This is a genomic window from Paenarthrobacter sp. TYUT067 (assembly GCF_023656375.1).
Lineage (GTDB): Bacteria > Actinomycetota > Actinomycetes > Actinomycetales > Micrococcaceae > Arthrobacter.
In genome coordinates this window covers 1-57,671 of sequence record NZ_JAMOIT010000006.1, presented here as the reverse complement: position 1 = coordinate 57,671, position 57,671 = coordinate 1, and the positions used below count along the sequence as shown (strand labels likewise).

The following is a 57,671-nucleotide window of genomic DNA, read 5'->3' as shown; positions in this document are numbered from 1 at the left end:
GTAGCGACGCTGGCCTTCGGCGAAGATGGTATCGAAAGCCAGGGAGGACTTGCCGGAACCGGAGAGTCCTGTGAACACGATCATGGCGTCGCGCGGTAGGTCGAGGTCCACGTTGCGCAAATTGTGTTCCCGGGCACCCTTAACCACCAAGCGGGAAAGGTCCGGCTTGGCGGGTTTGGTATCGGAAAGAGCGGGGACACCGTTCAAGGCGTCCATGGCGGTATCTTCAGCTAAGGCTTTGGGCACCTACCAATGCTAATCGAAAACTTCTTCGAATTTCCATGTCGTGCCTCACATGCTACTGATCGGTATCAGTCGGCGTCGTATGCGGCAGCAAGAAGCTGCACTGCCTCGGCGAATGAAGCTCCCTGGGCCTTCGAGGCGGCGGCGTATTCAGCGGCGACACCTGCCAGCGCGCCCCAACGGTCATCCCGCGCGCAAACCACGGTGCCGTTGCGCCCGCGGGTAGCCACGACGCCTGCTGCTTCCAATTCTTTGTATGCACGGGCCACGGTGTGGGGTGCGACGTCCAAGGCCCCCGCCAGATTGCGAACAGGAGGAAGCTTGGCGCCGACAGCCAGGACTCCTGCATCAATGAGTTCGATGATCCGGAGTCTCAACTGTTCAAAGAGCGCAACAGCACTGCCGGTGTTGGGTCGCCAGTTGCCTGGAAAATCTCCGGTGGGAGTCACAGTGAACTCCGGCCTGGTGCCGGGTCCATCCGGGGAATCTGGTGTTCGAAGCGTCCTTGGTCCATGCCGAGAATTAGACCAGCGACGCGGGCAACGGACAAGCCGTCACGGTGCGGGAAGGTGAATACTACCTGCGGCGAAGAGTTCTGCAAGTTCATTCCGGCTTGTGCGCTACGGCAAATATGCGACGAAATGGGTAGACCGTTCCGTGGTTCGTTGAAGGGTAGGCCTGACTCAGAAGGGCGGCATACTGGCCTTCGAAATCAGCAGCCTCTTCCGCCGACAAAGCTGCCAACACAGGACGCAGTCCCGTGCCGCGGACCCACTCCAGTACCGGGTCCTCCCCCTGCAGAACCTGGAGGTATGTGGTCTCCCAAGCGTCAGCCGCACATCCGGCGTCGAGCATGATTCCCAAGTAGTCCGCAGGACTGCCCACTGCGCCATCGTGCCGGAGCACGCCGCCAAGCCGCCCGGACCACTTTGGGGATTCGGCCAATTCCCGCATAAGTGTGTGGGACGGGGACGTAAAGTTGCCCGGCACTTGCATGGCAAACCAAGCCCCGGGTTTAAGAGCGCGAATCCAGCCGGGCATCAAGTCCAGGTGCCCGGGAACCCATTGGAGGGCAGCATTGGTGACCACCACGTCCGTCTCCGCATCCGGTTCCCAGTCCGCGATGTCACCTTGCTCGAAAGTTAGCCTGGCCGGCGTCTGGTGGTGGGACCGCTGCGGGAGGTACTCCTCCTTCAGGGATTCTGCCCGGAGCAGCATTTCCTCCGACAAATCGATGCCCACAACGTGGGCTTCCGGCCAACGCTCGGCAAGGGTTGCCGTCAGGTTTCCCGGGCCGCAGCCGAGGTCAACCACCCTGCCCGGTTGGACGGACCGCACCCTGGCAACGAGGTCATGGAATGGCCTGTCCCTATGGTTGCCGAACTCCACGTATTTGGACGGATCCCACTTCACTGAAAGCCTCCTCGCCTCTGCCACCCTTGCTGGGCTGAGCCTAAACCGTCCGGGCACTAAGCTGGAAACCAATGAAACTTCTTGAGCAGCTCCCCGGTACCACCTCCACCGGCCGTTTGGACCCGGACGAAATCTACACACGGTTTGTCGAGTGGACCGAGAGCCGCGGGTTGCAGCTCTACCCGGCCCAGGACGAGGCCATCATGGAACTCGCCTCCGGCGCGAACGTCATCCTTGCCACCCCCACGGGCTCCGGCAAATCCTTGGTAGCAATCGCAGCGCACTTCGAAGCCATGGCACGGGGCCAGCGGAGCTACTACACAGCTCCCATCAAGGCCCTGGTCTCCGAAAAGTTCTTTGCACTCTGCGAGATCTTCGGCGCCGAAAACGTTGGCATGATCACCGGTGATTCCGGCGTAAACCAGGATGCCCCCATCATCTGCTGCACAGCGGAAATCCTGGCCAATATCGCGCTCCGCGAAGGATCGGCGGCAGAGCTGGGCTCGGTGATCATGGACGAATTCCACTTCTACTCCGACCCGCAACGCGGTTGGGCGTGGCAGGTACCGCTCTTGGAACTCCCCCAGGCGCAGTTCCTCCTGATGTCCGCAACCTTGGGTGACGTTTCACGGTTCGAGACGGGCCTGACTGAGCTGACGGGCCGGACCACCACGACATTGAGTTCGGCAGAGCGTCCCATTCCGCTGCACCACTACTACCACCTGACGCCTGTACACGAGACGCTGGAAGAACTCCTCTCAACCAAGCAGGTTCCCGTGTACGTGGTCCACTTCAGCCAGGCTGAAGCCATTGAGCGCGCCCAGAACCTCATGAGTATCAACATGTGCAGCCGGGCAGAGAAGGACCGCATCGCCGAGCTGATCGCGGGATTCAGGTTTGCCGCTGGTTTCGGAAAGACCCTCAACCGGCTGGTCCGCCACGGCATTGGCGTCCACCACGCAGGCATGCTGCCGAAGTACCGCCGGCTAGTGGAACAGCTCGCCCAAGCCGGCCTCCTCAAAGTGATCTGCGGAACCGACACTTTGGGGGTGGGCATCAACGTGCCCATCCGGACAGTGCTGTTGACGGCTTTGAGCAAGTACGACGGCGTACGCACCAGGCCTCTCAACTCCCGTGAGTTCCACCAGATTGCCGGCCGTGCAGGACGGGCAGGCTACGACACCGCAGGCACCGTGGTGGTACAGGCTCCGGACCACGTGGTGGAAAATACGAAAGCCATGGCCAAGGCCACTGCCAAGTTCGGCGATGACCAGAAGAAACTGCGCCAAGTAGTTAAGAAAAAGCCTCCGGAAGGATTTGTGTCCTGGGGCGAGCCCACGTTCAAACGGCTCGTCGAGTCTGTACCCGAGCCCTTGACGTCAAGCTTCACCATTACCCATGCGATGCTGCTGAACCTCATGGAACGTCCGGGCGACCCCTTCCAGGCAACCCGGCGCCTGCTCAGTGAGAACCATGAAAGCCGGCCTGCCCAGCTCAAACTGATGAAAAAAGCCTTGGGGATCTACCGGGAACTTCTGGCGGCGGGTGTAGTGGAACGCATTCCGGAGGAGGAGCAGGAGGCCGAGGGACGCTCAGTCCGGCTGACTGTCCACCTGCAGGCAAACTTTGCCCTCAACCAGCCGCTCTCCCCCTTTGCACTTGCTGCCTTGGAGCTGCTTGATCCGGAGTCTCCCTCCTACGCCCTGGATGTTGTCTCTGTCATTGAGTCAACACTGGAGAAACCTCGACAGATCCTCTCCGCCCAGCAAAAGAAGGCGCGGGGCGAGGCGGTGGCGGCCATGAAGGCTGACGGTATCGAGTATGACCAGCGCATGGCCATGCTGGACGAAGTGACCTATCCCATGCCGTTGGCGGAGATTCTTGGCGAGGCCTTTGAGGTATACCGCAAGGCAGCGCCTTGGGTGGGCGACTTTGAACTTGCTCCGAAATCGATCATCCGGGATATGTACGAGCGCGCCATGAACTTTGGCGAGTTCGTTCAGTTCTATGGCCTGGCCCGATCCGAAGGCATTGTCCTGCGGTATCTTGCCGATGGCTTCCGTGCGCTGAGGCAAACAGTTCCTCAGGATTCCCTTCGTGAGGATCTTGAAGATCTCATCGCTTGGTTGGGCGAGCTGGTGCGCCAAGTGGATTCCAGCCTGCTGGATGAGTGGGAAGAGCTGACGTCCGGGCTCGCCCCCACGCCCCATGACGCTCCCCCGCCCCCGCCGCCGCTGTTGACCGCCAACATCCGGGCCTTCCGGGTGATGGTTCGCAATGAGATGTTCCGCAGGGTTGAACTTTTTGCCGACGAGGACTCCGCCGCGTTGGGCGAACTCGACGCCGATGCCGGCTGGGATGCGGAGCGGTGGGAAGAGGTCTTGGACGACTACTTCGACGAACATGACGACATTGGCACCGGTCCTGACGCGCGGGGTCCTGGTTTGCTCATCATCAATGAGGAAACGGGCACGTGGAAGGTCCGGCAAATTTTCGACGATCCCGCGGGCAACCACGACTGGGGAATCTCTGCCGACATCGACTTGGCGGCGTCCGATGAGACCGGCACCGCCGTGGTCCGGGTGACAGACGTCAACAGGCTCTAGGTACACGTGCAATGGAACCCGGCGCCATGGAATCCGTCCCCGATCTGACCTCCGGCCTGCGCGGGGTGGAAGCCCTGCGCAAGGAACAGCCGGCGGCCTGCAGTGGTTCACGTCGGTGGTGGGGTGGCAGCTTGGACGTCGAGGGTTTGGCGCTCGGTTCGGTTCAAAGCGCCGCCACAGCGCTCAACGCACTGACAGGTTCCCCGGGGAGATACTCGGTTGACTCAGGGCTGACGGCAGCATCCTTCGATTCGCTGGGGCACCTCCGGATTGGGGGCCGCAAGCCCCAGGGCTTCGCGCCCGCATCCGGGTTCCGGCGCACTGCGGACGGCTGGATCCGCCTTCACGCCAACTATCCCCATCATGCAGCCCGGTTGATGGAAGCGCTCTCGGCGACCGTTCCGCAGGACGTGGACAACGCGTTGTTGTCCATGACCTCCTTGGAGGCGGAGACTGCAATCGTGGCACACAAGGGTGCGGCTTCCGCTGTCCGGCGCCGCGATGCATGGGTCTCATCCCCCATGCACTCTGCGGCAAGCTCCGGCCCTTGGGTCAGCCTGTCCCTCTCTGATATTGCGTCCTTGGGTTCGAAGGCCTCGTCATGGGCGCCGTCTGCGGACCCGCTCCGGCCCTTGGACGGGCTGAAAGTGCTCGACCTGACGCGCGTCATCGCCGGGCCCACGTCAACGCGCCTTTTAGGTGCGCTGGGTGCGGACGTTTTGCGTATCGACCCGCCCCTCCTTCCGGAGCTGAGCGAAGCCTTCATCGACGCCGGGTTCGACAAGCGCAGCGCCGAATCGGATCTCAGGAAGTCGGACCACCTGGCAGCTGTCCACGGTCTTGTTGCCTCCGCGGATGTGGTGATCACCGGGTACCGGGCCGGCGGCTTGGACAGATTCGGTTTATCTCCCGCTGCCCTGCTCGCTGCGAGGCCGGAGCTCGTGGTGGGCACCCTGACAGCTTGGGGCACTAGCGGCCATTGGCGGGAAAGGCGGGGCTTTGACAGCCTGGTACAGGCGGCTTGCGGAATAGCGGAGCGGTATGGACAGAAGCACGACGACGGGTGGAAACCCGGGGCGCTCCCGGTACAGGCCCTGGACCACGCCACAGGTTACGGACTCGCGGCGGCGGTGTTGGCTTTGCTGGCGGAGCGATCAAGGACTGGAGCCGGTGGATCTGCGAGTCTCTCTTTGGCACGGACGGCAGAGGAGCTGTTCGCCTTGCCTTCCGGGTATCAGGGCATCCCTGTGAGCTCACTGCGGGAGCCGAACCTCCTGGGAGCAGAGAGCCCCTACGGCCAGCTCACGTTTGTAGGGCCGCCTCTTCTGGTTGAGGGCGCCCCACTCAGGTATCGGCAGCCGCCTGTTCGTTACGGAACGTCAAAGCTTGCCTGGCGGTAGGAAGCCCGCGGGCCCCTAGTAAGCTCGAATGCATGAGTGTAATCCGCCCCGCCACCATTGAAGACGTCCCTGCCATCCTTCGGATGATCCACGACCTTGCGATCTACGAAAAGGAACCGGACGCCGTGAAGAACACCCCGGCCATGCTCACCGAAGTACTCTTTGGCGAGAATCCACGTGTCTACGCCACCATTGCGGAAAACAGTGCGGGCACAGTTCAGGGTTTCGCGCTCTGGTTCCTGAACTACTCCACCTGGGAGGGCGTCCACGGCATCTATCTTGAGGACCTCTACGTGGTTCCGGATGCCCGTGGCGAGGGCCACGGGAAGGCGCTCTTGCAGTATCTGGCCACCACCGCCGTCGAACGCGGTTACGCCCGGGTGGAGTGGAGCGTCCTGAACTGGAACGAACCCTCCATCAACTTCTACAAGAACCTCGGTGCATTCCCAATGGAGGAATGGTCAACGTTCAGGCTGACGGGCGACGCACTCCAGGCGTACGGGACGAGCATCGGTGAGGCGAAAGAGGCTCTCACCCATGGCTGAATCGTCAGTGGCTGACCAGCGGCCCTCCGCCGGCGGGCACCGCATCCAAGCCCGCCACGAATTTCGTGGACTCCGGACGGCGGAGCATTATTTTACGGTTCCCTTGGTGCACCAGGAGCTGGTCCCCGAAGAGACGATCACCATCTTTGCGCGGGAATACTCTTCCACCAGCCATTCGCCGCAAGAGGCCGCCAAGCTGCCGTGGCTGCTGTACCTCCAGGGTGGGCCAGGCGGCCGGGGTAACCGCGTCACGTCACTGTCCGGCTGGATGAAGGCGGCCGCCAAGGACTTCCGCATCCTGATGCTTGATCAACGCGGCACGGGTTTATCCACTCCGATTGAGCGGCAGTCATTGGAGCTCCGTGGCGACGCCGCAGCGCAAGCGGACTACCTGACCCATTTCCGCGCTGATTCCATCGTGGCCGATGCCGAGTACATCCGGGGCGTTCTGGGCTCCGGGCCGTGGTCGGTGCTGGGACAGAGCTTCGGTGGATTCTGTGCGCTGACGTATCTGTCCTTTGCGCCGGAGGGTTTGCGTGAGGTGCTGATCACCGGTGGCCTGGCCCCGCTCCACGGTTCAGCAGACCGCGTTTACCAGGCAACGTTCCGTCGGGTTGCCGCAAGGAACGCCGAGTATTTCTCGTGGTACCCGGAGGACCGGGAAAAGGTCACGCGAATCGCCCGTCATCTGGAGCAGCACCCTGAACTCCTGGCCAGCGGTGAACGGCTGACTCCTGAGCGTTTCCAGATGGTGGGATCCTTCCTGGGCGGAAACACCAGGGTGGATGGGCTCCACTACCTTCTGGAAGACGCGTTCATCAGCACGCTCACCGGTGAGCGGTTGTCCGAATCTTTCCTGGAACAGGTACGGGCACTCGTGAGCCGTGCGGCCAATCCGCTCTATGCCGTCCTGCACGAATCCATCTACGGCCAAGGCGAGGCAACCAATTGGGCTGCTTGGCGTGTTCTTGAGGACTACCCGGAGTTCAAGCCTGAAGCAGTCGAGCCGCTGCTCACGGGAGAAATGGTTTACCCTTGGTACTTCGAACAGGATCCGGCGCTTGTTCCCCTGCGGGAAGTCGCCGAACACCTCGCGGCCCGGAAAGACTGGAAACCGTTGTATGACCCCGCCCGGTTGGCATCCAACAGCGTGCCCGTAGCGGCAGCCGTGTACAAAGACGATATCTACGTGGACCACGATCTCTCGCTGGAGACCGCTGCAGCCGTGCGAGGTCTTCAGGCCTGGGTCACATCGGACTTCCACCATGATGGCATCGGTGAAGACGGTGAGGGGATCTTCAGGAAGCTCTTGGGCATGGTGCGCGCCCAGCGCTAGGTGGATGTGTTCTCCAGTGGTCCGCTCCCCGCGGCCGACATACGCTGGCGGACAGCAATGACGGCCGTCAAGGCCAACACTGCTGCCGCCAGAAGGCTTGAAGCGATGTTGAGCCCCTGATAGCCGATCCAGGCTAAGAGTAGGCCGGACGTTGCGCCGCCGAGTGCTCCTGCGGCACCCATCAGGGTGTCCGAGACGCCTTGCACAGTGACCCGTTGTTCGGGTTCGACGCTTTCGGCCAAGAGCGTTGACCCGGCAATGGTTGCCGCGGACCATCCCAGGCCGAGGAATATCAACCCCACAGTGACCAACACAGGTTCACGTTGGCCGAATCCGGCGATGAACACCGCCACCAACAGGAGCCCGTGCCCCATGGCAATGGTCTGGAAGCGGCCGGCCTTGTCCGTCAGCCACCCCCAGAGGGGCGACAGGGCGAACATGCCGGCAATGTGGAGGGAGATCGTTAGCCCAATAACCACCAGGGCATCCGTGCTGTCCGTGGTCCCACCATGGTGTCCATCATGGCTTCCACCCACAAGCTGTTGGAGATGCAGCGGTGTCATGGACATAACGGCCACCATGACGCCATGGGCGGCGACGACTGCCGCCAGCGCCAACACCGCCTGGGGTGATGCACGAACGGCGCGAAGACCGGACCGGATGGTTCCCCGGACGGGTTGCGCCCCTGGATCGTCACCAGCCCCAACGTGAGCAGCCAGCCGACGGGACAGCAGTAGTGGATCCGGCCTCAAGCCTGCGAACAACAGTCCGGCTGCCAGGAAAAGTCCCACAGCGGAGAACACGAAGGGGCCTGCGATGGGCGGCAGGCCAAGTGCCTCCCCCACTGCGGCTCCGGGCTGGATCAGGTTGGGCCCAGCCACGGCTCCGATGGTGATGGCCCAGACCACGGTGGACAATGATCGGCCCCGGCGCTCCGGTTCAGCGAGGTCGACGGCGGCGAACCGGGCCTGCAGGTTGGCGGCAGTGCCCAGGCCGAGGAAGGCTGCGCCCAGCAAAAGTAGAACGAAAGACTGGCTCATGACTGAGGCGATGATGAGCAGTGCACCGACCATCGCAGCTACCAACCCGGTGACAAGGCCCACGCGCCGTCCGCGGGCCTCAGCCAAGCGAGCCAGCGGCAGTGCTGCGATTGCGGCAGCCAGTGTCAGGACGGTGGTGATGGATCCCGCCCAGGCTTCGGATCCGGACAAATCCACGGCCAGCAAGGACCCAATGGAGAGTGTGGCGCCATTGCCGACGCCGCTGAGCAACTGCGCGGAACTGAGCAGGAAAACAGTACGGCGCTGAACCCGTTGTGGGTCCAGCGCCGTAGTTGAAGTGGTAGTCACTTCACGAGACTACAACTTTTGGAGGACAGTTACTCTGCCTCGCTCATGCTCTTGCGTGCGTCCTCTTCCAAACGCGCATCCAGCTTCGCCTGGCGTGCTGCGGGGCTCATCAGGCTGGCTACGACAGCAATGATGATGGTACCGACAATGACGGCCAACGATACGTAAGTGGGGATCTCAGGAGCCCACTCAATGTGCTGGCCGCCGTTGATGAACGGGAGCTCATTGACGTGCATGGCGTGCAGGACAAGCTTGACGCCGATGAAGGCCAGGATCACGGATAGGGCGTGCTTGAGGTACACCAGACGTGTCATGAGCCCGCCGAGGAGGAAGTACAGCTGACGCAGGCCCATCAACGCGAAGATGTTCGCCGTAAAGACGATGAAGGCGCTCTGGGTCAGGCCGAAGATAGCGGGGATGGAGTCAACGGCGAACAGGAGGTCGGTCAAGCCAATGGTCACGAAGACGATCAGCATGGGGGTGAAGACCTTCTTGCCGTCCACCACCGTGCGGATTTTGTTGCCGTCGAACTTCTCGGACATCGGCAAGACCTTGCGGAGGCGACCGATCAGCGGGTTCTCGGCGCCCTCTTCTTCGTCTTCACCGGAATCCTTGGCTTGCTTCCACGCAGTCCAGAGGAGGAACGCGCCGAAGATGTAGAAGACCCAGCTGAACTGCTCGATCACTACTGCACCCAGGGCGATGAAGATTCCGCGAAGGATCAGCGCGATGATGATGCCCACCATCAGCACTTCCTGCTGGTACTTACGGGGCACCGAGAAGCGGGCCATGATGATGATGAACACAAAGAGGTTGTCGATGCTGAGGCTGTACTCAGTGACCCACCCTGCGACGAACTGGCCCCCATATTCGGGACCGGCGAATGCGAACATGGCTACTGCGAACAGCAGCGCCAGTCCTACATAGAAGCCGACCCAGAGGCCGGCTTCCTTCATGGAAGGTTCGTGGGGACGCTTGACGACCAACAGGAGGTCGATGAGCAGGATGATTCCGAGAACGACAAAGGAGCCGATCTCAAACCAGACGGGAAGCTGCATTAAAGGTGCCTTTCGCAGGGTACGGGAAAGCGGTGTAAGTCTCTCCGGCCTGCCAGGGTGCGGTGAATGCAAAAATTGGCGGCCCGCTAGATCCGGCGAGGCATCTGTGCCTTGCGTGCTGACGGATGTAGCGCTTGGGATACTCCCCTACGTGACCTAAACCTTACCTTAGGCGTGCCCGGCGGACTGCATCTGGCGTAATTCGCGCTTCAACTCCTTGACTTCGTCACGGATGCGGGCGGCGACTTCGAACTGGAGTTCTGCAGCCGCCCCGTGCATCTGTTCTGTTAGTTGCTCAATGAGGCCCACAAGGTCTTCGGCTGGAGCTGCGGCAAGACCGTCCTGGCGTACGGTGGCGGCACCCTTTGCGGACGTCTTGCGCTTGCCCCCCTTGGCGAGGCGGTTGTTATTGAGCAGTTCCTGGGTGTCTGCGTCTTCCTTAGCCAGCTGATCGGTTATGTCGGCAATCTTTTTGCGCAATGGCTGAGGATCAATGCCATGGTCCGTGTTGTACTGAACCTGGATGGCGCGGCGTCGGTTGGTCTCCTCGATGGCGTGGGCCATGGAGTCGGTGATCCTGTCCGCGTACATATGGACTTGGCCGGACACGTTACGCGCTGCGCGGCCGATGGTCTGGATCAAGGAGGTTGAGGATCGCAGGAACCCTTCTTTGTCAGCGTCGAGGATACTCACGAGGGAAACTTCAGGCAGGTCGAGGCCTTCACGGAGGAGGTTGATGCCAACCAGGACATCGAACACGCCCATCCGGAGTTCGCGGAGCAGTTCCACACGCCGCAGGGTGTCGACGTCGGAGTGCAAATACTCAACCTTCACTCCGTGGCCCACGAGGTAGTCCGTCAGGTCCTCCGCCATGCGCTTGGTGAGCGTGGTGACAAGAACGCGTTCATTCTTCTCCGTCCGGGTCCTGATTTCACCGAGGAGGTCGTCGATTTGACCCTTGGTGGGCTTGACCACGACCTCGGGATCGATAAGGCCGGTGGGGCGGATGATCTGCTGGACGTAGCCGTCGGCTTTGCCGAGCTCGTACTTACCCGGCGTTGCGGACAGATAGACGGTCTGGCCGATGCGCTCCAGGAATTCGTCCCACTTCAGGGGCCGGTTGTCCATGGCCGAGGGAAGGCGGAAGCCGAAGTCCACGAGGTTCCGCTTGCGGGACATGTCGCCCTCGTACATGGCACCGATCTGCGGAATGGTGACGTGTGATTCATCCACTACCAGAAGGAAATCATCAGGGAAGTAGTCGATCAGGCAGTGTGGCGCCGTTCCGGGTTCGCGGCCATCGATATGGACGGAATAGTTCTCGATGCCGTTGCAGAAACCCATCTGCTGCATCATTTCGAGGTCGTATGTTGTGCGCATCCGCAGCCGTTGGGCTTCGACAAGCTTGTTTTGGCCTTCGAGGACCTTCAAACGGTCAGCAAGTTCGTCCTCAATCCGCTTGATGGCGCGGGCCATCCGCTCCGGACCAGCCACGTAGTGTGAGGCCGGGAAAACATACATTTCTTCTTCGTCCCGCAGCACTTCGCCGGTGAGGGGATGGAGCGTTTGAATGTTCTCGATCTCATCGCCGAAGAACTCAATCCTGATGGCGAGTTCTTCATACATGGGAATGATCTCCACGGTGTCGCCGCGGACCCGGAAGGTACCCCGGTGGAAATCCATGTCATTCCGCGCGTACTGCATGGAGACAAACTTCCGGAGAAGGTGGTCGCGGTTCATCTCTGCGCCCTTGCGGAGTGTGACCATGCCGGCGATGTATTCCTCGGGCGTGCCCAGGCCATAAATGCAGGAAACCGTGGCCACCACGATGACGTCGCGTCGGGTCAGCAACGCATTGGTGGCGGAGTGACGGAGTCTTTCCACTTCCTCATTGATGGAGGAATCCTTCTCAATGAAAGTATCCGTCTGCGCTACGTAGGCCTCAGGTTGGTAGTAGTCATAGTAGGACACGAAGTATTCCACCGCGTTGTTGGGCAGCAGTTCCCTGAACTCATTGGCCAGCTGCGCGGCGAGTGTCTTGTTTTGGACCATCACCAGGGTGGGTCGCTGGACCTGTTCGATGAGCCACGCCGTCGTTGCACTCTTACCTGTACCTGTGGCGCCAAGGAGGACAACGTCTTTTTCGCCGTTGTTGATTCGCTCGGTCAGTTCCGCGATAGCGGTGGGCTGATCGCCGGCAGGTTTGAATTCACTGATTACTTCGAAGGGCGCGACCACACGGTTGATCTCCTGGGCAAGACTCATATAAACCAATCTACTCCTGCCCTAGGACAGCTACTGTCCGCGTTTGCCTTCAGCAGAAGAGATATACGACGGCGGCATCCACCCTGTGCGGGTGGCCCACGCATCCATGAGTGGCCAAGCGACCTCTGTGAACCACGGCTCCTTTGCGTCGGCGTAGGCAGCAGTGCCCTGGTCCCCGGCGTGCGTGGCCGCCACTTCATGTTTGTGTGCTTGATACAGTTCCGCCGCAGACTGTTCTGCCCGTAACCAGTCGCGGAACAGCAGTGCGTACCGCCATCCGGGTGAGCCGGCCACCCGGACGTGCAGGTTCACCGCACGGCCCGGATCAGCGTTGGCGTGGAACCGTTTCTGCCATAGCGCGGGATCCAGTTCCGGTGGCTTCGGGGTGTCCTGATGGGAATCGGGCACGGCGGGGAAACCGGCCGCGGCGAGGGCAGGAGCAATGCGGTCTGCTGTCTCAAGGTCAGCCACGGCGAGTTGAAGGTCGATCACGTCCTTTGCCGCCATCCCTGGCACCGAGGTAGAGCCGACGTGATCCACTGCAAGGATCTCGTGGGGAGCTGCAGCGGTGATGCGTTCAGCCAACCGCTGCGCCTGCGCAATCCACTCCGCCTTGGAAGCGTTCATGACCGGCCCGGTTTCGCGCGGGGCCCTGGTGCTCCGTTGGAGGTTCTCCGCGAAGGGCGCCAGGCGGTGCGTCCATAAAGCATCCACCGCGGCGAGCAACTGCTCCCGGGTTCCGGAGTTGTCCAGGACGACGTCGGCAGCGGCGTTGCGTTCTGCTCGCGTAGCCTGTGAGGCCATACGAGCCAACGCGTCCTCCGTGGTCATCTGCCGAAACTCCACCATGCGTTGAACGCGGACGTCATCCGGGGCATCCACCACCACTACCAAATGGAAGTTGCTGCCCTGCCCGGTTTCGACAAGAAGTGGAATGTCCTGGACCACGATGTCACCAGGTCCCGCACTGGCCACGATTGCCGCAGCAACCTCCCGGACCAGCGGATGGATGATGCTGTTGAGAACTTCGCGTTGGGAAGGGTCCTGAAACACCATGGAACCGAGCTTCGGCCGGTCAAGCCTGCCATTGGCGTCGAGGATGCCGGGACCGAAGGCCCCAACAACCCGCTCCAGGCCAGGAGTTCCGGGCTCCACCACCTCACGCGCAATAAGATCTGCGTCCACCAGGATTGCACCAAGTTCCCGCAACCTGGACGCCACCGACGATTTTCCCGAGGCGATGCCGCCAGTCAACCCAATCTTCAACACCCTCCAACACTAGACTGAAGCGGTGGAAAATGAGGATGGCAGCCGCGCTACGACGTATACGACCATCGCGGCCGGTGCGGATTTCCGCAACGAACTGGAGATCCGCAGATCCCGCTTCATCACAGTCCTCCGGCGCGCACCCGATGAGGAAACAGCACGCTCATTGGTCAGTGACCTTCGCCGTGAATTTTACGACGCCCGCCACCATTGCTCAGCTTTCGTCATAGGGCCCGATCGCATGATCCAACGCTCCAGCGATGACGGCGAACCCTCGGGTACGGCAGGTGTCCCCATGCTGGAGGCACTCGTCAAAAGGGAGACCTCACCCAAGGTGACGAACCTTAGCGACGTCAGTGTCGTCGTCGTGCGCTATTTCGGCGGGATCCTCCTGGGCGCAGGCGGCCTGGTCCGCGCGTACTCCGAGTCGGTGTCCGCCGCCTTGGACCTGGCACCGTTGGTTCAGCGGCGAAGACTGCGCCTGTGCTCCATTGACGTCCCCCACGCGGAGGCTGGTCGTTTGGAAAACGAACTTCGCGGCGCCGGGTATGTCATGGCGAAAACCGGATATGAAGCCCGGCACACGGTTCTTCGAGTGGCTTTGCCTGACGATGCAGGTGCCATCTCCGAGGCCCACGCCCGGCTGGCGTCCCTCACCGCAGGAACTCTTGAGCTGCTGCCACAGGGCACCGAATGGGTGGACGTCCCCTACTGAACTGCGTTCGCACCCCTAACGCCGTTTACACCCCCTAACGCCGTTTGCACCTATGCTCATCCCGGCAGCGCGCCCGTTGCCGCCTATTGCACCAGTGGTTAAGGGTGCGTCGGGAGGAAACAGATGCGATGTAGGGGCCGAAAGCAGAAGGACCCCTGCCCGGAGGCAGGGGTCCTTCGTTGGCTATTCAGCTCATCCCGTGAGGGAAGCGGAATTAGTTGCCGGTCAGCTTCTCACGCAGTGCAGCGAGTGCTTCGTCGGACGCCAGGGTACCGCCGCCGGTGTTGGACTCAGCAGCAGCCGGCTCCGAGGAGTAGCTGGTGGTGCCGGAATCGGACTCACCGGACGTTGCAGCAGCAGCGTCGTCAGCAGCGTGCTGGGCAACCTGCTTCTTGTGAGCTTCCCAGCGGGTCTGGGCGTCAGCGTACTGCTGCTCCCAAGCGGCGCGCTGGGTCTCGTAGCCCTCGAGCCATTCGTTCGACTCGGGGTCGAAGCCCTCGGGGTACTTGTAGTTGCCCTCTTCGTCGTACTCAGCGGCCATGCCGTACAGAGCGGGATCGAACTCGGTGCTGTCAGCGTCAACGCCCTCGTTAGCCTGCTTGAGGGAGAGGGAGATGCGGCGACGCTCGAGGTCGATGTCGATGACCTTGACGAACAGTTCGTCGCCAACGGAGACAACCTGCTCTGCAAGCTCCACGTGGCGGACAGCCAGCTCGGAGATGTGCACGAGGCCTTCGATGCCGTCTTCGACGCGAACGAACGCACCGAACGGAACCAGCTTGGTGACCTTACCCGGAACAACCTGGCCGAGGGCGTGGGTGCGGGCGAAGGTCTGCCACGGATCTTCCTGCGTAGCCTTGAGCGACAGGGAGACACGCTCGCGGTCCAGATCCACTTCGAGGACCTCGACAGTGACTTCCTGGCCAACCTCAACAACCTCGGACGGGTGGTCGATGTGCTTCCAGGACAGCTCGGAAACGTGAACGAGGCCGTCTACGCCGCCCAGGTCCACGAATGCACCGAAGTTGACGATGGAGGAAACAACGCCCGGACGAACCTGGCCCTTTTCCAGCTTGTTGAGGAACGTGGAGCGAACCTCGGACTGGGTCTGCTCGAGCCATGCACGGCGGGACAGCACAACGTTGTTGCGGTTCTTGTCCAGCTCGATGATCTTGGCTTCGATCTGCTGACCGATGTACGGAGCGAGGTCGCGGACACGACGCATCTCCACGAGCGATGCGGGGAGGAAGCCACGCAGGCCGATGTCCAGGATGAGGCCACCCTTGACAACCTCGATGACGGTACCGGTAACGACGCCGTCTTCTTCCTTGACCTTCTCGATGTCGCCCCAGGCGCGCTCGTACTGAGCACGCTTCTTGGAGAGGATCAGACGGCCTTCTTTGTCTTCCTTGGTGAGAACCAAAGCTTCGACCTGATCGCCAACGGCGACAACGTCGCCGGGATCAACATCGTGCTTGATGGAAAGCTCGCGGGAAGGGATGACACCTTCGGTCTTGTAACCGATGTCGAGCAGAACTTCGTCGCGGTCGACCTTGACGACGGTACCTTCGACGAGGTCTCCGTCGTTGAAGTACTTGATGGTGGCGTCGACAGCTGCGAGGAAGTCCTCAGCGGTACCGATGTCGTTAATGGCGACTACGGGGGTACCGGGCTTCTCGGTGGAGGTGATGGTCATGTAGTAGGGGCTCCGTTGTGGATAGTTAGTCGGTCAGGCAAACCGCTGCCGCCCGGGTCCGGACGGCAGAACACGGCAAATTACCGGGTCATCCTGATTTGTGGATTAGTACAAAATGGATGCATGCACGTAGTACACGCCCGTTTATTCTAGTCGCATTGGCAAAGCAGGGTCAAAAGGAGTGTTACACCGTCAGGACGTCCCCGAGGCGGGCAAATGAGACTCCGAGATCCAGCAGCTGGGGCAAAGCCCGCGCGTAGCCGCCGGCGGTGCCTGCAGCAGGTCTGTTGAAATGCGAAATGACGATGTCCCCGGCCACCACACGCCCCACTTCACCGGCCACTGTGGCAGCAGAATATGTGGCTCCTCCGTCGCCGTTGACTGTGAAGTTGACCGGCAACATACCGAGCCTTCGCGTCATTTCCACCGCAACTTCGTCGTAGAACGCAGTGCCTGGGCGGAAAAACTTCGGGGCCGTTCCGCACAGCTCCTGCAGGATCTGCTGGTTACCCATCAACTCATCGTAAGCGGCTGCCACTGAAGTGGTTCCCTGAATGCCGTAGGCGGACTTGCCACTCACTGACAACGGCAGGTGGGCAGTGCCGTGATTGGCGAGTTCGAACAGGGGGTCGGCGGCCAACTCTGCCGAGAGCGCGGGGTTGGCATGGATCCATCGGCTATTGATGAACAGCGTTGCAGGGACGTTGTGTCTGCGGAGAGTTTGCAGGAGTGCGTGGTCGCATCCTGTGCCGCCGTGACCGCCACACGCATCAAATGTCAAGACAACCTTGGCGGACGCCGTGCGGTTCACCACTCCCGTCACGTGCAGTCCCCATTCCTTGGGGTGCCTTCCGTGGAACTCCGCCATGATGTGTTGCTTCGACAGCACCGTGGATGCGGGCCCAGGCGAAGCGGGAGACGTTGGAGCGAGGGCCGCAACGGCTTGCTCGCGGGATTTGGCGGCAAGGGAAGGAGGCGGTGTGGCCGGGCCCGAACGAGGGGACGTTGGGGCAGCAAGGTCTCCGCTCGAGCCGGCGGTATGCGTAGGGCCACTCGCACACGCCGTCAGGGCAGCCGAGGCAAGTCCTGCCATTCCAAGCAGCACTGATCGCCGGCCGGCCAACGGCCGCCGCTTGGAATCCCCCATGGATGTCCTTCTCTGGTTGTAACTATGTGGTTGTAACTAGGTGGTTGTGGTGGTGGTCGCGCTTGCTTGACGGCCTCTAGAAGTGCGTCAGGCAGTGCGCGGATCGTTCCACAGCAAACAGTTGCTGCGCCAGGAACGCAGCTCCCGGCGTGTGCTCACCAATGCGACCAGCGGCCGCCAAGGTAACGGGCGACACAGCCCCAAGATAAATGGAGGCGAGGTCGGCGACGTCCAGGCTGAGGTCGGGCGCCTCGCCTGACGCTTCCGTCACGACGGCGGCAGCACCGCCGTCGGACTCCAGAACCCAGGTGCCACCCGCCAAATCCAGGGAGTCCGTCACCTCCAGCACCAGCCTGCCGGCAACGGGGAAGCTGCGGGCCTGCAAGGCAGCTGGTGTATCCAGGATCCTGAGCCACAGCATGTCGCGGATCTCCGAGGCCTCAATGCACCTCGGATCTTCCAGCGCCCACGCAAGTGGGTCATCCACCGGCGCTTCAACCCACGTCACTTCGTCGATGAGGTCAATGCTGCCCAGAAACCTCCACAGGTCCAGGTAGGCCGCATTGCTTGCGGCCACGAGGTCCACGATCTCCATGGTGAACGGCTTGTGGTCCCAGCCCTTGAAGCGGTAGGAAACGTAGCCATCCAATGATCCGGAAAGGTCATAGTGCAGGGCGCAACGAACGGAGGTGTCGGGCTTGCCGTCGTGGCCGATGGAACCGGAAGCGAGAAGCCGGTAGTATTCCTGCCGGTCAATGGAACCCGGCGAGAGCCGCTGGACACGTTCAAAGACCTGCGGTGCCACGTCCAGGAGCACGGACGGATCGGCGACTTCCATGGTGCCTTGCGGCAGCCCCCGGAGCCTGAACCGTGGGCCGGTATCAACCTTGATGCTTCGCTCAAAAGTGGCCACGCCAAAGCCAAAACGGCCGTAGATGGACGCTTCAGACGCCGTGAGGGCGGCCATGGCAAGGCCGTCATCCTTGGCAGCTTCCAGATCGGCGGTCATCATGCCGCGCAGGATTCCGTTCCGCCGGTGCGTGCCGCGGACCGTCACGGCGGTAACGAGGTTGGACTCAAGTTGGCGGCCAAAACCAATGTTCAAGGCCTTGCGCATGGTGGCGTACGTTGCCACGGGAACCTCTGAGCCAAGAGAATGCTCCGGCACGTTGCCGTTGACGTAGACGCCCGTCAGCTCGCGCTGATCTGTTTGATAGGCCGCCAAGGTTTTGGCGAGGTATTCATCGTCGCGCCGTTGTTGGTGGAATCCGTGGGATACGGCCTGCACCCAGGTGGTGCAGCGGCTGTAGCCGGCGTCATCTGGATCAGCTACGGCGGGGAATCGTTGAACGGTGTACTTTCCGGACTTGTTTTCATTGGGATCGGCCACGCCATTGAGCCTAGCCAGACGCCGGAGGGCGCGCCACCATCTCGGCGGCGCGCCCTCAGGCGTTCGCTTGAATCCTTGGCTGGACTCAACAAATACGTGCCTGGCTTAGTGTCCGGCCTCGTACCAGCTGGAACCGACGCCAATCTGGACATCCAGCGGCACTGACAATTCAGCAGCCGAGCCCATCTGTTCGATGACCAGCTTCTCCACGGCTTCGCGTTCTCCCGGCGCAACCTCCAGCACCAGTTCGTCGTGGACCTGGAGCAGCATGCGGGACTTGAGTCCTTGGCTGGCGAGCTCGGCCGAGACGCCCAGCATGGCGCGCTTGATGAGGTCTGCCGCTGAGCCTTGGATGGGTGAGTTCAAGGCGATGCGCTCGGCTGCTTCGCGGGCTTGCCGGTTGGTGCTGGTCAAGTCCGGGAGGTAGCGGCGGCGGCCCTCGATGGTGGCTGTGTAACCGTCTGTCCGGGCCTGGTCCACTACGCCGCGCAGGTAGTCGCGGACTCCGCCGAAGCGGTCGAAGTAGTCCTTCATGAGCGTCCGGGCTTCATCCACGGAGATTTCCAACTGCTTGGATAATCCGAAGGACGTCAGGCCGTACGCCAGGCCGTAAGACATTGCCTTGACCTTGGAACGCATGGCACTGGTGACTTCGGCCGGCGCAACGTTGAAGATCCGCGATCCCACGAAGCGGTGGAGGTCCTCGCCATCACGGTAGGCCTGGATGAGGGCCTCGTCCCCGGAGAGGTGCGCCATGATGCGCATCTCGATCTGGGAGTAGTCGGCCGACAGCAAGCACTCATAGCCGTCGCTGACGACGAAGATGCCGCGAACGCGACGCCCTTCTTCACTGCGGACCGGGATGTTCTGCAAATTGGGGTTGTTGGAGGAGATGCGGCCTGTTGCTGCAATGTTCTGCGCATACGTGGTGTGGATACGACCATCATCGGCAACGGACTTCTTGAGGGTCTCCACCATCTGGGCGAGCTTGGAAGATTCCCTGTGTGCCATGAGCTGGACCAGGAATTCGTGGCCGGTCTTCTCCAGCAGCCCCTTCAGGGACGCGGCGTCGGTGGTGTAGCCGGACTTGATCTTCTTGGTCTTGGGCAGGCCGAGTTCCTCGAACAGGACGGTCTGCAACTGCTTGGGCGAACCGAGATTGACCTCGTGTCCGATCGCGGCAAAAGCCTGCTCCTGAGCGTTCTCGATGACCTTGGTGAGGTCGGCGAGCTGTTCGTCCATCCGGTCGGTGGATACGTAGATGCCGGTGAGTTCCATCTGGGCCAGCACGCGCGCCACGGGGAGTTCCAGCGTGGTCAACAGGGCGTCGGCCTTGATGTCGGCAAGTTCGGTTTCGAAGTGTTTGCTGAGTGCATGCACGACGGCGGCATGCTGGACGAGCGCTGCTGCGGCAGCTTCGTCGGTGTCACCGGAAAGGTCCAATTCCAACTGTCCGGATTGGGCCGCAGCAGCGGCGAAGGAGATCTTCAGGTGCACTTGGGCCAGCTCAGCGAGGTCGTAGCTGCGGCGGTCCGGCTGGATCAGGTAGCCGGAGATGGAGGTGTCATCCACCACGCCTTCCAAGCCGAGGCCACGGTTGTGGAGGGCCTTGAGTGCAGACTTGAACTCGTGCAGCACCTTGGCTTCCTCGGGGTCCTGGAGCCACCGGGACAAAACCGACTCAGCTGCGGCGTCCAGGCCCGTTAGGTCGATGTAGGCCGCACCGTTGCTCCTGACGACAGCCAGGGCACTTGCGTCATCACCGACGCGTCCGGGTACCAGTTGGACCGCGAGTGCCGAACGCACGCCGGATCCAGCGGCAAAGAAGGCCTCGAGTCCCGGGGCGTCCTTAAGGACGGTGTATTCCGGGGTTTCAATGGTGTCCGGGGCCGCTCCGGCGGTGTCGTCACCGTAGAGATCGAACAGCCGCGTCCGGAGAGTCCGGAATTCGAGTTCCTCAAAAAGCTCCTCGATCGCCTGGCGGTCCGGACGTGGCTCGTGCAAGTCAGCCAAGGTGAGGGGTAGGTCGAGGTCGGTCAGCAGCTGGTTCAGCCTGCGGTTGCGCTTGACGTTCTCAAGGTTCTCCTTCAGGGCGCCGCCCACTTTGCCACCGATGGAGTCTAGGTTTTCCAGGATGCCCTCAAGGCCACCGTAGAGATTGATCCATTTGGCCGCGGTCTTGGGGCCGACGCCCGGAACGCCGGGAAGGTTGTCCGCGGTTTCACCCACGAGGGCAGCGAGGTCAGAGTACAAACCGGGCTTGACGAAGTATTTTTCCTCAATGGCCGCAGCATCCATCCGGGGGATATTGCTGACACCCTGCTTGGGGTACAGGACAAAGACGTTGTCATTGATGAGCTGGAACGCATCCCTATCACCGGAAACAAGCAGCACCTCAAAGCCTGCGGCGTCGCCCTGGGCGGCCAGCGTGGCCAGGACGTCATCGGCTTCATATCCGGGCATGGCAATGGTCCTGATGCCCCAGGCTTCCATGACCTTGGCGATGAGGCCGATCTGGCCGGCGAACTCGGCGGGGGTGGCGTTGCGGCCGCCCTTGTATTCGCTGTACTCAGCCTTACGGAACGTGGTGTCGTCAGAAACGTCGAATGCCACGGCAACGTGGGTGGGCTTCTGGTCCTTGATCAGGTTGATCAGCATGGAAGTAAACCCATGGACAGCGTTGGTGTATTGCCCCCTGGCCGTAGAGAAATTCTCCGCAGGAAGGGCATAGAAAGCCCGGAATGCCATGGAGTGGCCGTCCAGGACCAGCAGCCTGGGCCGGCCCTCCCCCGTAGTGCTGGTGGTGGTTGATGCAGAGGGGGTGGGTGCTGTAGCGATGGCAGCAGCTTGGGCCGTTGGAACCTGGTCCGGTTTGGTTGTTTCACTCACAGGTGCCAGCCTAGTTGGCATGATGGACAATTTCACGCCGAACCGGTTTGTCGACGAGCTCAATGAAGCAGGTGTCCCCGAAGAGTTCCACGATTGGCTCTCAGCGCATGGCGTTGGCGCCCTCGTGGTGAAACTGGGTATCCGATTCACGGAAATGGGTGCGGAGCGCACGGTGGCCACTATGCCGGTGGAAGGAAACACGCAGGTGGCAGGTATCCTGCACGGCGGAGCCCACGTTGTCCTTGCAGAGACCTTGGGGTCGTTCGCTGCATCGCTTCACGCCGGCCGGGGACGACACGCCGTAGGCATAGAGGTGGGCGCAACCCACCACCGTTCCGTTGCCAGCGGTATCGTGACGGGCACCTGCACCGCCATCCATCTGGGTGGCACACTGGCAACGCACGAGATTGTTATCACCGATGACAAGGGCCGCCGGCTCTCAACTGCCCGGATCACCAATATGATCCGGGACAACCGTCACTGAAGCCGGTAGTGAAGTTCAGCCGCCGCCCCACCAAGGATCTTGGAAGAGACCAACTCAAGCGGCGCCGTCGGGCCGTTGAGCGGCAGCAGCCGTTTTCCCGCGCCCAGCACCACGGGAATGATGGTGACGATCATCTCGTGGAGCAATCCGGCGTTGGCGAACTGAGCCACGAGGTGGCCTCCGCCCACCAGCCAGACGTTCTTGTCGCCTGCATCCTTGAGTAAGTCCGGTGCGAACTCGCGGACGTCGCCACGGACAAAGGTGATATCCGCTCCGGCCGGTGCTGAGTACTCATGGTGGGTGAAGACCCAGCATGGGGTATCCGGGTACGGCCATTTGCCGGGTTCATGTTCCATGAGCCAGCGGTAGGTGTCGCCGCCCATGGCGATGCATCCAACGCCCGCCATGAAAGATTCGATGCTCTCATTGACTCCCTCAGCTTGGTCGAACTGGAGGAGCCAGCCAAGATCGTCCTCAGGTGAGGCGATGAAGCCATCAATGGTTGAAGCTACGTAATACTGGAAAATCGCCATGGCCTCAGACTAGGGCAATCCGAGCGGGCCAGGACAGTGACCGGCCATTACGGTGACCGGACTGGGCGGTGACCGGACTGGGCAGCGACCCTGACTCATCAGCGGGCTGCGGGATTGGCTGGCTTACCCGGGACGACTTTTTTCGGAGTCGTACGCGGCGATGAACTGGGCGTCTAGGGCTCCTTGGCCGGTTCAGCAGCAGGTGGAAGGGTGCTGCCAGGCACGGCAGGATCCACGTAGAAGAACGTCACCGTTCCGGCAACCTCCACCGTGTCTTTGATGGAGATCCGGATGGATTCCCTGCCTTCAGCGGGCGGCATCCGCAGGTATAACGCTTGGTAGTCCCCTCCCCCGGCCACAATGTCCGGAACTGTGGGGACGCCATCAAACAGGACTTCTCCTACCCGCACGTAGTAGCCGTCCAAGCGAACAATAGTGCCCCCTGAGGTGGGTCCCGATGCGCGGGGCATGCCAATCACTGGCCGCAAGTCCTCGTCCACTACGGTCAACCTCAGCAATTGCCGGGGGCACGCTTCGCCGGGACCGGGTTCCGCCTTGAAAACAGATCCGGGGTTACTGCGGTACTGAGCAACCAGAAATGCCGATGTGGCCGCCACCCGGAACTCAAGGCACTGCTTTTGCGGGATTCGCGGGGTCCTGGCCACGGCCACGGACGCTTGCTGCCAGTCGTCCTGCCTTCCGGTTTGCAGGGCCCTGCACACCGCCGCGCCCGCCTGCCAGACGGCAGCATCTGCTGCGCCCTCAACGCTCTGGACCAGCGCATCGCATTGGAACTGCTGCAGCATGAGGTACCGCTGGCCAGGGGCGGGATCATCTGACCCAATGGGCCCGGTTGGCAGCCAACTCACCACGGTGGGCTCCTGCGGGGGCGCCTCTGCGGTTTCCTCGGACTTCGGCGCCCGCTCGGGTTGACTGCCGCTGCGGGGACTGCCGGTTGGTCCGACGCCGGTGGGCTGTTGCGGCGCCGACTCACTTTGCGGCGTTGCGGCCGGCGGTGGGCTGGTCTGGACAGCGTCCGGTGTTGAGGCGGCCTGCGTGGCGGTGGCTTCAGCTGAAGCTTCCTGCGGTGATGTGGCCTCTGGTGAGGCGGCCTGAGCCGTGGACGTCGCCGGGGGTGAGACGGACGTCGAGTTGGGCGTGGAGATAGAGGGGAGGCCGTCGTTTCCGGAAGGAAGGCAGGCAGAAAGTCCCAAGACGACGACGGGAACCAGCACCACTCCAATGAGCTGGTCCCGGGTAAGGAACGTCATGACGGCCCCACATCTGCCGGTTCAGAATGACGCAGCTATGTGCATAACTGCACTGCTGATTATTCTCCCTGGAGGACCTCACAGCCAGAAAACAGCGGCTACTTTCCGAAATAGGGCACAATCAGGTAGATGCCGAAAAGTACCGCGGCTGCGCAGAACGCGAAGCATACGTAGGCCAATGAGCGCACCAAAACAGGCGACTTTTGCTGGGCGTCACCGGCGATGGCCGTTAGGCGAACGCCCAATGAGTAAAGCACCACCAAGGTAACGGCGGCCACGAGGGTTACTCCCGCCACCTGCAGCAATTCCAACCATTTCATCGCTGCACATCCTCGCTGGGGGTTGTCTTTCGGGATTTCTTCTTCTTGCGGAACCGCACGGCATGGCCGGCTTCTTCAACTTCGACGGCGTTGTGGTGGCCGACGTGCGACTTGCGGGAAACGACGAACATGAACAGTACCGCGGCAGTACCCACCACTGCGGCGATGATGACGCCAACGACGCCGATGCTCACCAGGAGAGCCGTCAGCGCGCCGACGATGGCAGAGGCCGGTAGCGTGAACAACCAGCCCAAGGCAATCTTGCCCGCAGTGCCCCAGCGGACAGATGTCCCCTTGCGGCCAAGGCCTGAGCCGATGACTGAGCCTGATGCTACCTGCGTGGTGGAAAGGGCAAAGCCCAGGTGGGATGAGGCCAGGATGGCAGAGGCGGTGCTGGTTTCCGCGGAGAAACCCTGTGCCGGCTTTACCTCGGTGAGGCCCGAGCCCATGGTGCGGATGATGCGCCAACCACCTGCGTAGGTACCGATGGCGATGGCGAAAGCACAGGCTGCGATGACCCAGAACTGCGGACCACTGCCCGGAGCCTGAGTGCCTCCTGCGATAAGCACCAGGGTGATGATGCCCATGGTCTTCTGGGCGTCGTTGGTTCCGTGTGCCAGGGCCACCAGGCTTGAGGTGAAAATCTGTCCAGTGCGGAAGCCACCACGTTTCTGAGTTAGCTTGTCGCCTGTTTCGGGATCATGCCGGGAGGTGAGGGCATAAGCGAGGCGGGTGCAGATGTACGCGACGAGCCCTGCTATGAGCGGCGCGAAGATGGCAGGCAGGATCACCTTCTGCAGTACTGTCTCAAAGTTGATGGAGTGGAAGCCGATGCCCACTACTGCTGCGCCGATGAGGCCGCCGAACAGTGCATGCGACGAACTCGATGGCAGGCCCTTGAGCCAGGTGATCATGTTCCAGAGAACAGCCCCCATGAGGCCGGCAAAAATGATGTCAGGGGTGATGTGGATTCCCTCTGACCCTTCCCGGATCAATCCACCGGAGATGGTCTTGGCCACTTCCGTAGAGAGGAATGCGCCGACGAGGTTGAGCACGGCAGCCAGGGCGACAGCCGTCTTGGGCTTGATCGCCCCCGTGGCGATAGGCGTAGCCATCGCGTTGGCAGTGTCGTGAAACCCGTTGGTGAAGTCAAAGAATAGGGCCAACGCTATTACCAGCGCGACCATGAAGGTGATATCCACCTGTTGCCCAATCTGCAGAGTCGACGACGTTCAGCAGTTTCACTTCCCCATACCTGCCATCCACAGCATAGTTCAGCAAGTGTTCAACTGACTCGGCTTGCGGTATTCACTCCGGCGGGCTTGAAACCTTAAGAATCCTACGTGCCTTCCGGTGAGCGGACAAACGTGCCGGGGCTCCGGTTCACCCCAGGTAAGCCCTGACAGCCTCGAGGTCGCGACGGGATAGACCTTTGCGCGGATCCGGTGAGATGCAAAGCACACGATCCTGCTGGTATTCGGCCCAGGATCGGGCCTCGGACTCCTGGCTGAGTTGGTCGTCAACCCATATGATCCGCTCACTTCCGGCGCCGGCCAGATCCTTTTGAAGGGCCACCAGTTTCCACCACTCATTGCCCTCATCCCAGCCCAGGCTGGAAAGCACCGGCCAGTCCTGTCCGTTCAGGCCGATGGCGGGGCATAGAAACTCCGGCGCGAGGCCCTCCCAGGTGGTCAGCCACACAAATCGAGCATCGGGGTGACGTGCAAGGACATTGAGTTCAGCGACAACCTCCTGCGCAAAAGCGACATCCAGGATTCCGGCGTCGGCGAAGGTCCATTCACTTCCCCAGTCCGTGGTTCCGAGGGGACTGAAGGGGTTCACCACGCCGTCGACGTCCAGATATATGGACACAGGTGCATGAGTGTCTTGACGGGCATCCATGGCCATTCCCCTTCCCCAACGGTTGAGATTCAGCCTACGCGAGAACTCAGCTACAACCGGAGCTGGATACTATGCTTGAATCAATACCTTGACGTGCGTCATGCAAGTGATATTCTCTGAGCATGGAAAAGCCCACAGTCCATTCCGCCCAAAGCGTCCGCGATATCGAGGACAGTGTCCGCACTGATTTCCGGCATGCAATGTCTTATGGCGGGTATCTGGACCTCGACCGCCTGCTGAGCTCCCAGCACCCCCTCAGTGAGCCAGAGCACCACGACGAGTTGCTGTTCATCATCCAGCACCAGACCAGCGAGCTCTGGTTGAAGCTGGTTTTGCATGAATTGCTGGAAGCCCGGAGGCTTTTCGACGCCGACAATTTGGGCAAGGCGCTCAAGTGCATAGCCCGGGTCAAGGCCATCCAGCGAACCATGACTGAGCAATGGTCCGTCCTTGGGACCCTCACGCCCCGCGAATACGCCCAGTTCCGCGGCTTCCTGGGCAGTTCGTCAGGGTTCCAGTCGTATCAATACCGCGGCGTGGAATTTCTGTTGGGCAACAAGAACCGCGGGATGCTGCGCGTCTTTGAAAGCGAACCCGAGGCTCATGCGTTACTCAGCACGCTCCTGGAGGAGCCCACGTTGTATGACGCTTTCCTGAACGTCCTGGCCCGCGCAGGTTACGACATCCCCGCCGACATCCTGGCCCGGGATACCAGCGAGCCGTGGACCTTCCGTCAAGACCTCGTACCCATCTTCCAGAAGATCTACGAATCGGACGACACTCCCTGGGGCCTTTACGAAGCCTGCGAGGATCTTGTGGATATTGAGGACAACTTCCAAGCCTGGCGGTTCCGCCACCTGAGGACAGTCCAGCGCACCATCGGCTTCAAGGTAGGCACAGGCGGATCGTCGGGAGTGGACTTCCTGAAGCGCGCCCTGGACCTCACGTTCTTCCCCGAGCTTTACGCCGTCCGCACCGAGATTGGCAACTAACCAGACGCCCGGCTCTGCCGCCCAACACTTCCGCAGGAGGAACCATGACAACAGCGCAACAAACCCAAAAACCGACGTCGGCCGAACTGGATGCCGCTGATCCCCTCGCCGCCCAGCGCGAGGCCTTCTACGCGCCCGACGCCGATCAGCTCGTCTCGTATTTGGACGGCAACTCACTGGGCCGCCCGCTGAAGGTCACCTCCGCGAATCTGGCATCCTTTGTCCACGACGCCTGGGGCAGCCGCCTGATCCGCGGATGGGACGAGCAGTGGATGGACGAGCCCACCGCGGTAGGCGACCTCATTGGTGAAGTGACCCTGGGTGCCGCTCCGGGACAGACCACTGTGGGTGACTCCACCTCGGTGATGCTCTATAAAATGATCCGCGCAGCCGTGGACGCCCAGCCGGGCCGCGATGAGATCATCATCGACCGCGACAACTTCCCTACCGACCGATTCATCATTGAGGGCATCGCCAAGGAGCGCGGGGCCAGCATCAAATGGATCGCTGCGAACCCTGCCAGCGGTGTTCGTGCCGAAGACCTGGACGGACTGCTGGGTGAGCGGACGGCAGTGGTGGTCCTCAGCCATGTAGCCTACCGCTCGGGGTTCCTGGCCGACGCCAAGGGGATCACGGAAAAGGTGCACCAAGCCGGAGCACTGATGCTTTGGGACCTTTGCCACTCGGTTGCTTCGGTGCCCATGGAACTTGACGCATGGGGCGTGGACCTCGCCGTCGGTTGCACGTACAAATACCTCAACGGCGGACCAGGCTCACCCGCCTTTGCCTACGTCAACGCCTCTCAGCAGGATCGTTTGCAGCAACCCATCTGGGGTTGGATGGGTGCCGATAATCCCTTCGGAATGACGGAGTCATACAAGCCCGCGCAGGGCATGCGCAGGTTTATCACCGGAACACCTCCGGTGCTGGCCATGCAGCCGATGAAGGACATGCTGGAACTGATCGCCTCGGTAGGCATGGACGCCGTGCGTGAAAAATCGGTCAAACTGACCGAGTACGCAATCGCGCTCTCCGAAGAGCACTTGGTGCCTCTTGGTGCGGAAATCGTAAGCCCCCGGAATCCTGCAGAGCGAGGCTCGCACATTACCGTGGACCACCCGCTATTCGCCGATGTCACGGCCAAGCTCTGGGAAAAGGGCGTCATCCCGGACTTCCGCCCCCCGCACGGCCTCCGCATTGGCCTGTCGCCCCTGAGCACGAGCTACGCCGAGGTTGAGTTGGGAGTCGCAGCCATCCGCGATGCCCTCTCCGAACTGCTGTGAGCCGGTGATGAGTGCCGTCCTTGACGACATGGACTCCCGCCCCGGGAGTACAACCTCGTTGCTGCGCACAGTCGTTGGCCTGTATCTGCGGGACGCCGGAGGCTGGATGTCCACCAAGGACATTGTGACCCTCATGGAAGCGTTGGGGACTTCCGGAACAGTAACCCGGACTGCCCTGGGCCGGCTTCGCAAGAAAGATGTGGTGTTGCAGGAATCCCGCAATGGTGTGCCCGGGTTTACGCTGACCGAGGGCGCCGCAACCATGCTGGCCCGCGGCGACCGGAGGATCTACAACCCGCGGAGTATGTCGGAATCAGATCCCTGGTGCTTGATTTCCTTCTCCATACCGGAGACCGAACGCGAAAAACGGCATCAATTACGCCGCAGGCTGCACTGGATCGGTTGCGGTACGGTGGCTGCCGGACTGTGGATCTGCCCCGATTCGCTGCGTCCGGAGGTGGAGGAAATCCTCACAGATCTGGAGCTACGGACCATGTCCACCATCTTCGTGACGGAAACTCCGCTGGTGGGCGGCACCCTTCAGGACGCCGCGTCCAAATGGTGGGACCTGGATGCGGTAGCTGCACTGCACAGGGACTTCATCCACGAGCACGGATCAGGCAGCGGAAACGGCGCCGATGCCCAAGGGCAGTCCTGCCAACCCGTGGAGCCTTCACCTGAGGCCTTTGCTACGTATGTGCAGTGCATCGACATGTGGCGGATCATCCCGTACCTCGACCCCGGACTGCCGTCGGCGTTCCTGCCTGAGGACTGGCCCGGGGCCGAAGGTACTGCCCTGTTCAGCCGGATAGTTGATGCCTACGCGGAACCGAGCGGGGAGTTTGTGCGCAGCATGCTGCGTGCTTCCTGATGCAGTTGCTCCCGAAGCCTACTTCCCGTTCCGGGACGCGACGCCCTGCCAGTACGGCTCCCCGAGGTCCTCAAGGGGTGTCTTGGCGGTCTCCCGGGAAGAGAACGCAGCTACCCCTGCGATAACCATGCACAGGACCCCGAAGCAGGCTACGGGTAGCCAGCCGTCGCTACCTTTGCCGAGGAGCAAACCTGCGATCAACGGCGCGAATCCGGCAACCACCAAGCCCAGCTGGTTGCCCAAAGCCATCCCGGAGTAGCGGACGGGGGCGGCAAAGAGTTCAGCGAAGTAAGCGGGCCAGATCCCGTTGAAACAGGAGTAGAGCAGTGTCATGTTGACGAATGCCGCGGCGAAGACCAAGAAGATGTTGCCGGTGGATAACGCCGCGAAATAGGCGAAGATGGTCACCGAGCAGCCGATGGCCGCCGTCAGGAGCAGCGGCCGCCGGCCCACCCGGTCAGAGATCCTGGCGGTCAAGGGCATCACAAACATGGACAGGCCGATTGCCACGGCATTGACGGTGAGAATGGATGCTTTATCGAATCCCGCCGCACCTGTGGCGTAGGACAGGCCGAAGACAGTGAAGATGGTTTGCATGACCGACATGATGGACATGCCAACCACCCGGACAACATCTGCCGATTGAAAGCGCAGGACTTCCCGGAGCGGCATGGGCGCAACTGACTTGCGGTCCTTTGCTTCTTCGAACACCGGGGTTTCGTCCAAGTGCGTCCGCACCCAGTAGGCGATGGCCAGAACCACAATGGAGAGCCAGAACGGTACACGCCATCCCCAGCTCATGAGGGCTTCAGTGGGAAGTGCGGCCACGGGAATGAAAACAAGCGTGGCAAGCACCATCCCTGAGGCGTATCCGGTCATGACAAAGCTGGTGAAAAATCCACGCCGTCCCTCGGGAGAGTGTTCCAGGGTCAAGGTTGAAGCACCCGCAGATTCGGCGCCGGCGGAAAAACCCTGAGCAAGGCGCCCTGCCACCAGGAGGATGGGTGCCCATACCCCGATCTGGCTGTAGCTGGGTAGGAATCCGATGCCCAGGGAAGCAAGACCCATGACGCTCAACGTGATGAGCAGGACCTTCTTCCGGCCCAGTTTGTCACCGAAGTGGCCCATCACCAGCCCGCCCACCGGACGTGCCACATAAGCCACGCCAAAGGTGGCGAATGCACCGATCAAGCCGACTGCGGGGTCATCCGAAGGGAAGAACAACGGACCGAACACCAATGCTGCGGCTGAGCCGTAAATAAAGAAGTCGTAGTACTCAAGTGTGCTACCCAGGAAAGAGGCCAAGGCCGCTTTCCCGGGGGTCTTGCGCAGCGCAGTGGGCTGCTGGGTTGTGCTGGACATGCGATTCTCCTTCGAATGGCGCAGGTTCGGGAACGTCGGAGCTAAAGCCGAAAATCAACGGCGATGATCTGCTCGCTGTTAGGGAACGAGTACTTCTTGAGCGGCTCATGCAGCGGATGCGTGTTGTAAACATCAACGTCTTCCAGAGCACCGAAGTCGGCCACGATCGCGTAATCGAACGATCGATCATGCTGAAGCACATCCGGCCCGTGGGTGAGGCTCAAGAGCCCCGGAATGTTGCCCTCCATCCGGTTCAAGCCTTCAATCCATGCGGCCCGGTCCGCGACGGGAAAATCCGGTGTGAATTTGAAGAGGACCGCATGGCGGATCATGCGCCGGCTCCGGAGTCAGCACCGGATCCGGCCCCCGCGAATTCTGCAGCGACGTATTCCGCCGGCTGCCCGGCAATGGCACGGCCTGCGAGGTACCCCATGGTCATGATGGGTCCCAGCGTGGCCCCGGCCCCCGGATAGCCTGCAGCGTAGGCATTTTCCGTGGTGTTTCCCGCGGCGAACAGTCCGGGAACTGCTTGCCCGTCAACGTCCAGGACCCTTGCCGAACCATCCGTGGCAACTCCCCCGTTACTTCCAAAGGCGCCGTTGACTACCTCCATGGCGTAAAACGGTCCACTGTGTAGTGGTCCGAGGGAGGGGTTGGGCCAAGGGCAATCGTCGTCGCCCCAGTATTTGTCGTAGGCGCTTTCGCCGCGCCCAAAGTCAGGATCCTCCCCCCTCACTGCGTACTCGTTGAAGCGCGTTACCGTGGCCTGGAGGTTTTCCGCGGGGACACCGATCTTCGCTGCGAGTTCGGCGAGGGACGGAGCTTCCACCAGATAGTCGGGAGTCGGCTGGCCCGCCCGGTGGGCGAGGACGCCGTAGCGTTCCAAGTAACTGTGATCGAAGACCACGTGGGCCGGGGTATTCAGGGGCTGGTTATTGGGCGAATCCCATGACTGCAGGCACCGTGCGAGGTCGTTATAGTTCTGGGATTCGTTGGCGAAGCGGCGGCCGTGGCGATTAACCATCAGCGAACCCGGCCCTTGCCTCTCAAAACGGAGCAGGGTTCCAATAGGTTGGCCATCCCGGGTGTCTCCTGTGATGGACATGGGCGCCCACCAGGCTTCCCGGGTACCGCGGGTTTGGGCACCGATTCGTTGGGCCATCTTCAGGCCGTCGCCCGTGTTCGAAGGAGGCGAGCACATAATGTACAGCCGCGAAGCCAGCAACGAGTCCGCCAAGGCCGTGTCCCACTCGAAACCGCCGGTTGCGAGGACCACACCGTCGTTGGCGTGGAAGGCCTCCCCCGATTCGAGCTCGACGCCCACTACCCTGCTGCCATCACTGAGCAGCCGATGTCCGCGGGCGCCAACTACCAACGCGGCGCCATCACGGACCAGACTGGCCAAGAGCATCGAAACCAGCGCCTGGCCCTTTGCCACCAGGCCCTGCTCTTGGCGCTCGTACAGTTCCTGCCAGGGAAATTTGGTAAAAGCTCCCCAGTTTTCATATTCCTGCATGGTGAAGGGGGCCCGCCCATCAGAGCGGACATGGACAGCGAGGTCGCCGAGTGCTTCACGGACGTTGTACAGCTCAGGTTCCACCGTTCTGCCACCCTCAACCGAGCCCGGGAGGTCCTGCCGGTAATCCGGAAAATTGTCCAGGAAGATGAACCGCACGCCGCATTCGTCTTCAGTGAAGCGGAGCATGGTGTCGCCGTAGTTCAGAGCGGCGTCCAGCAACTCTTTACGGCTCCGACCCCGTGCCACCGCGCGGACATACTCCGCGGCCGCCTCCTTGGAATCGCTCAGCCCCGCCTCGCGTGCATGGTGGTTGTCAGCCACCCACAGCATGCCGCCCGAAACGGCAGACGTGCCGCCCAGCAGTTCGGTCTTTTCAAGCACGACGACGGATTTGCCGGCCCGCGCGGCCGTCGCCGCTGCCGTCAAGGCACCTGCGCCGGATCCGACAACTACGACATCGTAGGTATCTGCTTTAGTCCCGTTAATGAATTTCATGGTGGTGTCTCTCTCCGTTGAATGTGGTCACACAAAGAACCTGGAGTACTACGGTGACGTTGATGACGCGGTGTTATGCCCGCGGTGTTTGTCAGCGATACTGCTCAAACCGCCGTGTATCCGCCGTCGATGACAAGCTCTGAACCAGTGGTGAACCGGGACTCATCGGAGGCCAGGTAAAGGACCCCGTACGCGATCTCGTCCGGTTCGCCCTGCCGGGGAAGCGGGTTTCCGCCCACCAGCTGCTTGTAGTAGGCCTCCGCGCCGATGTCCGATTGCTCTGCCGAGCGGCGGCTCATCCGGGTATTCATTGACCCGGGGTGGACCGAGTTGACCCTAATGCCGTGTGCGCCGTAAGCCGCCGCATCAGACTTGCTGAGGAGCCGCACAGCACCCTTGGTGGCGTGGTAAAGAGGCACGTTGCGCCCACCGGTCAGTCCATGGATTGAGGAAAAATTGATGATGCTGCCTGACTGTTTGAGGATCATCCCCGGAACGATGTGCTTGGTCATGAGCCACACGCCCTTGACGTTGACATCGAAGATGAGGTCGAAATCGTCCAGTGTTGCTGTGTGGCTGGCTCCGGCCGGACCGATGATTCCTGCAGCATTGACCAAGACGTCGGGACTGCCGTGATCCGCAGAGACGCGGTGGATTGCTTCGACCACGCTGGCTTCATCGGTGACATCGACGTCGTACTCGGTGATGCCGGCATGTACGCCTGCAACTGCAGTTCCTGCACGGTCCAAGCTGGCCACCGTGGCTCCGTGATCGGCAAGCAACCTGGCCGTTGCGCCGCCTAGGTCTCCCCTACCGCCCGTGACTACGACAATCTTGCCGGCCACCCGCCCGTCCTTGGACGGATTACCTGCCTGTGTTGCTGTTTCCACCACAACTCCTCCTGCCGCTGCATTGCGGCTGCTGAAACCTCAGTTGGACGCAGGGCAGCACGGAATGAACCCACAAGGGCCTTTAAGTGTGGTGCCCGGGCGAGATGCCCTGCTTGGTTCCACATTGCCAGCGGCCCTGTGAGTGAAGCCACAGGGTTACCGATGAACGGGAATCAGAGACTTCCATTGCTTTGGCGGAGGGCACCTTTGAGTTCTCCGCGCCATCCCAGCGCTCGGGAGATTCCGCGTGCTGCCGTCATCAGAACAGGCACGCGGGCTGCCGTGTTTTCCTCGTTCCTGGGAACCACAACACTCAGCGCAGCCACCACGGTATTTGCCCGACCAACCACCGGGACCGCGATTCCACTGGACTCAGGGACAATAATGCCGGGCATGGAAGCGAACCCGCGTTGACGGATGCCGGCGAGGTGTCGCCGTAGTTCAGCGGGATCGGTGAGCGTCACGTCAGTGAACTTCTCCAGCGTCCGGGCCAGAAACAAGTCCTGGTAGGCAGGTGGAGAATAGGCCAGCAACACCAGCCCCGAGGACGTTCCATGGACCGGCAGGCGGCCGGCAACCTTGGTGATGTCCACCATGGAATCACGGGAGCCGATGCGCTCAATGTAGAGGACCTCATCGGAATCCAGGATCCCCAACGTGGTGGAGTGCTGAACCACCGATTGGACGTCCTCCATGAACGGCAGGGCAGCTTCGCGGAGGCCGACCATGCGGGAGCTCCTGGACACCAGCTCCCACAAGCGGGTGCCGAGCCGAACCTCGGCATTGGCTTCCCGTTCCAGCAGGCCCTCACTCAAGAGCTCGTCCACCAGGCGATACGTGGTTGTCACGGGTAAGCCGGAGCGCCGGGCCAACGCAGCGACGCTCATGGTGCGGTGGGCGTCGTCGAATGCTCCGACCAAGCGGACCACACGGCGGATGACGGACTCACCCGAGGACGAGTTGGCCACCTTAGTTACCTGACCTAACGCGGGAAACGAACCGGAACCTGTCGCCGCGGAATGCGCTCCGGGTCCATTCCACCGGCGCGCCGACTGCATCCCGGGCAAGGCGGTGTACCAGCAGCAAAGGTGCCCCCATCTCTATTCCCAGCAGCCTGACCTCAGCAGGGCCGGCGAGTGCTGTCTCCACTGTGTCCTCGACGTCGGCTATCCGAATCCCGTAAACGTCGGCCAGGGCAGCATACAGCGATCCCGCCTTGGCCAGCTGGGACTTGAACCGGGGCAGCTTTGCTGGAAGCCAAGCAACCTCATGCGCCAGCGGTTCCCCCTCAATCAGGCGGATACGCTCGAGCCGGGTGACGGGCTTGCCTTGGTCAATCCCCAAATGTGCTGAGACCTCCGCATCAGAGCCCAGAACGTCCAGGGCGAGCAACTTGGAGTCAGGCCGCAGACCTTGGGTGCGGGCGTCGTCGGAGAAGGAAGTCAGCTGCCGGACATGGGTCACTTTTGGAGGCGCCACGAACGTGCCGTGCCCTTGGATGCGGCCCAGCTTTCCCTCGGCCACCAGTTCGCTGATCGCCTGCCTGACCGTGGTCCGGGAAGTTGCGTACTTTTCCGCCAAGGCGCGCTCGGTGGGAATGAGTGTGCCCGGACGTTGACCCGCTATAAGCCCTAATACCTCGGTCTTCAGGAGGTAGTACTTGGGAGCTGACTGTGGGACATTGCTGGACATAGTGGAGATCCTACTTATGGACAACGCCATTGGTCTATGCCAATGTAGATCTAATTGTCAATGTAGACCCGATTGCCAATGGAGACCGCGTCGCCACCGTTGACCCCGTCGCCATTGTTGAGCTGTCGGTCTGAACCCACCAGATCCGGTGAACTGGCAATCCCCGGGTTTATGTTTGTCCAGTAGTCAGCACTCGAAACGAAGGGCCGTCAGTTGAAGGATTTTCAGCGAAAGAGCAGTGAATCGGCGGGAACCCTGTGACTCCGGCTGTGCTGGGCCTTCACATCGGCGGCTCTAAGACGCACGCCGTTCGCTCTGACGCAGCGCAAGGCGACATCGACGCCCGCAGCGGCACCGGCGTCGAAATCACCGAGGCCAGCGCCAACCTGTCCTCGGTGGGCCACCAGGGGGCTGACGCGGTGCTGCGCCGCATTGCTGCAAAGGTGGGCGGCGGGATCGAGGCCGTCTGTGCCGGAGCCGCCGGAGCAGATACCCCGGCTAGCCGTGCTGTCCTGTCCGCCCTGCTCACGGAGCATTTCCCGGGCGCCAGGATCGAGGTTGTGCACGACACCCGCATAGTCCTTGCAGCAGCAGGGCTCGACGTCGGAGCTGTAGTGGTTGCGGGCACCGGCTCCGTTGCATGGGGTCGGAACCGTGACGGGCGGGAAGCCCGCAGCGGAGGCTATGGGTATCTGCTGGGCGATGAGGGTGGCGGCTACTCCGTGGTGCGCGACGCCGTCCGCGAGGCTTTGCGGGAGTACTACGCAGGTCTGGAACCAGGCACATTGGTCAGAGCCGTGATGGCGGCGACGGCGAGCGCGGACGCGTTGCAGCTCATGGACTCGTTCTACGCCAAACCCGAACCTGACCATTGGGCGGGTTTGGCGCCGCTTGTTTTGGATTTGGCAGCTGAGGGTGACCCGGCGGCGTTGAGGATCCAGGCTGAGGCCGCGCATTCGCTGGCAACGCATGCCCGCCAGGTTCTGGGCGAGTTGGGATTGGATCTGCCGTTGGTCATGGCTGGTGCTCTGTTGGTGAATCAAAGTCAGCTGGCCGGGGCCGTGGCGCGCAAGGTTTCCCTGGAGGACCCGTCCTCGATCCGGATTCTGGCGCAGCCTCCGGTTCACGGTGCGGTGGAACTGGCCAGGCAACTCCTTCAGAACTGATCCAGTTACGTCCTGCCGGGCAGGTGATCACTGCAGCCAAGCGGAGTAGTCTGGACTCATGCCTCTCACGAGCGGTGGTTGGTAATAATGGCGCGGGCCCGGCAGCGGTGGCTGTCAGCTCTCCTGATTCCCCTTGCCTTGGCGATTGCCGTGGTGTTCGGCTCTGTCCAAGCGGGCGCCAGCGTTTCCCTTCCGCCCAAGAGCGCTGAAGAAATCCTTGCTATGATCGCGCGCACTGAGGTGCGGGCTTTGTCCGGCACTATGGAGCAGAACGCCGAACTGGGACTGCCGGAGCTGCCTTCGTCCGGTTCGGGCACTGTGCCGGGTGCTGCCTCCGCCGTGGAATTCCTGGCTGGTTCGCACACAGCCAGAGTCTACGTGGATGGCCCCCTGAAGGCGCGGTTGCAGATTCTTGACCGCATGGCTGAACGCGACGTTGTCCTCAATGGCCGCGAGCTCTGGTTCTACAACTCGAAGGACAACAGCGCCACACATCTGACAGTGCCGGCGCCGTCCCTTGCTGAACTGAAGGACACCCTGCCCACTAGGCCCACTCCAGACAGGCCCGCGCAGGCGATTCCGACGCCCGAGGCCATGGCCGGACGTTTCCTTGCTTCCCTTGATGCCAGCACTGAGGTCACCGTTGGTGAGGCGGCATCGGTTGCTGGTCGAAGCGTTTATTCCTTGGTCCTCAACCCGCGCAGTTCCGAAACACTGGTTGATTCGGTGAGCATCGACGTCGACTCCGAAACCGGCCTGCCCCTGGGTGTCGAGGTGCGGGCCAAGGGCCAGGCCGAACCTGCCTATTCACTGGCATACACCCAACTGGACCTTTCCACGCCGGATGCCGCGTTGTTTGACTTCACCCCGCCGCAGGGAGCGACAATCACTGAGAAGGTACTTCCGGCCAGGCCCGTGCCCACCATGACCCTTCCGTCAGAGCCGCTACACGACCTTTCGTTGAAGGCACCGGCTCATCGGGAGCAGGTCATGGGTCAAGGCTGGGATTCCGTGATCGCCTTGCCCGCGGGTTCTGCTCCTGCTGAGTTCACGTCCAATCCCCAATTGTCCCAAGCGCTGCTTCCTGTTGACGGTGGCCGGGCGTTGACGACGTCACTGGTGAGCGTGTTGGTTCTCGACGACGGCCGCGTCTTTGCCGGCATGGTGCCTTTGGAACGGCTCCAGACGGCGGCTGCCGCCCAGTGAACGAACCCCGGGAAGCCGCCAATGTTGATGGAAGTGGGCATGCGAATCCCGTCCGCTCATCTGATCTTGTTATCGAAACGCACGCCTTAGTGAAGCGCTTCGGGCGCCGGTCTGCCGTCGACGGAATTGACCTTGCTGTGCCCCGTGGCTCGGTGTTCGGCTTTCTTGGGCCCAATGGTTCGGGGAAGACCACCACTATCAGGGTGCTGCTCGGCCTTGCTTCGGCAACCAGCGGGGACATCCGCGTTCTTGGCAAGGAGATGCCCCAAGGTTTGGCTTCTGTACTCCCGGGCGTTGGCGCTTTGGTGGAGGGGCCGGGCTTCTACCCTTTCCTTTCGGGTACGGGGAATCTGACGCGTCTGGATGCCGCCGACCCCCATGCGTCGTCATCGACCAGAAGTCGGCGCGTCAAGGATGCCCTTGACCGGGTTGGACTCAGCCATGCGGCGGGAAAAAAGGTCCGCGCCTACTCGCTGGGCATGAAGCAGCGCCTTGGTTTGGCCAACGCGATGCTCAGGCCGCGGGAGCTCCTGGTTCTGGACGAACCAACCAACGGCCTGGACCCCCAGGGCACCCGTGAAGTCCGCAATCTGGTTCGCTCCCTCGCTGCTGGCGGGACCACCGTGTTCGTTTCCAGCCACCTGCTCGCCGAGGTGGAGCATATGTGTACCCATGTGGGTGTGATGAGTGCTGGTCGCCTTGTGGCCCAGGGGCGGATTGAGGAGCTCCGGTCCGCCGGACAGGCCCGCGTTGTGGTGCAGACGCCCGACGTCGACGTCGCGTCCCGGGTGTTGGCACGCCTTGGCCTGGTTCCCGGCGAAGCCCCGGGAGTTGTGGGTAGCCGGGGAACCACTGCGGTGTATGCGACCGGGATCAATGGCCGTGAACCCGAGGCGGTAGTGTCAGCGTTGGTTGCCGACGGCGTCCGCATCCGTGGCTTTGCAGTGGAGAACGCGAGTTTGGAAGAGCGGTTCGTGTCCCTGACCGGAGAGGGGTTCGACGTTGTCGGCTGAAACCACTGGCCTGTCCCGCGGTGGTGGCGTACGTCCGGGAATGGGATGGGCGCTCCTGGGCTCGGAGTTGTCCGTGCTCTTCCGTCGGCTCCGCACATGGGCCATGTTGATCGCCCTCGCTGCCGTGCCCATCTTGATCGCCGTGGCCGTCAAGTTATCGTCGCAGCCCACCGCTCCTGGCCGCGGGCCGCTCTTCCTGGACCGCATCACCCAGAACGGCCTCTTCGTCGCCGTCACGGCGTTGGTAGTGTGTGTCCCTCTGTTCCTGCCGCTCACGGTTGGGGTGGTAGCCGGGGATACCATCGCCGGGGAGGCGAACCTTGGAACCCTGCGGTACCTGCTGATCGCTCCCGCAGGGCGGATACGACTCTTGCTGGTGAAGTATGCCGGGGCCGTCGCTTTCTGTTGCGCCGCTACCGCCACCGTAGCTGCGGCCGGCGCCCTGGCCGGCGTCGTGCTTTTTCCTGTGGGTCCGGTGACTTTGCTGTCCGGGGATACCATCAGCGTTGGCGAGTCGGCGTTGAGATCTTTGCTGATCGCCGCCTACATCACGGTTTCCCTGCTGGGACTCTCAGCTATAGGCCTATTGATCTCAACCTTCACGGACGTGCCGGTGGGCGCCATGGCTGCCACCATTGTGCTCTCCGTGGTGTCCCAGGTGCTGGATAACCTGCCACAGCTCGAGTGGCTGCATCCGTGGCTGTTCAGCCACCACTGGCTTGGCTTTGCAGATCTTCTGCGCCAGCCGATCTCCTGGACATCGTTCGGTGAGAACGCCCTCCTCCAAACCGGGTACATCGCGGTGTGCGGCGCGCTGGCTTACGCAAAATTCTCCAACAAGGACGTCTTGTCATAGCTTTGTCGTAGGCTCTTCACATGGCCAGATTCTTTGATGTGCACCCGGAAGATCCCCAACCACGCGCCATCGGCCAAGTGGTGAACATGCTCCAAGGTGGCGGCCTGATCGCCTACCCTACCGACTCCTGTTATGCGCTTGGCGCACAGATCGGCAACAGGGAAGCCCTGGACCGCATCAGATCCATCAGGCATCTGGATGATAAACACCACTTCACCCTGGTGTGCAAGGACTTTGCACAGATGGGGCAGTTCGTGATGTTGGACAACGACATCTTCAGGAGCATCAAGGCTGTCACCCCCGGCAGCTATACGTTTATCCTCCCCGCCACCCGCGAAGTTCCCAAACGCCTCCTGCACCCCAAGAAGAAGACCGTGGGTGTGCGCATCCCTGATCACCGGGTGGTCCAGGCACTCTTGGCCGAGCTGGGCGAACCACTGCTCTCCAGCACCCTTCTGCTGCCGGACGAGGAAGAACCATTGACCCAGGGCTGGGAGATTAAGGAACGCCTGGACAATCAGGTGGATGGCGTCATTGATGCCGGCGACACCGGCTCGGAACCCACCACCGTGATCGACTTCTCCAGCGGCGTGGCCGAGGTTATCCGCTACGGGACGGGCGATCCCTCGCGCTTCGAATAAAGGTCACTGGACTCCTGTTCGCCGTTCACCGGAGTTGGCCACTCACCGGAACTGGAAGCGGCATCCCGCATTCAGGGCCACCTGGGCGACGCCGGTCATTTCCAGTGCCAAGGCTGAGGGCTGTGTGGACAACTCCTGGGGTGGGTAGGCCATGAAAATGAACAGTTGGCGGTTGCCGTCCGCGCTGCTCATGGCAATGCTTCCATACCCCGGAACGTCGCCGGCGTGGCCGTAGTAGGAGCCGTTGGTGCAACGGTCATCCCAGTGATCCAGGCCAAGGCCATAGTCGTCAAACACCGTCCCCTTCATGGCGATAAGGCCTACCGGGGATAGTAAATGGCCCCTCAGCAGGGCAGCGTAGAACGTGGACATGTCCTCAACGGTGGACACCAGGCCGCCGTTGGCGATCCCGTCTGGGATTCCGGTGCCGGTAACGTCCACGGTTTCTCCCTCCAACTGGACGTATCCATGGATGAGGTCACCGGGGATTGCTGCATCAGCATCCAGCAGCTCCGTGGAAAGAAGGTTCAAGGGCGCCAGGACGTCCGTGCGGAGCACGCCACTCAGCGGCGCGCCTCTGAGCCGCTCCACCACCTGACCGAGCACAGCGTCTGCATCCGGCCCTGTCGCAGCCGGCACGTCGCCGGCGTCTCCGAGGAGCTGCCGGATTGTCACCGGACCATCCACAGCGAGGGATCCGGGAAGATACGTCGAAACGGGGACCTCTAATCCGAGCCGGCCCTCCTCCACAAGCTTCATGACTGACAAAGCCACCAGGGTCCGGAACTGCTCGCCCACAGGGAAACGGTGACCCGGCTGGACAGCAGCCCGCCCCTCCCGGCTGAGGACTCCTTGTGCGTGAGTCCACTCTTGCTGGCCGACCCGTGCCTTGATGAGGACAGCTGACGCACCTTCATCCAGCTTCTCCCGCGAGAACAGTTCAAGGGCGGCGCGAAGCTCTTGGAACGCCGGGGTGACTGCGACGCTGTTCGTGGGCGCCGGCGCAGGCTCGAGGGTAGGAACGGAAGGAGAGCCTGACACTGCCGGTTGCGTTGTTGGATTCGGCGTTGTTGGCGTCGGCGTTGACGGGAGTGCTGCAGCGGTGGAGGGCGGGAGCGGACGTGGCTCAGGGCCGTCGGTGCACCCGCCAAGAAACATACAGCCCACAAACAAGCTCAAGAGCAAGCCGCTCGGAAATGGACGGCTCAGGGACAAGCTACTGAGGGACAAGCTACTGAGGGACAAGCTGCACGCTCGGGCAGTGGCAGGGATACTTATGCCTGGTCGTCTCGGCACACGCTCTCCCGGTGCAATTTTTCCGGCCTACCCTTCCGGCCTACTCTTCCGGCTTGCGTGCCCGGCTTGGCTGTACGCGCATGGGCTCGCCAGGCATCTTGGGGAATTCCGGCGGGAAGGGCATTTCCCCCTGACCGTTTTTGACGTCGCGCTCCCACCACTTCAGTAGAACATCGATGTCACCGGGGTGATCGTGCATGGACGCCCAGGGGTCGCCCACCTTCGCCAGGCGGTCCGGGACCGTCTTAATGGTGTACTTCGCGGGATCGGCATTCTCCAGTTCGTCCCAGGTCAACGGGCAGGACACCTGGGCCGTGGGGACGGCACGTGGGCTGTACGCCCCGGCAATGGTGCGATCCCTGTTGGCCTGGTTGAAGTCCACGAAAATCCTCGTACCGCGCTCCTCTTTCCACCAGGCAGTGGTGACCTTCTCCGGCATGCGGCGCTCCAACTCACGTCCAGCAGCGATCACGGCATGGCGGACATCCAGGAATTCATGCTTCGGATGGATGGGCGCGTACACGTGCAGACCACGGTTTCCGGAGGTCTTGATGAAAGCCGTCAGTCCGGCTTCTTCCAGAACGGTGCGTAGTTCCAGAGCCGCCGGGATGGCGTCGTCGAAGTCCGTGCCGGGTTGGGGATCCAGATCGATCCTGAGCTGATCCGGATTGTCAGGATCGTTGGCCCGGGACGCCCAGGGGTGGAACACCACAGTATTCATTTGCGCGGCCCACACTGCAGCCGCCGGCTCGTCGATCACCAACTGGGGATGCGAACGCGCGCTGGGGTACGTCACCGTCACGGAACGGACATACTCCGGGGCACCCTTGGGGGGATTCTTGGAAAAGAACATATCGCCCTCGATGTTGCCCGAGTAACGCTGGAGGCTGATGGGCCGGTTCCCGTTAGCCAAGACGAAAGCCTCGCCGACGTCGATGAGGTATGTGGCAAGGTCCAGTTTGGTCAGACCGGCCTCAGGCCACATCACCCTGCTTGGACTGGAGATCCTGACCTCGCGCGGGCCCTCGGGACCAGGGACAGTAACGGTGGTTGCTTCGCTCGCCATGGCCACAAGCTACCCCGTTTGTGCCCTGCGCGTCTGCACCTGAGTGCGTTTTGTCGGGATGGGACATGATGGTTGCATGCCAAATACTGAAACATCCTTGAGCGTCGCTGTGGGAGAAACCGAAGTCTCTGCCCTTCACATCCGGCCCACGCAGGCGTTCGCCACCCTGGTAGTGGCGCACGGCGCGGGAGCAGGAATGGAACATCCGTTCCTGCAGGGTTTCGCTGAGGCGATGGGCGAGGAAGGGGTGGCGACGTTGCGCTTCAACTTTCCCTACCGTGAGGCCGGCCGGCGTTTTCCGGATCGCCCTCCTCTAGCCATCGCTACATGGCGGGCTGTGATGGACAAAGCGGCTGAGCTCGGCCAAGGACAGCCCCTCTGGGCGGCCGGTAAATCGTTCGGTGGACGCATGGCATCCATGGCTGTGGCTGACGGGATGCCCGCAGGGGGTCTGGTGTACCTCGGCTACCCTCTCCACGCCCCCGGAAAGCCTGAAAAGCTTAGGGACGAACACCTCTACGGCGTCACGGTGCCGATGCTTTTCCTCCAAGGCACCCGCGATACGTTCGCGACGCCGGAACTACTGGAGCAGGTAGTAGAAAAAATCGGCCCGACGGCGACACTTCAGTGGGTCGACGGCGGCGACCATTCGTTTGCGGTCAAGGGTATGAAGCGTGGCGCGGCCGAGGTGGGGGCGTCCTTGGCGCCGGCAGTTGCTGCCTTCCTGCGGACAAACGCTTAAACCTGCTTCGGAAGGGGCTCGTGGCGAAGGAAGGACCGGCGGAAACGCCCCGTTCCTGCTGTGAGGGCGCGGAGTTCAATGGCGTATCGCAGGAGCTCCTGGTCCGGGACCTCGGCGCTGATTTCGGTTCCCTCTCCGTCTGCGGCGGTGGTGCCGGTGACCCTGCCCCGGCGTCCGGACAGATCACTCATCACCGCACCCACGTAGTCATCCGGAACGCTGATGACAACGGAGGATACGGGTTCCAGCAACTGGATTTTGGCAGCTGCCGCAGCTTCCCGTAGCGCCAGCGCACCGGCAGCCTGGAAAGCTGCGTCGGACGAGTCAACGCTGTGCGTTTTTCCGCCCACCAGCGTCACCTTGATGTCCACCACGGGGAATCCCGCTGACACACCCTTAAGCATTTGCGAGCGGACGCCCTTTTCCACTGACGCGACAAACGTAGCGGGGATTGCACCGCCAACGATTTTGTCAGCGAATTCAAAGCCCCCGCCGCGGGCCAGGGGCTCCACCTCGATGTCGCAAATGGCGAACTGCCCGTGGCCACCTGATTGCTTTACATGCCGCCCGTGTCCGGCGGCCTTGCTGGCAAAGGTTTCCCTGAGTGGAGTGATCACGTCCACGGTCTGGAGTTTAACGCCTTGACCACGCAGCCTGTCCAGGACCACCTCTGCGTGGGCCTCCCCCATGCACCACAGGATCAGCTGGTGCGTGTCCTGGTTGCGTTCCAATCGCAGCGTCGGATCGGCGGCCGCCACCTTCCCGATGCTTTTGGCAAGCGCGTCCTCATCACTGCGTGAGGCCCCTTCAATAGCTACAGGCATCAAAGGCTCGGGCATGTTCCAGGTCTCGATTAGCAGCGGTGCCTCACGGCTGGAGACAGTGTCCCCTGTTTCGGCGCTGGCCAGCTTGCTGATGGCGCAGATGTCGCCGGCAATGCACTGTGGAACCGCTTTGAGGCTCGAACCCACAGGCGAGTAGAGATGCGTGATGCGTTCGTCGGCGTCGTGGTCCTCATGGCCCCTGTCTGCCAGGCCCCGTCCGCCGATGTGGATTGACGAATCCTCCCTCAGAGTCCCCGAAAAGACCCTGACCAAACACACCCGGCCGAGGAACGGATCTACAGTGGTCCTTACTACTTCAGCGGCGAGGCGCCCGGCGGGGTTGCATTCCAGAGGCTTCAACGAAGAACCGTCGAGTTTCATCACCGCGGGGGTGATGCGCTCCAAGGGCGATGGCAAAGCATCGGTCAACAGGGCCATGAGTTCCGGGAGGCCAAGACCGGTTTCGGCCGACGTCGGCATGACGGGAAAGAAACTGCCCCGCGCGACAGCCGTTTCAAGGTCGGCGATCAGGTCCACGAGCGGCAGTTCTTCGCCGCCAAGGTACCGGTCCATGAGGGTTTCGTCTTCGCTCTCAGCGATGATTCCTTCGATCAAAGGTCCCCTGGCTGCTTCCACGTTCGCGGTGGGCATCAGATCCTGGCCCCCAGTGCCGTGAAGAGTGCCGTGGAGGACTCCGATGAGTCCGGCGTGGCCCGCAGTCGGGAGATACAGCGGGAGGACCGACTCACCGAACGCTTCCTGGCAACGCACGACGGCGGCACTGAAGTCGGCGCGCGGATGGTCCAGTTTGCTGACTACCACCGCACGCGGCATCCGGATCTTCTCGCACTCGCCCCACAACGCCACAGTGGCACCGTCAATGCCATCAACAGCCGAAACAACAAAAAGGGCCGCGTCGGCGGCCCTCAAACCTGCGCGAAGTTCGCCGGTGAAGTCGGTGTAGCCGGGTGTGTCGACCAGATTGACCTTGATGTCGTCGACCATAATCGGGGCTACGGATAACGTGACTGACCGTTGCTGATGAATCGCTGAGGGGTCGGAGTCACTGACGGTGGTTCCTTCGCTGATGGAGCCCATCCTGGTGATGGCTCCAGTTGCCGCCAGCAACGCCTCCACCAGTGTCGTCTTGCCCGCACCCGAATGCCCCACAAGGGCCACGTTCCGGACTTTCGCTGGATCACTCGCCGCCAAGACAGTGCCGTTGTCGCCTCGCCTGGTATCCGGGGTGCCGGCTCCGGGACCCTTGGTTGTTTCGCGCGTGCCCTTCGCGGACATGGGCACCTCCTGGTGTTGAATCCCGGCACGGAGTCCGAACACCTCCAGTTCGAACCTTATAGAGGATTGGACACCCTAAGCGCCCACAGGGCAAGGCCTGCCAGCAACCAAAGCCGAACAACCGCCGTCGGCTTCCCACTACGGTCAACCACCGGCTAAACGGTGAGCATCCCCCACAGCAACCAGGCGGACGCGAGGGAGCATCCGGTGATCACCACCGCGAACCCGGTCAACCAGACGAACGCCGGGACTCCAGTGCTGCGGCCCAGGATGAAGGCGTCCGATGCCGCCAGTCGGTCGCGGCGACGGGTGTGCACACCGGCAAGTTTGAACAGGTCCCTGACGCCGCCTACGGAAAGGGCAATGCCGAGAGCCAGTACAACGTAGTTGACGGTTGTGGGTGTGGCGAACAGGATCATGAGTTGGGCAATCGCGGCGCTCAACACCGCTACGAGGATCCCGGTGAGGTTCCTCAGGAAGATCAGCGAGACCAGCAGGATCAAGGCCCCAATGGACATGGCGGCTCCGGAGCGGCCGGCGGCGAAGGCGGCAATCAGGCACAAACCAACCACGGCGGGTGCAGGGTAGCCCCAGAATCCGGACCACGCTGCCCCGAAAGCGCTCCGGCCGCTGCTGACAAGGCGGCCCGAATGGTCCAGTCCGATCCGGAGCCCATGGACAAAGCGGCCCGTCATGAGCGCGGCGTAGGCATGGCCCAGCTCGTGGACAAAGGTGACGTAGAGTCCGAACCAGCGCCAGGTGACGCGCGGGATGCTCAGAACGACGGCGCACGCGAGTATGACCAGCAGGGCTGGCAAGGGCACCGCTGTGGTGTGGGTGTCGGTGAAGCCGCGGACCACGGCGTCCCACCAGGTTTGAAGGAGGTTCACTCACAGCACCGTCGACTGAAGACGGGAATGCAGTCCGGCGATGAGGATCTCCAGGCCGAACTCGAAGGCGGCCTCGCCTCGCTCGTCCGCAGGTCCGGCTTGGGCCAAGGCATTGGTGAGGGCGGGGTACCCCTGTGCGGGTGGTGCCCAGACGACGTCCGGTGCCGCCAAGTCCAAAGCGAAGCCCAGGGCGAAGCTGTCAATGGTGGAAATTGCGGACATCACGTCCCGGCCCCGGAACCCTGCGGCTTCGAGGGCCACAGCCAGGTTCTCGTAGAGGGCCATGACCTGGGCATCTTGCACCGTCTGGAGTACCAGCAGCGGCGCGAGTTTTGGATGGCGGGCGAAGGCATCACGATAGCTCCGGACGATGGCGCGAAGCGAAGCCTCCCAATCCTGCTCATCCTCCAGGACGTACGGGCTTTCCGCGATGATCCGGCCCCGCATGAGCTCAAGGATCTCCTCCCGGCCGCTGACGTGGTTGTAGATGGAGGACTGGCTGACCCCGATCCGTTTGGCCAGTTTCGGGAGGCTGAAGTCCCCTGCCTCATCCACCAGCTCCAAGGCAGCGGTGACGAGGGCGTCGATGGATATCAGCGGGACCAGCGGGCGTGCCATACGTGTGTCTCCATTCAAGGTTGTTGTTACGACTCTAGCCAGAACTTTGCGTCGAAGTATTGTGCCGCCGGTCACAAGGACCTACCATAAACGAAAGCCTTTCGCTTTATGTCTGGCTCACCTTTGAATCTTCCCTCCCCAAACACCCAGAGGATCCCCATGTCCGACCTCGAAACCCGACCTCCGGCAGCAGATGCCGGCAACGGGCTCAAAAGAAATGCCATAGGCACCGGCGGTATTGCCTTCCTGGTGATCTCCGCAGCGGCTCCCCTGACAGTGATGGCCGGCGTTGCCCCTCTCGCCATTGGCGTCGGGGGCATAGGCGCCCCCATGGGCTACATCATTGCCGGAGCAGTCCTGCTGGTTTTCGCGATCTCCTTCATGGCCATGAACAAGCACGTCAAAGCAGCCGGTGGTTTCTACACCTACATCACCTTGGCCATGGGCAAGACGGTAGGGCTGGCCTCAGCCATCCTGGCGATCGTTTCCTACAACTGCCTACAAATCGGCGTGTACGGATTGTTCGCCGTCCAAACCCAAGGCATGCTTCGCGCCCTCTTCGGCCTGGATGTTCCCTGGCCCGTAGTTGCACTGGCGGCCATCGCGGCGGTCTGGTTCCTCGGCTACCGCGGGATCGACGTCGGCGCCAAGGTACTCGGCGTCCTGCTCATCGCCGAAACCGCGATCCTGGCCATCATGGGCTTCGGAATCCTGGCACGCGGCGGCGCCCAAGGCATCAGTTTCTCCTCCTTCTCCCCTGAAAACGCCTTCACTCCAGGTGTTCTTGCCATCCTGGCCATCTGCTTTGCTGCCTTCATGGGCTTCGAGTCCACCGTGCTGTACCGGCGCGAGGCCCGGAATCCGGACAAGTCCGTACCCAGGGCAACCTACATCGCGGTGGGTTTTATGTCCGTGTTCTACGCCTTCATTGTGTGGACCGTTATCCAGGCCTACGGCGATGGAAACGTGGTTGTTGCTGCCGGCGAGCTAGCCGACGGCATGTTCTTTGCCACCATCAACCAGTACGTGGGTCCTTGGGCCGAAGTAGTCATGTATGTGCTGATTGTGACCAGCGTTTATGCCTCCCAGCTTGCGTTCCACAACGCCATCAACCGCTACGTGTACATGCTCGCCAATGACGGCGTGCTCCCCGCGTTCCTCGGCAGGACCCACCCCAAGTACAAGTCCCCGCACCGTGCCGGTCAGATGCAGACCATCCTGGCCGCCGTCGTCATTATCGTCTGCGCCATCGCCGGTGCCGACCCGTACAAGCAACTGCTGATCTGGGTCAACACGCCGGGTATCTTCGGGATTGTGGCTCTGCAGGGACTGGTCGCTGTAGCAGCGATCATCTACCTTCGGCGCAACCCGGCCGCAGCCACCAACCGCATACTCATTCCTTTGAGCGTGGCCTCGGCCGTCCTACTGTTCGGTGTTGTGGCGTTGATAGCCATCAACATCGAGCTCCTCACCTTCGCCGACGCCCTGACCAACACCATCCTGCTGATGGTCGCCCCCGCTGTTTTCCTTGCAGGCCTGCTGATTGCCCGCAGACTGCGCACCACCCGCCCCCACGTCTTCGCCCGGATCGGAAGCTTCGAAACCCATGACTCCTGACCTCATCATCCTTGCCGACACCATTCACACCATGGACGAGCTACACCCTGGCCAGCCAGTCCAGGCCGTTGCCATCAGCGACGGGTTGATTGCCGCCGTCGGTAGTCGCCAGGATGCCGGCCAGTGGCAGCAAACGGACACCCAAGTGGTGGACCTTGGCAACGCGACACTCACGCCGGGATTGGTGGATTGCCATATTCACCCGGTGTTCGGCTTGGACCTGACGGTAGGCGCTGACCTCAACGGTGCCGCGACCCTAAAAGACGTCCTCACCGTATTGCGGGCAGAAGCAGGACACGACGGCGGCTGGTTGCGTGGATGGGGACTGAACCCGAACGCTTTCGGCTCAGTTCAGCTGCACCGAAGTGTGCTGGACAGGGTTTCAGGCGAGCAGCCCGCGTTCATCCGCTTGTTCGACGGACATTCAGCGCTGGCAAACAGCCGAGCCCTGGAACTGGCCGGAATCCATGGCAGCTATGACTTCGACCAGGCCTCTGAGGTGGTCTGCGACGCAGACGGTGTGCCCACCGGATTATTGCTCGAAGCCGCTGCGATGGAGTTGGTCCAGCGCCATATCCCGCAAGAGTCCTTCGCCCAGCGCAAAGCGCGGCTAGGCGAGCTCTTGAGAGACTTCGCCCGTTCGGGGCTGACCGGCGGTCACATCATGGACCACAGCGCTGAATCTGCCGAGCTCTTCCACGCGTTGGAGGCCGATGGTGATCTCCCACTGAGGCTCCGGGCCGCGCCGTGGTGCATGCCGGGCAGCGGCGAGGGCAGCTGGAAGGAGTTGGCCCGCAGTATCGGTACAGGCGGACGCCGCTGGTCCATTGAAGCCATAAAGCTGTTCGTCGATGGGACCGTGGACAACGGGACGGCCTGGCTCTATGAACCTGATGTTCAAGGACAGTCCACTGCGCCGTTCTGGCCGCGTCCCGAAGAATACTCCGCGGCCGTCCGCTATTTTGCTTCCCGCGGTATTCCGACTGCCACGCACGCAATCGGAGATGCCGGGGTTGATCACGTGTTGGAGGCCATCGAATCCCTGCGCCATGTGGTCCCTGGTGATGTTCTGCGCAGAACTGTTCACAGGATTGAGCACATAGAAACTGTGCCGGATGAGCTGGTGGAGCGTTTCCGTGGTGCAGGAGTAGTGGCGAGCATGCAGCCGACCCATTGCACCCATTACTCCATGGCCGATCACAGCGACAATTGGTCCACGCGCCTTGGCACTGAGCGGGCGGGCAGGGCCTGGCGCTGCAGGGACCTTCGTGATGCCGGGGTGACGCTGGGCATCGGCTCTGACTGGCCGATCGCACCCTTCGACCCGCTCCCGATCATCGCGGACGCCCAACTGCGCCGGCGATCGGGACATCCGGACCAGCAACCCATCGCACCATCCCAAGCCCTCACCGCGATTCAGGCGTTGGAGGGATACACCTCCCACGCGGCCAAAGCTGCAGGGCTGTGGGACGTATCGGGATCCATTACGGTGGGCAAGCGGGCAGACTTCACCGCCTTTGAACTCGATCCACTGACCACTGCCCCGGATGAATTTGCGGCAAGCAGCGTTCTGGGAACGTTCGTGGACGGCGAGATTCAGTTCATGCTGGAGCGGCTCGCTTAGCGTTTCCTGGAGTGTGCTCCGGAGGCCCCCGACGGAGGCTCCCGAAGCACGCGTTGGGCTACATCCTGTTCTTCGTCTTAGCCGTAGCCGGCGCAGTCCACGGGTCTTCGGGCCAGGGATGCCTGGGGTAGCGCCCACGCATCTCGGCCCGAACCTGGGAGTAAGGACCGGACCAGAACGACGCGAGATCGTCCGTGACGGCCAACGGCCTTCCTGCCGGGGATAGCAGGTGAAACAAGACTGGAACTCTGCCGTCCACGAGGCGCGGCGTGCTGTCCCAACCGAAACATTCCTGAAGCTTGACCGCCACCACCGGACGGCCGCCGTCGTGATCCGCACCAACGTGATTCGCTCCGCCGCGAGGCGTACTGTCCGGAACTTCGGGATAGTCGATCCGGATACGCGAACCACTTGGCACCATCAGACGCTCCGGGACGAGGTCGTCGAGCCGAGCGGCCTCCGGCCATGGGAGCAGGCGCCTGAGGGGGTCAACAAGGTTTATGGCGCTGACGGGTGTCCCGGTTGCCATCGATTCCATCTCCGGGCCCAGCCACTCATCAAGTGTGGATAGCAGGGCAGCCTCACGGACGTCAGGCCACGGACTCCCGATTTCACGGTGCACCATGGCAAGGCGCCGGCGTAGGGAATCAGCTGCCGTTGACCAGCCGATCATGGACAATCCCGACTTTTCCAACGCTCTGGACACTGCGTGCCGCCCCGATTCCGCGCTGGGGCGAACGGGGGTGGAGGACAACACGATGGCACCCAGACTGCGTTCCAGCCTGGCCATCACCCGACCTTGATCGAACTTTGCCTGCACTTTCTCCGTAAGAAGGCCCGGCGCAGCTTCTACGGCCAGTTCGGCTGACAATGGCGCGGCAGAACGGACCACGGCGCCGGTTCCGGCGGCATCGCGCCCCTGGGCGCGTGACACCTCGGCCACAGCAAGCCAATCATGCCCGGACAGTGAACTCCCCGCGGGTAGCCCGGCCCGCGTCCCGGACGACAGCAAGTACGTGGTGGACCCATCACCGGGTACGCGCCTGGCTATGCGGTCCGGGAAAGCCAGCGCCACCACAAAGCCGGGTGCTTCCCTTGCCGTGACATCGGCGGCCGGTTGGGGAGACCCGACCCCGGCAGCCCCGTCCCCTGACCGCATTTCCTTCTCTGCCAACGACTGCATCCGCCTGACGTCCTCGGCGAAACGACGGGAGCCGGGGTCTGATCCCGAACGCAGCGCAGTAAGCAGCTTTGTTAGGTCGGCAGCGGGTGCTCTGTGGTCACCTGCCACGAGTGCCACCGTCTCAGCGGCCGTGCGGCGCCCCACCACCGCGGCCCCGTCCAACAAGGCGCGGGCAAGCCGGGGGTCCGCAGGGATGCGGGCCAAAGTCTTACCCATGGCGGTGACCGTTCCGTCCTGTCCTACGGCGCCTAGTTCACGCAGAACCTCCACGGCGTCGGTCATGGCGACGGCAGGCGCCGCGTCCGGGAGCTTCAACCCCGAACCGCCCGGCGCACCCCAGCACGCAAGAATCAGCGCCGCGCCGGTGAGGTCTGCAACAGAGATTTCAGGGGTCTGATGTGCCGGAGCTGCGCCATAGGCCTGTTGGTCGTAGCAGCGAACCACCGTTCCTGGGCCCTGTCGCGCTGCACGGCCGGCCCGCTGATCGGCCGAGGCACGGGAACAGGAAACGGTCAGGAGTCCGGACATGCCGCGGCCGGCATCCCGGCGCGGTTCCCGTGAAAGCCCCGAGTCAATGACCAAACGCACGCCGGGCACCGTGAGGGAGGATTCCGCCAAGGATGTAGACACGATGATCCGCGGTGATCCGCCGGGTCCTCGGCCAGATACCGCCCGGTCCTGGGCTTCCGGACCGATCTGGCCATGCAACTCGAGAACTTCCACGTTGTGGGGCAGCTGCCTGCGAAGACGGGTGGCGACGTCGGAAACTTCCCGGGCTCCCGGAAGGAAAACCAGGGCGTCCGCCGCGGGATTCCGGCTCAGGGCAGCCGAGTAGGCAGCCGCTGCTGTGTTGGCCACATGATCGAGGAAACTCCGGGACACTCCCCTGGTATCCAAACGATGTTCCCGGGCCGGAACCCACTGGACTTCCATCGGGTACAGCGCTGAAGGGCAGTCGACCACCGGAGCCGGCACACCGCCGTCGGGGTCCCCGCCCGCTCCCAATAGTCCTGCAAAGCGCGGTGCGTCGAGAGTTGCCGACATCGCCACCAGGGTCAGGTCACCGCGCAGCTCCCGGACCTCCGCGAGCATACCTACCAGGAGGTCCGTTTCCAGGCCGCGTTCGTGGACTTCGTCCAGGACCACGGCGTGCACGTCCTCAAGTCCGGGGTCAGCCAGAAGCCGCCGCAGGAGAATGCCAGGCGTGACGAATTCCACCACGGTGTCTTTGCTGACCTTGCTTTCACCCCGGACTGTGTAGCCCACTCTGTCACCGAGGCGGCTTCCGTCCAACGAGGCCAGGCGGCGTGCGGCTGAGCGGGCTGCCACACGGCGCGGTTGGGTCACGACAACGCGTGGCTGGCCAGGGTTCTGTTCGGACACGAGATTGGCGAGCAACGGCGGGACCAGGGTGGTTTTACCTGTGCCCGGAGGTGCCTGAACCACGGCGATGCCTCCAACCATTACCGCTCCCCCAAACGCCGCCTTTCGCCCACGGAGAGCGCCGGCGTCGGCCTGGATTGTCAGGGCCGCCGTGAGGTCAGCGAGGGACTTAGCAAAAGCCAGCCCCGTGCCGATGGTGTCCAGTCTGAAAGTCACCAGACCATTGTCCCTGCTGCGGGAACCGGAAAGGCCATGCCCGTCAAGGGGCATGGCCTTTCTCATGGTGCGGCGCCTCTATGGTGCGGCACCTTTATGGTGCAGCGACTCTAGCCGATAGTGGAGGCGTCAATGACAAAGCGGTAGCGGACGTCCGAGGCAAGGACGCGCTCGTAAGCGTCGTTGATCTTGCTGGCCGGGATGACCTCGATCTCTGCGCCGAGGCCGTGCTCCGCGCAGAAGTTCAACATTTCCTGAGTTTCGCGGATACCACCGATTGCGGAACCGGCAAAGCGTCGACGACCCGTGATCAGCGAGAAAACGTTGACGGGCAGGGGTTCGGCCGGTGCGCCAACGTTGACCAACGTGCCGTCGAGAGTCAGCAACTGCAGGTACGCGCTGATGTCGATGGAGGCGCTCACGGTGTTGATGATGAGGTCGAAGGTGCCCGCAAGTTCCTCGAACGTGGAGGGATCGCTGGTGGCGTAGTAGTGGTCGGCGCCGAGCTTCAAGCCGTCTTCCATCTTCTTCAGCGACTGCGACAGCACGGTGACCTCAGCACCCATGGCGTCGGCAATCTTCACTGCCATGTGGCCGAGTCCACCAAGACCCACCACGGCAACCTTCTTACCGGGGCCGGCACCCCAGTGGTGCAGGGGCGAGTAGGTGGTGATGCCGGCGCACAACAGCGGAGCGGCGACGTCAAGGTCCAGACCTTCCGGAATGGTGACCACGAAGTCTTCATTCACCACGACGTTGCTGGAGTAGCCGCCCTGGGTGATGGTGCCGTCACGGTCAACAGCACCGTAGGTGCCCACATTGCCCTTGAGGCAATACTGTTCCTCTCCGGCCAGGCAGTTCTTGCACTCCTTGCAGGAGTTCACCATGCAGCCGACGCCAACACGGTCGCCCACCTTGTGCTTGGTGACGTCCGAGCCGACCGCGGTGACAATTCCGGCGATTTCGTGACCAGGGGCCAGAGGGTACTGCTGCGGGCCCCAGTCACCGCGGACCGTGTGGATGTCAGAGTGGCAGATACCCGCAAACTTGATGTCGATGTGGACGTCGTTGGGGCCGACCTCGCGACGTTCAATGGTGGTCAGGGTCAGGTCGCCCGTGGCCGAGGGGGCAGCGTAAGCGTTAGCGGTAGGCATGTTTCTCCTGCGTGGTTCACTTTGTTGGATATCTCTATCTAACCCTGATTCCCTGAGAGGAAGGAGTCACTGCTGTTAGGGGTAATGACAGGGACTCCCTCAGCGGGCCAAAGGATTTACCGTTGAAGCATGGACAATCGGACCGAGACGCGCGACTTCCTCTCCACCCGGAGGGCGAAGATCGCGCCCGAGCAAGCGGGTCTGACCGTCTATGGCGGCAACCGCCGTGTACCGGGCCTACGTCGCGGCGAGGTGGCCATGCTGGCCGGCGTAAGCGTGGAGTACTACACCCGACTTGAGCGGGGAAACCTCGCGGGGGTCTCGGAGAGCGTGCTGGAATCCCTGGCGAACGCACTCCAACTCGACGACGCCGAACGAGCCCACCTCTACGATCTCGCCCGGGCGGCGAGCGACGGCGGCAAGTCCCGCCGTCGACCGGTCCGGAAGCAGGCCATCCGGCCGGGCGTACAACTCACCTTGGATGCGATTAGCGGCTCGCCCGCTTTCATCCGCAACGGTCGCTTGGACCTCTTGGCAACGAACGCCCTGGGCCGGGCTTTGTATGCCGACATTTACGACAGCCCCTCCGGACCACCAAACCATGCACGATTCCTGTTCCTGGACCCTCGCAGCCACGATTTCTACACGGATTGGGAACGTGCCGCAAACGACACCGTGGCAATTATGCGGACCGAAGCCGGCAAGGATCCCTACGACCGCGGCCTCAGCGACTTGGTGGGCGAGCTTTCCACCCGCAGCGAGGAGTTCCGGGTCCGCTGGGCATCGCACAATGTCCGCCAGCACTACTCCGGGAAAAAGCATTTCCGCCACCGAATAGTGGGCGACCTTCACTTGCTGTACGAAGCCCTAGAATTGTCGGCCGACGCCGGCATGACCTTGACGGTTTACAACGCCGAGCCCGGCACCGGCACGGACGACGCTTTGAAATTGCTGGCAAGCTGGGCAGCGACGGCTCTCACTGGCACTGATAACTCGGGGCTTGTCCGGGACATTCACTAGAAGTGAATGGGTCACTGACAAGAAGTGTGGACATCCGGAGGGATCGAGGCTGATCGTTTACCGACGCCGCATTGACCGCCCTCCTGTAGCCGCGAATAATGGGGGAAGCGCTTTCCAGCTTCGCCCCACCATGGAGACATCAACATGAATCCTCAGCACGGCCTCAACTATGACTACTCACCGTGGACCTTCTGGAGTTCTGCTTCGGAAGCTGAACGCCAGGCGCAGGACGCCCACCACAAACGTTTGGTTAAACGTGCTGGAGCTAAAATTGGCGAGCGGGCCTTCCTGTCTCCCTTGGCGAACGTGGATCCCGACACGCTCTCCATCGGTGCTGATTCTTTCATCGCGGCCTACGCTTACATCACAGGCGCCATCACCCTGGGCGATGATTGCACCGTCAATGCTTTCAGCGTAGTCAGAGGCAACGTCACCATGGGCGACGGCGTGCGGATCGGTGCCCACACGGCCATCCTCGGTTTCAACCACTCCATGGATGCTTCCGAGCCTGTGTTTAAGCAGCCACTCACGAGTAAGGGCATCACCATAGGGGACGATGTCTGGATCGGTTCGAATGTTGTGGTTCTTGACGGCGTTACTGTGGGCTCGCACGCAGTGCTGGCCGCAGGAGCGGTTGTAACCAAGGATGTGCCGGAATGGTCGATTGTGGGTGGAAACCCTGCGCGCCGGATCAGGGACCGGCGAGAGGCAACAATCCCGGCTACGGCTGTTGAGGCGCCGTCCGACGACGCCTTGATGGCTGAGCTGGCTGCCTTCGCCAACGCTGCACGCGCCGATGCATCAGCCCTTCTTGGGCGGAGTTGGACCTCTGAAGCAGGCGGCGCTTACCGCGACCAGCCAGGTGCTGAGCCGACCGTCAGGGCCCATTGCGACGCGATTGAAATCGCGGACTTGCTGCTGGGTTCTGTCCCTCCGCAACTGTCACGGGACGAACACATGGCGCGGCTCCGGAAGCTCCAAGATCCCGTCACGGGCCTGGTTCCAGAGTTCGGGTCCGACGTCTACGGGGATTCAACAATCACCTTCGGCGCCGGTCCTGCCACCTACCATGTGCTTTCTGTCGGTTATGCCCTGGACCTCATCGGAAGTCGCTTCGAACATCCGATCCACGCCATAGCTGACATGGATCCGGCAGCGGTAACGTCTTCCCTGGATACTCTCCCGTGGCGTAACGAAGCATGGGGATCCGGTGCTTGGGTGGACGCATGGGGGACGGCTGCGCATTGGAACCTCGCGCAATCCCATCCCAATGCCACGGGTTCCCTCGAGGCTCTCTTCGGTTGGTTGCTGACGAGGGTCAGTTCCGCCTCGGGAACATGGGTCACCCCAACGGACGACAATCGATTGGAGGTAGTCAACGGTTACTATCGACTGACGCGCGGCACCTTCGCCCAATTCGGCGTACCGATTCCTCACGTTGAGCGGCTGGTAGACACTGTTCTGGAGCATGCCGCGGACCCACGATACTTCTCCCCCGGCCGGCAGAACGCCTGCAACGTCCTGGACGTGGTGCACCCACTGTGGCTGGCGCTCAAGCAGACCACGCACCGCCGGGAGGATGCCCGGAATTGGGCACGGACTCAGCTCGGGCAGGCACTTGAACGGTGGGTGCCCGGCGAGGGGATGGCCTTTAGTGCTGAACCCTCAACCGGAGACGGGAACGTCCCCACGCTGCAGGGAACGGAGATGTGGCTGGCAATCATCTGGTACCTGGCCGACCTTCTTGGCTGCGCTGGAACGCTCGGATATCGGCCCCGGGGCGTCCACCGACCTGAACCTGCCCTTTCGCTGCCGACCCTATAGGCATCTGATCACCAGGTTTTCCGCGATCGGCTACCAAACGAGGACCTCTGGTGTGAGCGGCGGTGGGGTTTTCCACATAGCGTCGATTGGGTCTGATGGTGGTGAAGCCTTCGTGACAGGGTTGGGTTATGGAAGGCATTGGGCAGGTCGTGGCGCAGCGGGACGGTTCCCCCGGCGCCAGTGAGGTGCCTGGAATTGTCTCCCCCGTTTCCTCGGACATGCTTTCCCGGCCATCGGCGCGCAAACCCCCGACGGCGGCAGGACCCGCCGCTGATCCCTCTTGGAACGCTGGGCTGCTTCTTGGATTCGAATCGTTGCATGGGCTTGGGGAACCGGGGCCGGAAGAAGCGCCCCAGTTGTTGCTCAAGCAGTCGTCCGGGCGCGGGGAATCCACCCCGGCAGAAGAACCGGTGCCTGGTTTGCTGCACAAGCAGTCGTCCGGGCGCGGGGAATCCACCCTGACAGAAGAACCAGTACCCGGGTTGCTGCACAAGCAGTCGTCCGGGCGCGGGGAATCCACCCTGACAGAAGAACCAGCGGCCGGGTTGTCCGCGGAGTCCGCGGCGGCCGGTGCGGCGGTCCTGGAGGCCGTGCTCCTTGAGGGTGCTGCCGCAACTGATGCGCTGCGATCAATAGCGGCCGATGAGGTGCGGTTGTTGGGGTTTGTTGAGGCGGCTGATTTCGCGGGCAGGGTCGAGGAGATCTCCCGAAACGTGGAGTACTTGCAAGTTGTTGCTGCACGGGCGGTGGAACGGTCCCGGAGGCAAGCACAACAGGCCGGTCAGGGGTCCACGGCGGCAGCACCGGAATGGCGGACCGGCTGGACCGAACACGTCCCGGATTCGAAGGTCACAGCTCCTGCCAGCGTCGTGGATGATGGGTACCGGAACACGGCAGAGTTCCTTCGGGCCCGGTTGCGGATCGGTATCGGTGAAGCCCGGCGCAGGCTCGCCCTCGCTACCGACGCCCTCTCCCACACCGGGATGACCGGGCAGGACGTCCCGGCCCGCCGCGAAGCCCTCGCCGACGCCCTCGCCTCCGGAGAGCTGTCCTCACGCTCGGCGTCGATCATCAGCACCGCCCTGGACAAAGTCCGGCACCTCG

The 57,671-nt window shown here is 62.2% G+C and carries 48 protein-coding genes and 1 pseudogene (1 of these 49 running past the window's edge); 20 read left to right on the top strand and 29 right to left on the bottom strand.

Annotated features, from left to right (window positions below):
- The 3 genes from uvrA to MOD31_RS07015 form a co-directional block, all read right to left on the bottom strand.
- Nucleotides 1–246: the beginning of an excinuclease ABC subunit UvrA gene (gene uvrA / locus MOD31_RS07025; protein WP_142939243.1), read on the bottom strand. Its footprint begins 2,679 nt before the window's first position; only the first 246 of its 2,925 coding nucleotides appear in the window; it begins with the start codon at nt 244–246; its stop codon lies beyond the left edge, outside the window.
- A gap of 65 nt (nt 247–311) precedes the next feature.
- Complete coding sequence (locus tag MOD31_RS07020; protein WP_142939244.1) at nt 312–692, bottom strand: GntR family transcriptional regulator; 381 nt, start codon at nt 690–692, stop codon at nt 312–314.
- Between the two features lie 154 nt (nt 693–846).
- On the bottom strand, nt 847–1,656 hold the full coding sequence (locus MOD31_RS07015; RefSeq protein WP_250820182.1) for a trans-aconitate 2-methyltransferase: 810 nt from the start codon (nt 1,654–1,656) through the stop codon (nt 847–849).
- Nucleotides 1,657–1,727: 71 nt separating this feature from the next.
- Between MOD31_RS07015 and MOD31_RS07010 the strand changes: the two genes are divergently transcribed.
- From MOD31_RS07010 to MOD31_RS06995, 4 genes are read left to right on the top strand one after another with little or no spacing between them, the layout of a single operon-like run.
- A complete protein-coding gene (locus MOD31_RS07010; RefSeq protein WP_250820181.1) occupies nt 1,728–4,262 on the top strand; it encodes an RNA helicase in 2,535 nt (844 codons plus the stop codon).
- Nucleotides 4,263–4,288: 26 nt separating this feature from the next.
- Nucleotides 4,289–5,662, top strand: coding sequence for a CoA transferase (locus tag MOD31_RS07005; RefSeq protein WP_223940300.1), 1,374 nt, complete (start codon nt 4,289–4,291; stop codon nt 5,660–5,662).
- 32 nt (nt 5,663–5,694) lie between these two features.
- Nucleotides 5,695–6,207 carry a GNAT family N-acetyltransferase gene (locus tag MOD31_RS07000; RefSeq protein ID WP_142939255.1) on the top strand — a complete coding sequence of 171 codons (513 nt, stop codon included), beginning with the start codon at nt 5,695–5,697 and terminating at the stop codon, nt 6,205–6,207.
- Entirely contained in the window at nt 6,200–7,543 is a 1,344-nt protein-coding gene (locus tag MOD31_RS06995) for an alpha/beta fold hydrolase (protein WP_142939256.1), read from the top strand. The genes MOD31_RS07000 and MOD31_RS06995 overlap by 8 nt, the downstream gene beginning before the upstream one ends.
- On the opposite strand, the gene MOD31_RS06990 is transcribed toward MOD31_RS06995, so the two are convergent.
- The 4 genes from MOD31_RS06990 to coaE form a co-directional block, all read right to left on the bottom strand.
- On the bottom strand, nt 7,540–8,892 hold the full coding sequence (locus tag MOD31_RS06990; RefSeq protein WP_166840787.1) for an MFS transporter: 1,353 nt from the start codon (nt 8,890–8,892) through the stop codon (nt 7,540–7,542). The genes MOD31_RS06995 and MOD31_RS06990 overlap by 4 nt on opposite strands.
- A 29-nt stretch (nt 8,893–8,921) precedes the next feature.
- Entirely contained in the window at nt 8,922–9,950 is a 1,029-nt protein-coding gene (locus MOD31_RS06985; protein ID WP_142939258.1) for a TerC family protein, read from the bottom strand.
- Between the two features lie 168 nt (nt 9,951–10,118).
- Nucleotides 10,119–12,215, bottom strand: a complete 2,097-nt coding sequence (gene uvrB, locus MOD31_RS06980; RefSeq protein ID WP_142939259.1) for an excinuclease ABC subunit UvrB — start codon at nt 12,213–12,215, stop codon at nt 10,119–10,121.
- Nucleotides 12,216–12,245: 30 nt separating this feature from the next.
- A complete protein-coding gene (coaE, locus tag MOD31_RS06975; protein WP_166840789.1) occupies nt 12,246–13,484 on the bottom strand; it encodes a dephospho-CoA kinase in 1,239 nt (412 codons plus the stop codon).
- Nucleotides 13,485–13,506: 22 nt separating this feature from the next.
- Here coaE and MOD31_RS06970 point away from each other — a divergent pair, with 22 nt between their 5' ends.
- On the top strand, nt 13,507–14,196 hold the full coding sequence (locus MOD31_RS06970) for a YigZ family protein (RefSeq protein WP_166840791.1): 690 nt from the start codon (nt 13,507–13,509) through the stop codon (nt 14,194–14,196).
- A 214-nt stretch (nt 14,197–14,410) separates the two neighbouring features.
- On the opposite strand, the gene rpsA is transcribed toward MOD31_RS06970, so the two are convergent.
- The 4 genes from rpsA to polA all read right to left on the bottom strand — a co-directional run bounded on the left by rpsA (nt 14,411) and on the right by polA (nt 21,177).
- A complete protein-coding gene (gene rpsA / locus MOD31_RS06965; RefSeq protein ID WP_026540604.1) occupies nt 14,411–15,892 on the bottom strand; it encodes a 30S ribosomal protein S1 in 1,482 nt (493 codons plus the stop codon).
- A 184-nt stretch (nt 15,893–16,076) separates the two neighbouring features.
- Nucleotides 16,077–17,039, bottom strand: coding sequence for a polysaccharide deacetylase family protein (locus MOD31_RS06960; RefSeq protein ID WP_250820180.1), 963 nt, complete (start codon nt 17,037–17,039; stop codon nt 16,077–16,079).
- A 76-nt stretch (nt 17,040–17,115) separates the two neighbouring features.
- Entirely contained in the window at nt 17,116–18,429 is a 1,314-nt protein-coding gene (locus MOD31_RS06955) for a GNAT family N-acetyltransferase (protein WP_250820179.1), read from the bottom strand.
- A gap of 105 nt (nt 18,430–18,534) precedes the next feature.
- The gene (gene polA / locus MOD31_RS06950) at nt 18,535–21,177 is read right to left on the bottom strand and encodes a DNA polymerase I (protein ID WP_250820240.1); all 2,643 of its coding nucleotides are present in this window, start codon (nt 21,175–21,177) and stop codon (nt 18,535–18,537) included.
- 160 nt (nt 21,178–21,337) lie between these two features.
- Between polA and MOD31_RS06945 the strand changes: the two genes are divergently transcribed.
- On the top strand, nt 21,338–21,802 hold the full coding sequence (locus MOD31_RS06945) for a hotdog fold thioesterase (RefSeq protein ID WP_142939265.1): 465 nt from the start codon (nt 21,338–21,340) through the stop codon (nt 21,800–21,802).
- On the opposite strand, the gene MOD31_RS06940 is transcribed toward MOD31_RS06945, so the two are convergent.
- From MOD31_RS06940 to MOD31_RS06920, 5 genes are all read right to left on the bottom strand, one after another.
- Nucleotides 21,796–22,335, bottom strand: a complete 540-nt coding sequence (locus MOD31_RS06940; protein WP_142939266.1) for a dihydrofolate reductase family protein — start codon at nt 22,333–22,335, stop codon at nt 21,796–21,798. The genes MOD31_RS06945 and MOD31_RS06940 overlap by 7 nt on opposite strands.
- A 173-nt stretch (nt 22,336–22,508) precedes the next feature.
- Nucleotides 22,509–23,606, bottom strand: coding sequence for a hypothetical protein (locus MOD31_RS06935; protein ID WP_250820178.1), 1,098 nt, complete (start codon nt 23,604–23,606; stop codon nt 22,509–22,511).
- Between the two features lie 98 nt (nt 23,607–23,704).
- Nucleotides 23,705–23,926, bottom strand: a complete 222-nt coding sequence (locus tag MOD31_RS06930) for a hypothetical protein (protein WP_142939268.1) — start codon at nt 23,924–23,926, stop codon at nt 23,705–23,707.
- On the bottom strand, nt 23,923–25,128 hold the full coding sequence (locus tag MOD31_RS06925; protein WP_142939269.1) for an inorganic phosphate transporter: 1,206 nt from the start codon (nt 25,126–25,128) through the stop codon (nt 23,923–23,925). The genes MOD31_RS06930 and MOD31_RS06925 overlap by 4 nt, the downstream gene beginning before the upstream one ends.
- Nucleotides 25,129–25,309: 181 nt before the next feature.
- Nucleotides 25,310–25,828, bottom strand: coding sequence for an HAD domain-containing protein (locus MOD31_RS06920; RefSeq protein WP_223942566.1), 519 nt, complete (start codon nt 25,826–25,828; stop codon nt 25,310–25,312).
- A gap of 122 nt (nt 25,829–25,950) precedes the next feature.
- On the opposite strand from MOD31_RS06920, the gene kynA reads away from it, so the two are divergent.
- Genes kynA through MOD31_RS06905 form a run of 3 tightly spaced genes read left to right on the top strand, consistent with a single transcriptional unit; the run spans nt 25,951 to nt 28,974 of the window.
- Nucleotides 25,951–26,820: a tryptophan 2,3-dioxygenase gene (gene kynA / locus MOD31_RS06915; RefSeq protein WP_142939271.1), complete on the top strand. Its 870-nt coding sequence runs from the start codon at nt 25,951–25,953 to the stop codon at nt 26,818–26,820.
- A gap of 44 nt (nt 26,821–26,864) precedes the next feature.
- A complete protein-coding gene (gene kynU / locus MOD31_RS06910) occupies nt 26,865–28,103 on the top strand; it encodes a kynureninase (protein ID WP_142939272.1) in 1,239 nt (412 codons plus the stop codon).
- Nucleotides 28,104–28,110: 7 nt separating this feature from the next.
- On the top strand, nt 28,111–28,974 hold the full coding sequence (locus MOD31_RS06905; RefSeq protein ID WP_250820177.1) for a PaaX family transcriptional regulator C-terminal domain-containing protein: 864 nt from the start codon (nt 28,111–28,113) through the stop codon (nt 28,972–28,974).
- Between the two features lie 18 nt (nt 28,975–28,992).
- Here the strand turns inward: MOD31_RS06905 and MOD31_RS06900 are convergent, their stop codons facing one another.
- The 6 genes from MOD31_RS06900 to MOD31_RS06875 form a co-directional block, all read right to left on the bottom strand.
- Complete coding sequence (locus MOD31_RS06900; protein WP_250820176.1) at nt 28,993–30,336, bottom strand: MFS transporter; 1,344 nt, start codon at nt 30,334–30,336, stop codon at nt 28,993–28,995.
- 41 nt (nt 30,337–30,377) lie between these two features.
- Nucleotides 30,378–30,668, bottom strand: a complete 291-nt coding sequence (locus tag MOD31_RS06895; protein ID WP_142939275.1) for a Dabb family protein — start codon at nt 30,666–30,668, stop codon at nt 30,378–30,380.
- Nucleotides 30,665–32,350: an FAD-dependent oxidoreductase gene (locus MOD31_RS06890; protein ID WP_166840809.1), complete on the bottom strand. Its 1,686-nt coding sequence runs from the start codon at nt 32,348–32,350 to the stop codon at nt 30,665–30,667. The genes MOD31_RS06895 and MOD31_RS06890 overlap by 4 nt, the downstream gene beginning before the upstream one ends.
- A 104-nt stretch (nt 32,351–32,454) precedes the next feature.
- Nucleotides 32,455–33,240, bottom strand: a complete 786-nt coding sequence (locus tag MOD31_RS06885; RefSeq protein ID WP_250820175.1) for an SDR family oxidoreductase — start codon at nt 33,238–33,240, stop codon at nt 32,455–32,457.
- Nucleotides 33,241–33,413: 173 nt separating this feature from the next.
- Nucleotides 33,414–34,208: an IclR family transcriptional regulator gene (locus MOD31_RS06880; RefSeq protein WP_142939278.1), complete on the bottom strand. Its 795-nt coding sequence runs from the start codon at nt 34,206–34,208 to the stop codon at nt 33,414–33,416.
- 1 nt (nt 34,209) lies between these two features.
- On the bottom strand, nt 34,210–34,932 hold the full coding sequence (locus MOD31_RS06875) for a GntR family transcriptional regulator (RefSeq protein WP_250820174.1): 723 nt from the start codon (nt 34,930–34,932) through the stop codon (nt 34,210–34,212).
- Nucleotides 34,933–35,189: 257 nt separating this feature from the next.
- Between MOD31_RS06875 and MOD31_RS06870 the strand changes: the two genes are divergently transcribed.
- The 5 genes from MOD31_RS06870 to MOD31_RS06850 all read left to right on the top strand — a co-directional run bounded on the left by MOD31_RS06870 (nt 35,190) and on the right by MOD31_RS06850 (nt 39,814).
- A complete protein-coding gene (locus MOD31_RS06870) occupies nt 35,190–36,098 on the top strand; it encodes an N-acetylglucosamine kinase (protein WP_142939280.1) in 909 nt (302 codons plus the stop codon).
- Between the two features lie 87 nt (nt 36,099–36,185).
- A complete protein-coding gene (locus MOD31_RS06865; RefSeq protein WP_250820173.1) occupies nt 36,186–37,304 on the top strand; it encodes a DUF2092 domain-containing protein in 1,119 nt (372 codons plus the stop codon).
- Nucleotides 37,301–38,317, top strand: coding sequence for an ABC transporter ATP-binding protein (locus MOD31_RS06860; protein ID WP_223942559.1), 1,017 nt, complete (start codon nt 37,301–37,303; stop codon nt 38,315–38,317). Before MOD31_RS06865 ends, MOD31_RS06860 begins: the two co-directional genes overlap by 4 nt.
- A gap of 40 nt (nt 38,318–38,357) precedes the next feature.
- Nucleotides 38,358–39,173 (top strand): ABC transporter permease, encoded by an 816-nt coding sequence (locus MOD31_RS06855; protein WP_223942632.1) that lies wholly within the window; start codon nt 38,358–38,360, stop codon nt 39,171–39,173.
- A gap of 20 nt (nt 39,174–39,193) precedes the next feature.
- Nucleotides 39,194–39,814: an L-threonylcarbamoyladenylate synthase gene (locus MOD31_RS06850; RefSeq protein ID WP_142939283.1), complete on the top strand. Its 621-nt coding sequence runs from the start codon at nt 39,194–39,196 to the stop codon at nt 39,812–39,814.
- A 42-nt stretch (nt 39,815–39,856) separates the two neighbouring features.
- On the opposite strand, the gene MOD31_RS06845 is transcribed toward MOD31_RS06850, so the two are convergent.
- Both MOD31_RS06845 and ligD read right to left on the bottom strand, forming a co-directional pair.
- The gene (locus MOD31_RS06845; RefSeq protein ID WP_250820172.1) at nt 39,857–40,855 is read right to left on the bottom strand and encodes a serine hydrolase domain-containing protein; all 999 of its coding nucleotides are present in this window, start codon (nt 40,853–40,855) and stop codon (nt 39,857–39,859) included.
- Between the two features lie 295 nt (nt 40,856–41,150).
- Nucleotides 41,151–42,176: a non-homologous end-joining DNA ligase gene (ligD, locus tag MOD31_RS06840; protein ID WP_142939285.1), complete on the bottom strand. Its 1,026-nt coding sequence runs from the start codon at nt 42,174–42,176 to the stop codon at nt 41,151–41,153.
- 76 nt (nt 42,177–42,252) lie between these two features.
- Between ligD and MOD31_RS06835 the strand changes: the two genes are divergently transcribed.
- A complete protein-coding gene (locus tag MOD31_RS06835) occupies nt 42,253–42,918 on the top strand; it encodes an alpha/beta family hydrolase (protein WP_142939286.1) in 666 nt (221 codons plus the stop codon).
- Here the strand turns inward: MOD31_RS06835 and MOD31_RS06830 are convergent.
- From MOD31_RS06830 to MOD31_RS06820, 3 genes are all read right to left on the bottom strand, one after another.
- Nucleotides 42,915–45,038, bottom strand: a complete 2,124-nt coding sequence (locus MOD31_RS06830) for an elongation factor G-like protein EF-G2 (RefSeq protein ID WP_250820171.1) — start codon at nt 45,036–45,038, stop codon at nt 42,915–42,917. The genes MOD31_RS06835 and MOD31_RS06830 overlap by 4 nt on opposite strands.
- 155 nt (nt 45,039–45,193) lie before the next feature.
- Complete coding sequence (locus MOD31_RS06825) at nt 45,194–45,928, bottom strand: M50 family metallopeptidase (protein ID WP_166840825.1); 735 nt, start codon at nt 45,926–45,928, stop codon at nt 45,194–45,196.
- A complete protein-coding gene (locus MOD31_RS06820; RefSeq protein WP_166840827.1) occupies nt 45,929–46,546 on the bottom strand; it encodes a TetR/AcrR family transcriptional regulator C-terminal domain-containing protein in 618 nt (205 codons plus the stop codon).
- 159 nt (nt 46,547–46,705) lie between these two features.
- On the opposite strand from MOD31_RS06820, the gene MOD31_RS06815 reads away from it, so the two are divergent.
- Nucleotides 46,706–48,163 (top strand): APC family permease, encoded by a 1,458-nt coding sequence (locus tag MOD31_RS06815; RefSeq protein WP_250820170.1) that lies wholly within the window; start codon nt 46,706–46,708, stop codon nt 48,161–48,163.
- Nucleotides 48,153–49,787, top strand: coding sequence for an amidohydrolase (locus MOD31_RS06810; RefSeq protein WP_250820169.1), 1,635 nt, complete (start codon nt 48,153–48,155; stop codon nt 49,785–49,787). Before MOD31_RS06815 ends, MOD31_RS06810 begins: the two co-directional genes overlap by 11 nt.
- Before the next feature lie 58 nt (nt 49,788–49,845).
- Here MOD31_RS06810 and hrpB read toward each other — a convergent pair whose 3' ends face one another.
- Together hrpB and MOD31_RS06800 are read right to left on the bottom strand one after the other, a co-directional pair.
- The gene (gene hrpB / locus MOD31_RS06805; RefSeq protein ID WP_284705304.1) at nt 49,846–52,623 is read right to left on the bottom strand and encodes an ATP-dependent helicase HrpB; all 2,778 of its coding nucleotides are present in this window, start codon (nt 52,621–52,623) and stop codon (nt 49,846–49,848) included.
- Between the two features lie 56 nt (nt 52,624–52,679).
- Nucleotides 52,680–53,723 carry an NAD(P)-dependent alcohol dehydrogenase gene (locus tag MOD31_RS06800; protein ID WP_166840833.1) on the bottom strand — a complete coding sequence of 348 codons (1,044 nt, stop codon included), beginning with the start codon at nt 53,721–53,723 and terminating at the stop codon, nt 52,680–52,682.
- A 129-nt stretch (nt 53,724–53,852) separates the two neighbouring features.
- Between MOD31_RS06800 and MOD31_RS06795 the strand changes: the two genes are divergently transcribed.
- From MOD31_RS06795 to MOD31_RS06785, 3 genes and pseudogenes are all read left to right on the top strand, one after another.
- Nucleotides 53,853–54,743, top strand: a complete 891-nt coding sequence (locus tag MOD31_RS06795) for a helix-turn-helix transcriptional regulator (RefSeq protein WP_250820167.1) — start codon at nt 53,853–53,855, stop codon at nt 54,741–54,743.
- A 144-nt stretch (nt 54,744–54,887) separates the two neighbouring features.
- Nucleotides 54,888–56,567 (top strand): DapH/DapD/GlmU-related protein, encoded by a 1,680-nt coding sequence (locus tag MOD31_RS06790; RefSeq protein ID WP_250820166.1) that lies wholly within the window; start codon nt 54,888–54,890, stop codon nt 56,565–56,567.
- Between the two features lie 128 nt (nt 56,568–56,695).
- A pseudogene (locus tag MOD31_RS06785) lies at nt 56,696–57,671 on the top strand (hypothetical protein); the annotation flags it as partial.

What these genes read in the sequence shown, in the direction of transcription:
- kynU (WP_142939272.1), top strand. Translation starts at nt 26,865, where the DNA reads ATGACAACAGCGCAACAAACCCAAAAACCGACGTCGGCCGAACTGGAT.
- MOD31_RS06960 (WP_250820180.1), bottom strand. Translation starts at nt 17,039, where the DNA reads ATGGGGGATTCCAAGCGGCGGCCGTTGGCCGGCCGGCGATCAGTGCTG.
- kynA (WP_142939271.1), top strand. Translation starts at nt 25,951, where the DNA reads ATGGAAAAGCCCACAGTCCATTCCGCCCAAAGCGTCCGCGATATCGAG.
- rpsA (WP_026540604.1), bottom strand. Translation starts at nt 15,892, where the DNA reads ATGACCATCACCTCCACCGAGAAGCCCGGTACCCCCGTAGTCGCCATT.
- MOD31_RS06995 (WP_142939256.1), top strand. Translation starts at nt 6,200, where the DNA reads ATGGCTGAATCGTCAGTGGCTGACCAGCGGCCCTCCGCCGGCGGGCAC.
- polA (WP_250820240.1), bottom strand. Translation starts at nt 21,177, where the DNA reads ATGGCATTCCGGGCTTTCTATGCCCTTCCTGCGGAGAATTTCTCTACG.
- MOD31_RS06900 (WP_250820176.1), bottom strand. Translation starts at nt 30,336, where the DNA reads ATGTCCAGCACAACCCAGCAGCCCACTGCGCTGCGCAAGACCCCCGGG.
- MOD31_RS06875 (WP_250820174.1), bottom strand. Translation starts at nt 34,932, where the DNA reads ATGTCCAGCAATGTCCCACAGTCAGCTCCCAAGTACTACCTCCTGAAG.
- ligD (WP_142939285.1), bottom strand. Translation starts at nt 42,176, where the DNA reads ATGGCGAGCGAAGCAACCACCGTTACTGTCCCTGGTCCCGAGGGCCCG.
- MOD31_RS06820 (WP_166840827.1), bottom strand. Translation starts at nt 46,546, where the DNA reads ATGGCACGCCCGCTGGTCCCGCTGATATCCATCGACGCCCTCGTCACC.
- MOD31_RS06800 (WP_166840833.1), bottom strand. Translation starts at nt 53,723, where the DNA reads ATGCCTACCGCTAACGCTTACGCTGCCCCCTCGGCCACGGGCGACCTG.
- MOD31_RS06850 (WP_142939283.1), top strand. Translation starts at nt 39,194, where the DNA reads ATGGCCAGATTCTTTGATGTGCACCCGGAAGATCCCCAACCACGCGCC.
- MOD31_RS07000 (WP_142939255.1), top strand. Translation starts at nt 5,695, where the DNA reads ATGAGTGTAATCCGCCCCGCCACCATTGAAGACGTCCCTGCCATCCTT.
- MOD31_RS06895 (WP_142939275.1), bottom strand. Translation starts at nt 30,668, where the DNA reads ATGATCCGCCATGCGGTCCTCTTCAAATTCACACCGGATTTTCCCGTC.
- MOD31_RS06865 (WP_250820173.1), top strand. Translation starts at nt 36,186, where the DNA reads ATGGCGCGGGCCCGGCAGCGGTGGCTGTCAGCTCTCCTGATTCCCCTT.
- MOD31_RS06905 (WP_250820177.1), top strand. Translation starts at nt 28,111, where the DNA reads ATGAGTGCCGTCCTTGACGACATGGACTCCCGCCCCGGGAGTACAACC.
- MOD31_RS06790 (WP_250820166.1), top strand. Translation starts at nt 54,888, where the DNA reads ATGAATCCTCAGCACGGCCTCAACTATGACTACTCACCGTGGACCTTC.
- MOD31_RS07010 (WP_250820181.1), top strand. Translation starts at nt 1,728, where the DNA reads ATGAAACTTCTTGAGCAGCTCCCCGGTACCACCTCCACCGGCCGTTTG.
- MOD31_RS06855 (WP_223942632.1), top strand. Translation starts at nt 38,358, where the DNA reads ATGGGATGGGCGCTCCTGGGCTCGGAGTTGTCCGTGCTCTTCCGTCGG.
- MOD31_RS06930 (WP_142939268.1), bottom strand. Translation starts at nt 23,926, where the DNA reads ATGAAATGGTTGGAATTGCTGCAGGTGGCGGGAGTAACCCTCGTGGCC.
- MOD31_RS06815 (WP_250820170.1), top strand. Translation starts at nt 46,706, where the DNA reads ATGTCCGACCTCGAAACCCGACCTCCGGCAGCAGATGCCGGCAACGGG.
- MOD31_RS06830 (WP_250820171.1), bottom strand. Translation starts at nt 45,038, where the DNA reads ATGTCCGCGAAGGGCACGCGCGAAACAACCAAGGGTCCCGGAGCCGGC.
- MOD31_RS06935 (WP_250820178.1), bottom strand. Translation starts at nt 23,606, where the DNA reads ATGACGTTCCTTACCCGGGACCAGCTCATTGGAGTGGTGCTGGTTCCC.
- MOD31_RS06795 (WP_250820167.1), top strand. Translation starts at nt 53,853, where the DNA reads ATGGACAATCGGACCGAGACGCGCGACTTCCTCTCCACCCGGAGGGCG.
- MOD31_RS06940 (WP_142939266.1), bottom strand. Translation starts at nt 22,335, where the DNA reads ATGGCGATTTTCCAGTATTACGTAGCTTCAACCATTGATGGCTTCATC.
- MOD31_RS06945 (WP_142939265.1), top strand. Translation starts at nt 21,338, where the DNA reads ATGATGGACAATTTCACGCCGAACCGGTTTGTCGACGAGCTCAATGAA.
- MOD31_RS07005 (WP_223940300.1), top strand. Translation starts at nt 4,289, where the DNA reads ATGGAATCCGTCCCCGATCTGACCTCCGGCCTGCGCGGGGTGGAAGCC.
- MOD31_RS06890 (WP_166840809.1), bottom strand. Translation starts at nt 32,350, where the DNA reads ATGAAATTCATTAACGGGACTAAAGCAGATACCTACGATGTCGTAGTT.
- uvrB (WP_142939259.1), bottom strand. Translation starts at nt 12,215, where the DNA reads ATGAGTCTTGCCCAGGAGATCAACCGTGTGGTCGCGCCCTTCGAAGTA.
- hrpB (WP_284705304.1), bottom strand. Translation starts at nt 52,623, where the DNA reads ATGCCCCTTGACGGGCATGGCCTTTCCGGTTCCCGCAGCAGGGACAAT.
- MOD31_RS06920 (WP_223942566.1), bottom strand. Translation starts at nt 25,828, where the DNA reads ATGGATGCCCGTCAAGACACTCATGCACCTGTGTCCATATATCTGGAC.
- MOD31_RS06835 (WP_142939286.1), top strand. Translation starts at nt 42,253, where the DNA reads ATGCCAAATACTGAAACATCCTTGAGCGTCGCTGTGGGAGAAACCGAA.
- MOD31_RS06985 (WP_142939258.1), bottom strand. Translation starts at nt 9,950, where the DNA reads ATGCAGCTTCCCGTCTGGTTTGAGATCGGCTCCTTTGTCGTTCTCGGA.
- MOD31_RS06810 (WP_250820169.1), top strand. Translation starts at nt 48,153, where the DNA reads ATGACTCCTGACCTCATCATCCTTGCCGACACCATTCACACCATGGAC.